The sequence below is a fragment of the Pseudomonas sp. NPDC089569 genome, assembly GCF_050280625.1.
GTDB lineage: Bacteria > Pseudomonadota > Gammaproteobacteria > Pseudomonadales > Pseudomonadaceae > Aquipseudomonas.
On the sequence record NZ_JBNNVQ010000040.1, the window covers coordinates 1 to 50,690 of the forward strand.

Annotated in this window: 55 protein-coding genes and 1 pseudogene; 32 read left to right on the forward strand and 24 right to left on the reverse strand. The window is 60.1% G+C overall.

The window, feature by feature from the left end:
* The 3 genes from ACQKP2_RS17040 to ACQKP2_RS17050 form a co-directional block, all read left to right on the forward strand.
* On the forward strand, positions 1-1,466 hold a 1,466-nt coding region (locus tag ACQKP2_RS17040; RefSeq protein WP_427578046.1), incomplete at its 5' end, for a TGS domain-containing protein.
* A 49-nt stretch (positions 1,467-1,515) separates the two neighbouring features.
* Entirely contained in the window at positions 1,516-1,896 is a 381-nt protein-coding gene (locus tag ACQKP2_RS17045) for a RidA family protein (protein WP_110965535.1), read from the forward strand.
* A 68-nt stretch (positions 1,897-1,964) separates the two neighbouring features.
* Positions 1,965-2,705, forward strand: coding sequence for a hypothetical protein (locus ACQKP2_RS17050; protein ID WP_427578048.1), 741 nt, complete (start codon positions 1,965-1,967; stop codon positions 2,703-2,705).
* Between the two features lie 126 nt (positions 2,706-2,831).
* On the opposite strand, the gene ACQKP2_RS17055 is transcribed toward ACQKP2_RS17050, so the two are convergent.
* Positions 2,832-3,689: an SDR family oxidoreductase gene (locus tag ACQKP2_RS17055; RefSeq protein ID WP_427578050.1), complete on the reverse strand. Its 858-nt coding sequence runs from the start codon at positions 3,687-3,689 to the stop codon at positions 2,832-2,834.
* A 188-nt stretch (positions 3,690-3,877) separates the two neighbouring features.
* Between ACQKP2_RS17055 and exbB the strand changes: the two genes are divergently transcribed.
* From exbB to ACQKP2_RS17085, 6 genes are all read left to right on the forward strand, one after another.
* Positions 3,878-4,843 (forward strand): tonB-system energizer ExbB, encoded by a 966-nt coding sequence (gene exbB / locus ACQKP2_RS17060; protein WP_427578052.1) that lies wholly within the window; start codon positions 3,878-3,880, stop codon positions 4,841-4,843.
* Between the two features lie 6 nt (positions 4,844-4,849).
* Entirely contained in the window at positions 4,850-5,278 is a 429-nt protein-coding gene (gene exbD, locus ACQKP2_RS17065) for a TonB system transport protein ExbD (RefSeq protein ID WP_427578053.1), read from the forward strand.
* The gene (locus tag ACQKP2_RS17070) at positions 5,275-6,021 is read left to right on the forward strand and encodes a TonB family protein (RefSeq protein ID WP_427578055.1); all 747 of its coding nucleotides are present in this window, start codon (positions 5,275-5,277) and stop codon (positions 6,019-6,021) included. The genes exbD and ACQKP2_RS17070 overlap by 4 nt, the downstream gene beginning before the upstream one ends.
* Before the next feature lie 191 nt (positions 6,022-6,212).
* Positions 6,213-7,142: a LysR substrate-binding domain-containing protein gene (locus ACQKP2_RS17075; RefSeq protein ID WP_427578057.1), complete on the forward strand. Its 930-nt coding sequence runs from the start codon at positions 6,213-6,215 to the stop codon at positions 7,140-7,142.
* Positions 7,143-7,151: 9 nt separating this feature from the next.
* Positions 7,152-9,227 (forward strand): ATP-dependent DNA helicase RecG, encoded by a 2,076-nt coding sequence (gene recG / locus ACQKP2_RS17080; RefSeq protein WP_427578059.1) that lies wholly within the window; start codon positions 7,152-7,154, stop codon positions 9,225-9,227.
* 78 nt (positions 9,228-9,305) lie between these two features.
* Positions 9,306-10,706, forward strand: coding sequence for an aminoacyl-tRNA deacylase and HDOD domain-containing protein (locus tag ACQKP2_RS17085; protein WP_427578060.1), 1,401 nt, complete (start codon positions 9,306-9,308; stop codon positions 10,704-10,706).
* Between the two features lie 99 nt (positions 10,707-10,805).
* Here the strand turns inward: ACQKP2_RS17085 and ACQKP2_RS17090 are convergent, their stop codons facing one another.
* The 4 genes from ACQKP2_RS17090 to trpB all read right to left on the reverse strand — a co-directional run bounded on the left by ACQKP2_RS17090 (position 10,806) and on the right by trpB (position 13,926).
* Complete coding sequence (locus ACQKP2_RS17090; RefSeq protein WP_427578061.1) at positions 10,806-11,189, reverse strand: helicase; 384 nt, start codon at positions 11,187-11,189, stop codon at positions 10,806-10,808.
* Positions 11,190-11,324: 135 nt separating this feature from the next.
* On the reverse strand, positions 11,325-11,771 hold the full coding sequence (locus ACQKP2_RS17095; RefSeq protein ID WP_427578063.1) for an anti-virulence regulator CigR family protein: 447 nt from the start codon (positions 11,769-11,771) through the stop codon (positions 11,325-11,327).
* Between the two features lie 122 nt (positions 11,772-11,893).
* Positions 11,894-12,706, reverse strand: coding sequence for a tryptophan synthase subunit alpha (trpA, locus tag ACQKP2_RS17100; protein ID WP_427578065.1), 813 nt, complete (start codon positions 12,704-12,706; stop codon positions 11,894-11,896).
* Entirely contained in the window at positions 12,706-13,926 is a 1,221-nt protein-coding gene (gene trpB / locus ACQKP2_RS17105; RefSeq protein WP_427578066.1) for a tryptophan synthase subunit beta, read from the reverse strand. Before trpB ends, trpA begins: the two co-directional genes overlap by 1 nt.
* A 112-nt stretch (positions 13,927-14,038) precedes the next feature.
* Between trpB and ACQKP2_RS17110 the strand changes: the two genes are divergently transcribed.
* Complete coding sequence (locus tag ACQKP2_RS17110; RefSeq protein ID WP_427578068.1) at positions 14,039-14,932, forward strand: LysR family transcriptional regulator; 894 nt, start codon at positions 14,039-14,041, stop codon at positions 14,930-14,932.
* Here ACQKP2_RS17110 and ACQKP2_RS17115 read toward each other — a convergent pair.
* Positions 14,929-15,255, reverse strand: a complete 327-nt coding sequence (locus ACQKP2_RS17115; RefSeq protein ID WP_427578070.1) for a DUF883 family protein — start codon at positions 15,253-15,255, stop codon at positions 14,929-14,931. The two genes, ACQKP2_RS17110 and ACQKP2_RS17115, sit on opposite strands and share 4 nt — an antisense overlap.
* A 156-nt stretch (positions 15,256-15,411) precedes the next feature.
* Here ACQKP2_RS17115 and ACQKP2_RS17120 point away from each other — a divergent pair, with 156 nt between their 5' ends.
* Complete coding sequence (locus ACQKP2_RS17120; RefSeq protein ID WP_008018480.1) at positions 15,412-15,627, forward strand: dodecin; 216 nt, start codon at positions 15,412-15,414, stop codon at positions 15,625-15,627.
* A gap of 123 nt (positions 15,628-15,750) precedes the next feature.
* Positions 15,751-15,972, forward strand: coding sequence for a DUF1161 domain-containing protein (locus tag ACQKP2_RS17125; RefSeq protein WP_427578071.1), 222 nt, complete (start codon positions 15,751-15,753; stop codon positions 15,970-15,972).
* Positions 15,973-16,095: 123 nt separating this feature from the next.
* Here the strand turns inward: ACQKP2_RS17125 and ACQKP2_RS17130 are convergent, their stop codons facing one another.
* Positions 16,096-17,097 carry an LLM class flavin-dependent oxidoreductase gene (locus ACQKP2_RS17130; protein WP_427578072.1) on the reverse strand — a complete coding sequence of 334 codons (1,002 nt, stop codon included), beginning with the start codon at positions 17,095-17,097 and terminating at the stop codon, positions 16,096-16,098.
* A gap of 349 nt (positions 17,098-17,446) precedes the next feature.
* Between ACQKP2_RS17130 and ACQKP2_RS17135 the strand changes: the two genes are divergently transcribed.
* Positions 17,447-17,680 carry a DUF1161 domain-containing protein gene (locus ACQKP2_RS17135; protein WP_427578073.1) on the forward strand — a complete coding sequence of 78 codons (234 nt, stop codon included), beginning with the start codon at positions 17,447-17,449 and terminating at the stop codon, positions 17,678-17,680.
* A 6-nt stretch (positions 17,681-17,686) separates the two neighbouring features.
* Here ACQKP2_RS17135 and ACQKP2_RS17140 read toward each other — a convergent pair whose 3' ends face one another.
* Both ACQKP2_RS17140 and ACQKP2_RS17145 read right to left on the reverse strand, forming a co-directional pair.
* Positions 17,687-18,106 carry a hypothetical protein gene (locus ACQKP2_RS17140; protein ID WP_427578075.1) on the reverse strand — a complete coding sequence of 140 codons (420 nt, stop codon included), beginning with the start codon at positions 18,104-18,106 and terminating at the stop codon, positions 17,687-17,689.
* A gap of 40 nt (positions 18,107-18,146) precedes the next feature.
* Positions 18,147-18,569, reverse strand: a complete 423-nt coding sequence (locus tag ACQKP2_RS17145) for a hypothetical protein (RefSeq protein ID WP_427578077.1) — start codon at positions 18,567-18,569, stop codon at positions 18,147-18,149.
* Between the two features lie 59 nt (positions 18,570-18,628).
* Here ACQKP2_RS17145 and ACQKP2_RS17150 point away from each other — a divergent pair, with 59 nt between their 5' ends.
* Positions 18,629-19,720 (forward strand): aminopeptidase, encoded by a 1,092-nt coding sequence (locus ACQKP2_RS17150; RefSeq protein WP_427578078.1) that lies wholly within the window; start codon positions 18,629-18,631, stop codon positions 19,718-19,720.
* Positions 19,721-19,800: 80 nt separating this feature from the next.
* Here the strand turns inward: ACQKP2_RS17150 and ACQKP2_RS17155 are convergent, their stop codons facing one another.
* Positions 19,801-20,454, reverse strand: coding sequence for an HAD family hydrolase (locus ACQKP2_RS17155; RefSeq protein WP_427578079.1), 654 nt, complete (start codon positions 20,452-20,454; stop codon positions 19,801-19,803).
* 24 nt (positions 20,455-20,478) lie between these two features.
* Positions 20,479-21,030, reverse strand: a complete 552-nt coding sequence (locus ACQKP2_RS17160; protein WP_427578080.1) for a gamma carbonic anhydrase family protein — start codon at positions 21,028-21,030, stop codon at positions 20,479-20,481.
* Between the two features lie 88 nt (positions 21,031-21,118).
* Here ACQKP2_RS17160 and prlC point away from each other — a divergent pair, with 88 nt between their 5' ends.
* Complete coding sequence (prlC, locus tag ACQKP2_RS17165; RefSeq protein ID WP_427578081.1) at positions 21,119-23,170, forward strand: oligopeptidase A; 2,052 nt, start codon at positions 21,119-21,121, stop codon at positions 23,168-23,170.
* Positions 23,167-23,454: a YheV family putative zinc ribbon protein gene (locus ACQKP2_RS17170; RefSeq protein ID WP_427578083.1), complete on the forward strand. Its 288-nt coding sequence runs from the start codon at positions 23,167-23,169 to the stop codon at positions 23,452-23,454. The genes prlC and ACQKP2_RS17170 overlap by 4 nt, the downstream gene beginning before the upstream one ends.
* A gap of 45 nt (positions 23,455-23,499) precedes the next feature.
* Here ACQKP2_RS17170 and ACQKP2_RS17175 read toward each other — a convergent pair whose 3' ends face one another.
* Both ACQKP2_RS17175 and ACQKP2_RS17180 read right to left on the reverse strand, forming a co-directional pair.
* Entirely contained in the window at positions 23,500-24,144 is a 645-nt protein-coding gene (locus ACQKP2_RS17175; protein WP_427578084.1) for a tyrosine-protein phosphatase, read from the reverse strand.
* A gap of 210 nt (positions 24,145-24,354) precedes the next feature.
* Positions 24,355-24,660 carry a hypothetical protein gene (locus ACQKP2_RS17180; protein WP_427578086.1) on the reverse strand — a complete coding sequence of 102 codons (306 nt, stop codon included), beginning with the start codon at positions 24,658-24,660 and terminating at the stop codon, positions 24,355-24,357.
* 209 nt (positions 24,661-24,869) lie between these two features.
* On the opposite strand from ACQKP2_RS17180, the gene ACQKP2_RS17185 reads away from it, so the two are divergent.
* Positions 24,870-25,928 (forward strand): PA0069 family radical SAM protein, encoded by a 1,059-nt coding sequence (locus tag ACQKP2_RS17185; protein ID WP_427578088.1) that lies wholly within the window; start codon positions 24,870-24,872, stop codon positions 25,926-25,928.
* 240 nt (positions 25,929-26,168) lie between these two features.
* Positions 26,169-26,900 carry a carbonic anhydrase gene (locus tag ACQKP2_RS17190; protein ID WP_427578090.1) on the forward strand — a complete coding sequence of 244 codons (732 nt, stop codon included), beginning with the start codon at positions 26,169-26,171 and terminating at the stop codon, positions 26,898-26,900.
* Positions 26,901-27,021: 121 nt separating this feature from the next.
* Here ACQKP2_RS17190 and ACQKP2_RS17195 read toward each other — a convergent pair whose 3' ends face one another.
* Positions 27,022-27,660, reverse strand: a complete 639-nt coding sequence (locus ACQKP2_RS17195; RefSeq protein WP_427578092.1) for a hypothetical protein — start codon at positions 27,658-27,660, stop codon at positions 27,022-27,024.
* A 372-nt stretch (positions 27,661-28,032) separates the two neighbouring features.
* On the opposite strand from ACQKP2_RS17195, the gene coxB reads away from it, so the two are divergent.
* The 4 genes from coxB (at position 28,033) to ACQKP2_RS17215 (ending at position 32,417) form a co-directional block, all read left to right on the forward strand.
* On the forward strand, positions 28,033-29,160 hold the full coding sequence (coxB, locus tag ACQKP2_RS17200) for a cytochrome c oxidase subunit II (RefSeq protein WP_427578093.1): 1,128 nt from the start codon (positions 28,033-28,035) through the stop codon (positions 29,158-29,160).
* Between the two features lie 82 nt (positions 29,161-29,242).
* Positions 29,243-30,829, forward strand: a complete 1,587-nt coding sequence (gene ctaD / locus ACQKP2_RS17205; RefSeq protein ID WP_427578095.1) for a cytochrome c oxidase subunit I — start codon at positions 29,243-29,245, stop codon at positions 30,827-30,829.
* Between the two features lie 123 nt (positions 30,830-30,952).
* Complete coding sequence (locus tag ACQKP2_RS17210; RefSeq protein ID WP_427578097.1) at positions 30,953-31,504, forward strand: cytochrome c oxidase assembly protein; 552 nt, start codon at positions 30,953-30,955, stop codon at positions 31,502-31,504.
* A 25-nt stretch (positions 31,505-31,529) separates the two neighbouring features.
* A complete protein-coding gene (locus ACQKP2_RS17215) occupies positions 31,530-32,417 on the forward strand; it encodes a cytochrome c oxidase subunit 3 (protein WP_427578098.1) in 888 nt (295 codons plus the stop codon).
* Between the two features lie 97 nt (positions 32,418-32,514).
* Here the strand turns inward: ACQKP2_RS17215 and ACQKP2_RS17220 are convergent, their stop codons facing one another.
* Positions 32,515-32,718, reverse strand: coding sequence for a twin transmembrane helix small protein (locus tag ACQKP2_RS17220; RefSeq protein WP_427578100.1), 204 nt, complete (start codon positions 32,716-32,718; stop codon positions 32,515-32,517).
* A gap of 71 nt (positions 32,719-32,789) precedes the next feature.
* On the opposite strand from ACQKP2_RS17220, the gene ACQKP2_RS17225 reads away from it, so the two are divergent.
* From ACQKP2_RS17225 to ACQKP2_RS17245, 5 genes are read left to right on the forward strand one after another with little or no spacing between them, the layout of a single operon-like run.
* The gene (locus ACQKP2_RS17225; RefSeq protein ID WP_427578101.1) at positions 32,790-33,530 is read left to right on the forward strand and encodes an SURF1 family protein; all 741 of its coding nucleotides are present in this window, start codon (positions 32,790-32,792) and stop codon (positions 33,528-33,530) included.
* Positions 33,496-34,104 (forward strand): hypothetical protein, encoded by a 609-nt coding sequence (locus ACQKP2_RS17230; RefSeq protein WP_427578102.1) that lies wholly within the window; start codon positions 33,496-33,498, stop codon positions 34,102-34,104. Before ACQKP2_RS17225 ends, ACQKP2_RS17230 begins: the two co-directional genes overlap by 35 nt.
* 10 nt (positions 34,105-34,114) lie before the next feature.
* Positions 34,115-35,188 carry a COX15/CtaA family protein gene (locus ACQKP2_RS17235; RefSeq protein ID WP_427578104.1) on the forward strand — a complete coding sequence of 358 codons (1,074 nt, stop codon included), beginning with the start codon at positions 34,115-34,117 and terminating at the stop codon, positions 35,186-35,188.
* Positions 35,176-36,075, forward strand: coding sequence for a heme o synthase (cyoE, locus tag ACQKP2_RS17240; protein ID WP_427578105.1), 900 nt, complete (start codon positions 35,176-35,178; stop codon positions 36,073-36,075). The genes ACQKP2_RS17235 and cyoE overlap by 13 nt, the downstream gene beginning before the upstream one ends.
* Positions 36,072-36,707: an SCO family protein gene (locus ACQKP2_RS17245; protein ID WP_427578107.1), complete on the forward strand. Its 636-nt coding sequence runs from the start codon at positions 36,072-36,074 to the stop codon at positions 36,705-36,707. The genes cyoE and ACQKP2_RS17245 overlap by 4 nt, the downstream gene beginning before the upstream one ends.
* A 251-nt stretch (positions 36,708-36,958) precedes the next feature.
* Here the strand turns inward: ACQKP2_RS17245 and ACQKP2_RS17250 are convergent, their stop codons facing one another.
* The 3 genes from ACQKP2_RS17250 to ACQKP2_RS17260 form a co-directional block, all read right to left on the reverse strand.
* The gene (locus ACQKP2_RS17250; protein WP_003213368.1) at positions 36,959-37,234 is read right to left on the reverse strand and encodes an HU family DNA-binding protein; all 276 of its coding nucleotides are present in this window, start codon (positions 37,232-37,234) and stop codon (positions 36,959-36,961) included.
* 194 nt (positions 37,235-37,428) lie between these two features.
* Positions 37,429-38,577: an NAD(P)/FAD-dependent oxidoreductase gene (locus ACQKP2_RS17255; protein ID WP_427578108.1), complete on the reverse strand. Its 1,149-nt coding sequence runs from the start codon at positions 38,575-38,577 to the stop codon at positions 37,429-37,431.
* 18 nt (positions 38,578-38,595) lie between these two features.
* Positions 38,596-38,766, reverse strand: a complete 171-nt coding sequence (locus ACQKP2_RS17260; RefSeq protein ID WP_427578110.1) for a rubredoxin — start codon at positions 38,764-38,766, stop codon at positions 38,596-38,598.
* A 200-nt stretch (positions 38,767-38,966) separates the two neighbouring features.
* Between ACQKP2_RS17260 and ACQKP2_RS17265 the strand changes: the two genes are divergently transcribed.
* Both ACQKP2_RS17265 and ubiA read left to right on the forward strand, forming a co-directional pair.
* On the forward strand, positions 38,967-39,530 hold the full coding sequence (locus ACQKP2_RS17265) for a chorismate--pyruvate lyase family protein (RefSeq protein ID WP_427578112.1): 564 nt from the start codon (positions 38,967-38,969) through the stop codon (positions 39,528-39,530).
* A complete protein-coding gene (gene ubiA, locus ACQKP2_RS17270) occupies positions 39,530-40,420 on the forward strand; it encodes a 4-hydroxybenzoate octaprenyltransferase (protein ID WP_427578114.1) in 891 nt (296 codons plus the stop codon). Before ACQKP2_RS17265 ends, ubiA begins: the two co-directional genes overlap by 1 nt.
* A gap of 117 nt (positions 40,421-40,537) precedes the next feature.
* On the opposite strand, the gene ACQKP2_RS17275 is transcribed toward ubiA, so the two are convergent.
* Entirely contained in the window at positions 40,538-40,924 is a 387-nt protein-coding gene (locus tag ACQKP2_RS17275; protein WP_427578115.1) for a COG4315 family predicted lipoprotein, read from the reverse strand.
* Positions 40,925-41,075: 151 nt separating this feature from the next.
* Between ACQKP2_RS17275 and phoB the strand changes: the two genes are divergently transcribed.
* From phoB to ACQKP2_RS17290, 3 genes are all read left to right on the forward strand, one after another.
* A complete protein-coding gene (phoB, locus tag ACQKP2_RS17280; RefSeq protein WP_034149326.1) occupies positions 41,076-41,765 on the forward strand; it encodes a phosphate regulon transcriptional regulator PhoB in 690 nt (229 codons plus the stop codon).
* Positions 41,766-41,913: 148 nt separating this feature from the next.
* Positions 41,914-43,200, forward strand: coding sequence for a phosphate regulon sensor histidine kinase PhoR (gene phoR, locus ACQKP2_RS17285; RefSeq protein ID WP_427578125.1), 1,287 nt, complete (start codon positions 41,914-41,916; stop codon positions 43,198-43,200).
* A gap of 172 nt (positions 43,201-43,372) precedes the next feature.
* Positions 43,373-44,713, forward strand: a complete 1,341-nt coding sequence (locus ACQKP2_RS17290; RefSeq protein WP_427578116.1) for a hemolysin family protein — start codon at positions 43,373-43,375, stop codon at positions 44,711-44,713.
* Positions 44,714-44,865: 152 nt separating this feature from the next.
* On the opposite strand, the gene ACQKP2_RS17295 is transcribed toward ACQKP2_RS17290, so the two are convergent.
* The 5 genes and pseudogenes from ACQKP2_RS17295 to pstA all read right to left on the reverse strand — a co-directional run bounded on the left by ACQKP2_RS17295 (position 44,866) and on the right by pstA (position 50,621).
* Positions 44,866-45,762: a peptidoglycan DD-metalloendopeptidase family protein gene (locus ACQKP2_RS17295; protein WP_427578118.1), complete on the reverse strand. Its 897-nt coding sequence runs from the start codon at positions 45,760-45,762 to the stop codon at positions 44,866-44,868.
* A 219-nt stretch (positions 45,763-45,981) separates the two neighbouring features.
* Positions 45,982-46,896, reverse strand: a complete 915-nt coding sequence (locus tag ACQKP2_RS17300) for a response regulator (protein WP_427578120.1) — start codon at positions 46,894-46,896, stop codon at positions 45,982-45,984.
* A 166-nt stretch (positions 46,897-47,062) separates the two neighbouring features.
* The gene (phoU, locus tag ACQKP2_RS17305; protein ID WP_427578121.1) at positions 47,063-47,824 is read right to left on the reverse strand and encodes a phosphate signaling complex protein PhoU; all 762 of its coding nucleotides are present in this window, start codon (positions 47,822-47,824) and stop codon (positions 47,063-47,065) included.
* Positions 47,825-47,933: 109 nt separating this feature from the next.
* A complete protein-coding gene (pstB, locus tag ACQKP2_RS17310) occupies positions 47,934-48,767 on the reverse strand; it encodes a phosphate ABC transporter ATP-binding protein PstB (protein WP_427578123.1) in 834 nt (277 codons plus the stop codon).
* 167 nt (positions 48,768-48,934) lie between these two features.
* Positions 48,935-50,621 (reverse strand): annotated as a pseudogene (pstA, locus tag ACQKP2_RS17315) (phosphate ABC transporter permease PstA).
* Positions 50,622-50,690: the final 69 nt, after the last annotated feature.

The window sequence follows — 50,690 nt, forward strand, 5'->3', positions numbered from 1 at the left end:
CTGGCGCAGTGAACCTGCTGCTCGACCCCGGCCTGGCATTCGGCACCGGCACTCACCCCACTACCGCACTGTGCCTGGAATGGCTCGACGGCCAGAAAATGCGCGGCAAGCGCCGGGCCTTCAACGAGATCATGGACGTCTATGCGTTCCGGATCATCGTCGACAAGGTCGACACCTGCTATCGCGTGCTGGGTGCCGTACACAACCTGTACAAACCGCTGCCGGGTCGCTTCAAGGACTACATCGCGATCCCCAAGGCCAACGGCTATCAGTCTTTGCATACCACGCTGTTCGGCATGCACGGTGTTCCGATCGAAATCCAGATTCGCACGCGCGAAATGGAAGAGATGGCCAACAACGGCATCGCTGCCCACTGGCTCTACAAATCCAGCGGCGACGAGCAGCCAAAAGGCACCCACGCCCGTGCCCGCCAATGGGTCAAGGGCGTGCTGGAGATGCAACAGCGTGCCGGCAACTCGCTGGAATTCATTGAAAGCGTGAAGATCGACCTGTTCCCGGACGAGGTCTACGTGTTCACGCCAAAAGGCCGGATCATGGAGCTGCCCAAGGGCTCCACGGCGGTCGATTTCGCCTACGCGGTGCATACCGACGTGGGCAACAGCTGTATTGCCTGCCGGATCAATCGTCGCCTTGCACCGTTGTCCGAACCGTTGCAAAGCGGCTCCACGGTTGAAATCGTCAGTGCTCCGGGCGCTCGCCCGAACCCGGCCTGGCTCAATTTCGTGGTCACCGGCAAGGCACGCACGCACATCCGTCACGCACTGAAACTGCAACGCCGCTCCGAGTCCATCAGCCTGGGCGAACGCCTGCTGAACAAAGTCCTGAACGGTTTCGACAGCGCCCTGGAAAAAATTCCGGCCGAACGCATCAAGGCGATGCTCACCGAATACCGCCTCGAACTGATCGAAGACCTGCTCGAAGACATCGGCCTGGGCAATCGCATGGCCTATGTGGTGGCCCGCCGACTGCTGGGCGAAGGCGAACAACTGCCGAGTCCGGAGGGTCCGCTGGCGATTCGCGGTACCGAAGGCCTGGTGCTCAGTTACGCAAAATGCTGCACGCCGATTCCGGGCGACCCGATTGTCGGCCACCTGTCTGCCGGCAAAGGCATGGTGGTGCACCTGGACAACTGCCGCAACATCAGCGAAATCCGCCACAACCCGGAAAAATGCATCCAACTCTCATGGGCCAAGGATGTCACGGGCGAATTCAATGTCGAATTGCGCGTCGAGCTGGAACACCAGCGCGGCCTGATTGCCCTGCTCGCCAGCAGCGTCAACGCAGCCGACGGCAACATCGAGAAGATCAGCATGGACGAACGCGATGGTCGCATCAGCGTGGTCCAACTGGTGGTCAGCGTACATGACCGTGTACACCTGGCCCGCGTGATCAAGAAACTGCGCGCACTGACCGGGGTGATCCGCATCACCCGCATGCGCGCGTAGCCCTCCCCCTATAGCTCGCCCATATAGCCCAGCCATCAAGGAGTCATTCATGACAAAGACTGTAATCACCAGCGACAAGGCCCCGGCCGCCATCGGTACTTACTCCCAGGCGATCAAGGCTGGCAACACCGTTTACATGTCGGGTCAAATTCCTCTGGACCCAAAAACCATGGAATTGGTCGAAGGCTTCGAAGCCCAGACCGTCCAGGTTTTCGAGAACCTCAAAGCCGTGGCCGAAGCTGCTGGTGGTTCGTTCAAGGACATCGTCAAACTGAACATCTTCCTCACCGACCTGAGCCACTTCGCCAAGGTCAACGAGATCATGGGCAAATACTTCGAGCAGCCTTACCCAGCCCGCGCCGCTATCGGTGTCGCAGCCCTGCCAAAGGGTTCGCAGGTTGAAATGGATGCCATTCTGGTCATCGAGTAATGCGTACGGCGCGGTCTCTGACCGCGCCGACTGCTCTGCTGCAAAGTAAAGCTTGAAAGGATTCCACCATGCGCAAAGCGCTTGCTCTCTCGCTGCTCGCCCTTTTCCTGGGCGGTTGTGCCAGCAACCCTGCCGACCGTGATATCAGCGGCACCTGGATCAATCAGGCGGCGATCGATGCCGCGTCCAGGGGCGGCCCCCTGCGTGAAGCCCTCCAGTCCTATGGCCCGAACCTGGAATGGGACGTCAACACCAAGGCCGGTCAGGCCCGTTTCACCAATGGATTCGAGAACGTCGAAGGCAAGTTGCTGGGCGAAGCGTCCGGCGCCTGGAAAATCGACTTTTATGGCGGCTCCGGCAGTGAGCTGAAGCGTAACGGCAAACAATTGAGCCAGGCCGCGACCGAAAACGAACCGGCACAGGTCTTCGACCGGGCACTGATTCCAGTGCCAGATGGCGCACCGATCGGCGCCAGCTTCGAGCGCGCGCTGTATGCAGCCTATATGGGCGGAAGCTGGAAGGTCATCAACGGCCCCGGCGAAGGCAATACCGTGCAGTTCCAGGCCGACGGCCAAGTGACCGGTCTGCCCGGCACCGACCGTTATGCGTTGTGCCTGGCCGGCGACTGCGCTTCGATGAGCAGCGGCAACGACAGCATGTGGCTGCAACAGAACGGCCAGGGAAATGCCTGGATCTTTGCTCGCAAGGGCAAAGAGCTGGAGATTTTCCAGAGCGTGAACACTGCACTGGCGGACGAACAGCCGCAGTATGTAGCAGGTGATCGCAAGTGGTTGCTGGAAAAACAGTAAGCAGCACCTGAACAATGTGGGAGCGAGCCTGCTCGCGATGGCGTCATAACATTCAACAACTTTGTTGACTGTCAGGCCGCTATCGCGAGCAGGCTCGCTCCCACAGTTGCATGCGGTGTTTGAAAATCAGCTGTGCCCTTCGAGAATCGCTGCGTAGCCTTCTCGATAGCTTGGATACTTTGGCGTCCAGCCCAGCGCTTTTGCCCGCGCATTGCTGCATCGCTTGCTGCCCGTGCGACGCACGCTGGCGTCTTCGGCCCACTCGGTCACACCCAGATACTCACGCAACCAGCCCACCACATCCGCCAAAGCCGCCGGCGCATCATCGACGCCAATGTAGATATCCTCCAACGCCACGCCACGCTGATCCGCCTCAAGCAGGCACGCCATCAGGCCTGCGGCGTCGTCGGCATGTATGCGGTTGGCATACAACGGCGGGTCGACGGCCACGCGATAACCACGACGCACCTGTGTCAGCAGCCATTCACGCCCCGGGCCGTAGATGCCGGTCAACCGCACAATGCTGGCCGGGATACCGCTATCAAGCGCAACCTGCTCGGCCTCGAGCATCACCTGCCCCGAATAGCCCGCCGCCACGGCTGGCGACGTCTCATCGATCCACTCGCCTGCCTGCTGGCCGTAGACACTGCTGCTGGACACGAACAACAGGCGATTGGGCACCTGCCCATAATCGCCCAACCACTCCAGCACATGCTTCAAGCCCTGGACATAGGCAGCGCGATAACCGGCCTCATCGTGCTCGGTGGCTGCCGCGCAATACACCAGGTAATCCACCGCGCCGATCGGCCAGGTTTCCGGACAGTCTTTATTGAAAAGGTCGCCGGCAACGCCAATGACCCCCTCGGGCAGGCGCGAGACATCACGTCGCAGACCATGAACCTCCCACCCCGAAGCCAGCAGTTGTTTAGCCAGACGACTGCCGACATCGCCACAACCGGCAATCAAAACAGAAGGCACGGACATCAGAAAATTCTCCCTGGAAACGGACAGACTAGCGCCGGCAATGGACGAGCGGCTAGTAATACAAGAAAAAAAGATACTCTATTACTTTTGCTAACAAGAATTACTTGCAATAATGCACGCCACTTTGTTCTCGGCCTTACGAGGCCTGAAAGAACACTCACGTCTCTTTCCTTCAGGTCCGGCCCAGCATGACACCTAACCAACCCTCCGCTACGCCAACCAAACGACCTCGCGCCTGGAGCGCGGTAGCTGCCCTGCTATTGAGCCTGATGCTGCCGCCAACCGCAGTGTTTGCCGACGCACAGGCACCTGCCACTGCGGCCGCCACCGCACCGGCCCCCGCCGATCACTCCGCTGCACCTGCCGCGACAGACGCAACCCAGGCGGCACCCGCTCAACAAGCACTCGGCGAAGACGTGCCTGAAGTCCTGGAGGCCGACAACACCCTGGGCATGGCCCACGACCTGTCGCCATGGGGCATGTTCCAGAACGCCGACATCATCGTTAAAGCCGTGATGATCGGCCTGGCCATCGCGTCGATCATCACCTGGACCATCTGGATCGCCAAAGGCCTCGAGCTGATGGGCGCCAAGCGTCGCTTGCGCAACGAGATCGCCAGCCTGAAGAAAGCCGCCACACTCAAGGAAGCCAGCGTTTCGGCAGCCAAACCCGGCACCCTTGCCAATCTTCTGGTGCACGACGCCCTGGAAGAAATGCACCTGTCGGCCAGCGCTCGCGAAAAAGAAGGTATCAAGGAGCGCGTCAGCTTCCGTCTGGAGCGTCTGGTTGCTGCTTGCGGCCGCTCCATGAGCAGCGGCACCGGCGTACTCGCCACCATCGGCTCCACCGCACCCTTCGTCGGTCTGTTCGGCACCGTCTGGGGCATCATGAACAGCTTCATCGGTATCGCCAAGACCCAAACCACCAACCTCGCCGTTGTGGCCCCCGGTATCGCCGAAGCCCTGCTGGCGACTGCGCTGGGTCTGGTCGCGGCGATTCCTGCGGTGGTGATCTACAACGTGTTCGCTCGCTCCATCGCCGGTTACAAGGCACAGGTTTCCGATGCTTCGGCGCAAGTCCTGCTGCTGGTCAGCCGCGACCTCGATCACCAGCCTGAGCGCAGCTCGCAACCGCACATGGTGAAAGTGGGGTAATCGGCCATGGGCCTGCATTTGAAGGAAGGGGCAGACGACGATCTGTCCGAAAACCACGAAATCAACGTAACGCCGTTCATCGATGTGATGTTGGTGCTGCTGATCATCTTCATGGTGGCGGCCCCGCTGGCCACCGTGGACATCAAGGTCGACCTGCCTGCCTCCACCGCCAAGCCGGCGCCGCGCCCGGAAAAACCGGTGTTCCTCAGCGTCAAGGCCGATCAACGCCTCTACCTTGGCGATGACGAAGTGAAGGCTGAAGCGCTCGGCGCCACGCTTGATGCACGGACTCAAGGCAAGAAGGACACGACGATCTTCTTCCAGGCCGACAAGGGCGTGGACTACGGCGACCTGATGAGCGTGATGGACAAACTGCGCTCGGCCGGTTACTTGAAGGTCGGCCTGGTCGGGCTTGAGACGGCAGCCAAGAAATGATCACGACGCGCCATAAACTGACGCGTTACAGCGGTAGCCTGGCCGTGGTGCTGGGTGTTCACGCGCTGGCGATTGCGCTGGCCATGAACTGGACCGCCCATCCGCCCATCGAATTGCCTCCCCAGGCAATGATGGTCGAGTTGGCCCCGGTTCCAGCCCCGCCACCGCCCGCACCGCCGAAAGTCGTCACTCCACAGCCGCCAGCTCCCGTTGAAGAGTTGCCGATTCCGAAGCTTGCCGAGGCACCGAAGGCCGAGATTGCGGTACCCAAACCGGTCAAGCCGAAACCGAAGCCTCAGCCACCCAAGCCCGTGGAGAAAAAGCCCGAACCGCCAAAGGAAAAACCGTCCGAGGCAAAACCGAGCGAAGCGCAACCCACTCAGGCACCGACGGAGAAGTCCGCCCAGCCTGCGCCGGGCCCTTCACCTGCGCAAGTGGCAGCCAAGGCCAGCTGGCAAGGCACCCTGCTCGCGCACCTGGCCAAGTACAAGAAGTACCCGGCCAGCGCCCAGGCGCGGGGCAAGCAAGGCATGAACCGCCTGAAGTTTGTCGTGGATGCCGAAGGCAACGTGTTGTCGTATGAACTGGTGGGTGCTTCCGGTACTGCTGATCTGGACCGCGCCACGCTCGACATGATCCGCCGGGCGCAACCGCTGCCCAAGCCACCGGCTGACATGCTGAGCAACGGCTCGATCGAGATTGTTGCACCGTTTGTTTACTCGCTGGAAAAGGGCCGGCGTTAAGCCACGCCTCATCCTCCTGTAGGAGCGAGCATGCTCGCGTAAAACGTCAACGATAACGGGGCACGCCTGACGCCCCGCGGTGTTCTGGCGTTCATCGCGAGCATGCTCGCTCCTACACATAAACCTTCTGATAACGTGCGTCTATCAATTGCAGCCGGTATGCTTGGCTCGCAACTTCATGGACGCTTGCTATGACTCTTACAGAATTACGCTACATCGTTACCCTCGCCCAAGAGCAACATTTCGGCCACGCGGCCGAGCGTTGCCACGTCAGCCAGCCAACCCTGTCGGTGGGCGTGAAAAAGCTTGAAGACGAACTCGGTGTACTGATTTTCGAGCGCAGCAAGAGTGCCGTGCGCCTGACGCCGGTGGGCGAAGGCATCGTGGCCCAGGCACAAAAGGTCCTTGAGCAGGCCCAAGGCATTCGCGAGTTGGCCCAGGCCGGCAAGAACCAGCTGACCGCGCCCCTGAAGGTTGGCGCCATCTACACCGTCGGCCCCTATCTGTTTCCCCACCTGATTCCACAACTGCACCGGGTCGCCCCGCAGATGCCGTTGTACATCGAAGAAAACTTCACTCACGTCCTGCGCGACAAACTGCGCAATGGTGAACTCGACGCGATCATCATCGCCCTGCCGTTCAACGAAGCCGACGTACTGACCCTGCAGCTCTACGACGAGCCGTTCTATGTCCTGATGCCGGCCCAGCACCCCTGGACGCAAAAGGAGTCCATCGATGCGAACCTGCTCAACGACAAGAGCCTGTTGCTGCTCGGCGAAGGTCACTGCTTCCGTGACCAGGTACTGGAAGCCTGCCCGACACTGACCAAGAACAGCGACGGCGCCAAGCACACCACGGTGGAGTCCAGTTCGCTTGAAACGATCCGTCACATGGTGGCCTCCGGCCTCGGCGTTTCGATCCTGCCGCTGTCGGCAGTCGACAGCCATCACTACGCCCCCGGCGTGATAGAGGTTCGGCCCTTGTCGGCACCTACGCCGTACCGCACCGTGGCCATCGCCTGGCGCGCGAGTTTTCCGCGGCCCAAGGCGATTGAAATCCTCGCCGACTCCATTCGCCTGTGCTCGGTGGCCAAGCCGTCCGCGCCGGTGGTGGCGGGCTAAGCACGCGTCATGAGTGAGTTGTCGCAAGTGTCGGTGACGGCACTCAAGGGTGTCGGCGAAGCCATGGCCGAGAAACTGGCCAAAGTCGGCCTGGAAAACCTCCAGGACGTGCTGTTTCACTTGCCGCTGCGCTACCAGGACCGCACTCGTGTGGTCCCGATCGGCGCACTGCGCCCAGGTCAGGATGCCGTGATCGAAGGCACCGTCAGCGGTGCCGACGTGGTCATGGGCCGCCGCCGCAGCCTGGTGGTGCGCCTGCAGGACGGCACCGGCGGCTTGAGCCTGCGCTTCTACCATTTCAGCAATGCCCAGAAAGAAGGCCTCAAGCGCGGCACGCGAATACGCTGCTACGGCGAAGCACGGCCCGGCGCGTCGGGACTGGAGATCTACCACCCGGAATATCGCGCCATTACCGGCGACGAACCACCGCCCGTGGATGAAACCCTGACTCCGGTGTACCCGCTCACCGAAGGCCTGACGCAACAACGCCTGCGCCAGTTGTGCATGCAGACCCTGGGCCTGCTCGACCCCAGCAGCCTGCCCGACTGGTTGCCGAACGAGCTGGCACGAGACTACCAACTGGCGCCACTGGCCGATGCGATCCGCTATCTGCACAACCCGCCTGCCGATGCCGATGTCGACGAACTCGCCCTCGGCCATCATTGGGCCCAGCACCGCCTGGCCTTCGAAGAGCTGTTGACCCATCAACTGTCCCAGCAACGCCTGCGTGAAAGCATGCGCTCACTGCGCGCGCCCGCCATGCCCAAAGCCACACGCCTGCCGGCCCGCTACCTGGCCAACCTCGGATTCAATCCCACGGGTGCCCAGCAACGGGTCGGCAACGAAATCGCCTACGACATGAGTCAGCACGAACCCATGCTGCGGCTGATTCAGGGCGATGTCGGTGCGGGCAAGACCGTGGTCGCCGCCCTCGCCGCGCTACAGGCACTGGAGGCCGGCTATCAGGTCGCGCTGATGGCGCCTACCGAAATTCTCGCCGAGCAACACTTCATCACCTTCAAGCGCTGGCTCGAACCGCTGGGCATCGAAGTCGCCTGGCTGGCCGGCAAGCTCAAGGGCAAAAGCCGAGCGGCCGCGCTGGAGCAGATCGCCAATGGCGCCCCCATGGTGGTTGGCACCCACGCGCTGTTTCAGGACGAAGTGCAGTTCAAGAACCTGGCACTGGTGATCATCGATGAACAACACCGCTTCGGCGTGCAGCAGCGACTGGCCTTGCGGCAAAAGGGCGTCGGCGGACGGATGTGTCCACACCAGTTGATCATGACCGCCACGCCGATCCCGCGCACGCTGGCGATGAGCGCTTATGCCGATCTCGACACCTCGATCCTTGATGAGTTACCGCCCGGTCGGACCCCGGTCAACACCGTGCTGATCACCGATACCCGGCGCGTCGAAGTCATTGAACGTGTGCGCAGCGCCTGTGCCGAAGGGCGCCAGGCTTACTGGGTGTGCACGCTGATCGAGGAATCGGAAGAGCTGACCTGCCAGGCCGCCGAAACGACCCATGAGGACCTGACCGCGGCCCTTGGCGAATTGAAGGTCGGACTGATTCATGGCCGCATGAAACCCGCGGAAAAAGCCGCGGTAATGGCCGAGTTCAAGGCCGGCAACCTGCAACTGCTGGTGGCCACGACCGTGATCGAAGTCGGTGTGGACGTGCCCAACGCCAGCCTGATGATCATCGAAAACCCCGAACGCCTGGGCCTGGCGCAACTGCACCAGTTGCGCGGTCGCGTTGGTCGGGGCAGTGCCGTCAGTCATTGCGTGCTGCTCTATCATCCGCCGCTGTCGCAGATCGGTCGTCAGCGCCTGGGCATCATGCGCGAAACCAACGATGGGTTCGTCATCGCCGAAAAAGACCTCGAGCTGCGCGGCCCGGGCGAAATGCTCGGCACACGGCAGACAGGTCTGCTTCAATTCAAGGTCGCCGACCTGATGCGCGATGCCGACCTGCTACCCGCCGTGCGCGACGCCGCCCAGGCATTACTCGAGCGCTGGCCGGATCATGTCAGCCCTTTGCTCGATCGCTGGCTGCGTCATGGGCAGCAATACGGCCAAGTGTGAGCACCGTCTCAGTTTCCGGACCCTGGGGCTGAGCAAGCTGGTTATACTCCTGCAATTGTTTTAGAACGGATACAGACCATGACCGAAGTTGCCCTCGCACCCGACACCCCGCACGCTCCGTCGGTTATACGGCTGCTGCTGGGCAAACTTGGCATTGCCTACGAGGAAGTCCTCGATCACCACGGCCTGAACCCGGCGCGCAAGGTTCAGGCAGTACTGCTTGATGACGCCGTCGGCGCCCTGATGGTGCTGTTTCCGCAGAGCCAGTTGCTCGACCTCAACCGCCTCACCGAACTCACGGGCCGTCGCCTGACCGCGGTACCCACCGAACGCCTTGAGAAAATGCTCGGCAAGCACAACCTGGGCCTGCTGCCGGGCCTGCCGGCCCTCACCAGTTCGCCGTGCCTGTATGACGAAAGCCTGCTGCGCGAGCCAAGCGTACTGGTCAACTCGGGTGAGCCTGGCGTACTGCTGGAAATTACCGCTGAAGCCTTCAAGGGCATGCTCAACAAGGCCAGCGCCGCCAACTTCGGCGAGCCCTTGAGCAGCATCCGGCCGAACCTCGACCGTCCCGATGACGACCGTGAGGAAATCACCCAGGCCGTTCGAGCCTTCACCGCGCGACGCATCCAGCAGCGCCTGGAAGCGACCATCGAAATTCCGCCGCTGGCCGAAACCGCGCAGAAAATCATCAAACTGCGGGTCGACCCCAACGCCACCATTGATGACATTACCGGCGTGGTCGAAACCGATCCGGCGCTGGCCGCCCAGGTAGTGAGCTGGGCGGGGTCGCCGTACTACGCTTCGCCGGGCAAGATTCGCTCGGTAGAAGACGCCATCGTGCGCGTGCTGGGCTTCGATCTGGTGATCAACCTGGCGCTGGGCCTGGCCCTGGGCAAAACCCTGAGCCTGCCCAAGGACCACCCGCAACACAGCACGCCGTACTGGCAGCAATCGATCTACACCGCCGCCGTCATCGAGGGCCTGACCCGCGCGATGCCGCGCACCCAGCGCCCCGAAGCCGGCCTGACCTACCTGGCCGGCCTGCTGCACAACTTTGGTTACCTGCTGCTGGCCCACGTGTTTCCGCCACACTTCTCGCTGATCTGCCGCCACCTGGAGGTCAACCCGCATCTGTGCCACAGCTACATCGAGCAGCACCTGCTGGGCATCAGCCGGGAACAGATTGGCGCGTGGCTGATGCGCTATTGGGACATGCCCGAGGAGCTGGCCACCGCGCTGCGCTTCCAGCACGACCCGTTCTACGACGGCGCTTTCGCCGAATACCCGAACCTGGTGTGCCTGTCGGTGCGCCTGTTGCGCAGCCGTGGCATTGGCTCCGGGCCGGACGAGGACATCCCCGATGCCTTGCTGGAACGCCTGGGCCTGTCCCGCGAAAAAGCCAACGACGTGGTCAGCAAAGTTCTCGAAGCCGAAGTGCTGCTGCGCGAACTGGCTTCACAATTCAGCCAAGGCTGAAAAGCTTCGCGGGCAAGCCTCGCTCCTACGGGTATCACCTCTATCCTGTAGGAGCGAGGCTTGCCCGCGAAGAATTCAACTCGGTCCGACTTGACCGCCTCAAGCCTTGGGCTTGGCTTTTTTCGGCTTCAGATACTTGGTCAAGCCCTGGAACCAGATCACCAGCGCCGGGTTGCCCTTGATCTGAATCGACTTGTCCTGAATCCCCGTCATGAACGCCAGTTGCTTGTTCTTCGCCTGCATCGTGGCAAAGCCATACGCGGCATCCTTGAAGGCAATGGCAAACGCAGGCTCGGCATAAAACCCGGCCTTGCTGGTGATGCGCTGCCCCTTCACACGGAAATGCCGCGCGACTTTCCCGTCCAGGGTTTGCAGTTGAAACACTAATTCCTTGTCACCCAACTGCTGCTGGAACGCCGGGTTGGTCCGACTGGCCTTGCCCATCAACAAACCCAGCATCCACAGCAGAAAACGAAATTTCATGCGCAAGCCTCAATAGAAGAGTGAACGGCCGACGCAGTGTAGCGACTTAAATCAAGAACGCCACTATCGAGTTGTGTTGGAAGACGTTGCCGACTTTTTCACGCATTATGACCGCCAAGTCACGCACTGCTATTTTCAATAAAGCACCCCTTCCAACACTTCATAAACGATCCCGCTCCCCGCCGCGATCAGCACGATATCGCTACCTGCCCGGCGCCACTCGTAACCGGGGTAATACGGCAATCGCTCCAGGGCACGACGATCCAGGCGTTCGCCGTAGTAGCCGTGGGGCAGCGGCCGGCCGCGCACTACATAGATACCTGGTGGCGGTGGCGCACCGCGCACGAAATAAACGTGGTTGTCGTGGATGGTCTGACGGACAGGGCCAAAGTCCCGTGGCGGTGGGCCGCCGCGATGATAGCTTTCTGGCCCACGGTGATCGTCACCATGGTTGTCGTAATAGCCGTGCTGCGGGCCGCCATGGTCATGATCGTCGCGCTCATCGGCGCTGGCGTGCAGCAGCGGGGTCGCACTGAGCATCAAGACACCCAGGCTGGCAATCAGACGTTTCGGCATTTTCATCAAGGTTCTTCCTCACAACACACGCAGCAAAAAGGGCTTCAGAACGCAGTCCTGAAGCCCTCGGTCTTGCTGGTTAGTCTGTATCGGGAGGCTCTAATTCCTCTGTATCAGGAACTTTACCTTCAGCTGACGCGAGCCTTACGCACGCCATCGGCCAGCGCCGAGCACAGGCTCAGTACGCCATCCACGGCTTGCTCCGGCGTTGCTGCATTGGCGATGTGGTCGATCAGTGCCGAGCCCACCACCACGCCATCGGCCAGGCGCGCGATGTTTGCCGCTTGTTCCGGCGTGCGGATACCGAAGCCGATGCTGATCGGCAGATCGGTGTGACGGCGCAGACGAGCGACCGCCTCTTCGACGTGCTCCAGGGTAGCCGCGCCAGCACCGGTCACACCGGCCACCGACACGTAGTACACAAATCCGGAGCTGCCGTTGAGCACCGTTGGCAGGCGCACATCGTCAGTGGTCGGGGTGGTCAGACGGATGAAATCGATGCCCGCGGCCTGGGCCGGGTCACACAGTTCACCGTTATGTTCGGGTGGTATGTCGACCACGATCAGGCCATCGACGCCCGCCGCTTTCGCGTCGGCAATGAATTGCGGTACGCCGTAACGGTGAATCGGGTTGAAGTAGCCCATCAGCACCAGCGGGGTTTCGTTGTTGTCCTTGCGGAACTCGCGAACCATTTGCAGGGTTTTCGCCAGGTTCTGCTTGGCCGCCAGGGCGCGGATGTTGGCGAGCTGAATGGCCGGACCGTCGGCCATTGGGTCAGTGAAGGGCATGCCCAGCTCGATGACATCGGCACCCGCCGCCGGCAGGCCCTTGAGGATCGCCAGGGAGGTGTCGTAGCCCGGGTCGCCGGCGGTGACAAAGGTCACCAACGCGGCACGGTTCTGTTGCTTGAGTTCGGCAAAGCGCGTTTGCAGGCGGCTCATCAGTGTTTCTCCTGCGTCGATTGTTCCATATGGTGCATCACGGTCTGCATGTCCTTGTCGCCACGACCGGACAGGTTGACCACCATCAAGTGATCCTTAGGCAGGTTCGGTGCGCGTTTGAACACCTCAGCCAGGGCATGGGCGCTTTCCAGCGCAGGAATGATCCCTTCCAGGCGGCAGCATTGGTGGAATGCCGCCAGCGCTTCGTCGTCCGTCACCGAGGTGTACTGGACGCGACCAATGTCGTGCAACCAGGCATGCTCCGGACCGATGCCCGGATAATCGAGGCCCGCGGAGATCGAGTGCGCATCGATGATCTGGCCATCGTCGTCCTGCAACAGGAAGGTACGGTTGCCGTGCAGTACACCCGGCACACCGCCGTTCAGGCTGGCGGCGTGCTTGCCGGTCTCGATGCCGTAGCCGGCGGCTTCGACGCCGATGATTTCGACGCTCTTGTCATCGAGGAACGGGTGGAACAGGCCCATGGCGTTGGAGCCACCGCCAATGCACGCCACCAGGCTGTCCGGCAGACGGCCTTCCTGGGCTTGCAACTGATCACGGGTTTCCTTGCCGATGACAGCCTGGAAATCACGGACCATCGCAGGGTAAGGGTGCGGACCGGCCACGGTGCCGATCAGGTAGAAGGTGCTGTCGACGTTGGTCACCCAGTCACGCAGGGCTTCGTTCATCGCATCCTTCAGGGTGCCGGTGCCGGCCACGACCGGGATGACTTCGGCGCCCAGCAATTTCATGCGGAATACGTTGGCCTGCTGACGCTCGATGTCGGTGGTGCCCATGTAGATCACGCAATCCAGGCCGAAACGCGCGGCCACGGTGGCGGTCGCCACGCCGTGCATGCCGGCGCCGGTCTCGGCAATGATGCGTTTCTTGCCCATGCGTCGCGCCAGCAGGATCTGGCCGATGCAGTTGTTGATCTTGTGCGCACCGGTGTGGTTCAGCTCTTCACGCTTGAGATAGATCTTGGCGCCGCCGCAGAACTCGGTCAGACGCTCAGCGAAATACAGCGGGCTGGGACGACCGACGTAGTCGCGCTGAAAGTAGGCCAGCTCTTCCTTGAATGCCGGATCTTCCTTGGCCGCTTCATATTCACGGGCCAGATCGAGAATCAGGGGCATCAGGGTTTCAGCGACGTAACGGCCGCCGAACGCGCCAAACAGGCCGTTGGCATCAGGGCCGTTGCGCAGATTAGTCTGGGTCATGGGGCGCTCCAGTTGAATACGTGAAGTGACGATGGGCTTCACTCTACCTCTGCCGTACCGACCTGAAAACCGATAAGATCGCCGCAACCTGTCAGAAAAACTCACAGATCCCATGAGCCACGACCTGCCTCCCCTGAACGCCCTGCGCGCATTTGAAGTGACGGCCCGCCTCAACAGCGTGAGTCAGGCTGCGGAGCAGCTGCACGTCACCCACGGCGCAGTCAGCCGGCAACTGAAAGTGCTTGAAGAACACTTGGGCGTGAGCCTGTTCGTCAAGGAAGGTCGCGGCCTCAAACTCACAGATGCCGGCATGCGTTTACGCGATGCCAGCTCCGAAGCCTTCGAACGTTTGCGCTCGGTTTGCGCCGAACTCACCCAGAGCACTGCCGATGCGCCTTTTGTGCTCGGCTGCTCGGGAAGTCTGCTCGCGCGCTGGTTTATTCCGCGCCTGGGACGACTGAATGCCGATTTGCCAGACCTGCGCCTGCATCTCTCGGCCGGCGAAGGCGACCTCGACCCCCGCCGCCCCGGCCTGGATGCCTTGCTGGTGTTCGCCGAACCGCCCTGGCCGGCAGACATGCAAGTATTCGAGCTTGCCAGCGAGCGGATCGGCCCGGTCATGAGCCCACGGTTCGCAGGCTATGAACGGCTCGGATCGGCGCCGGCCACGGCACTTCTGAATGAATCACTGCTGCATACCACCTCACGGCCACAGGCCTGGCCCAGTTGGGCACAGCAAAATGGCCTCGACGCCAAGGCGTTGAAGTACGGTCAGGGTTTCGAGCATTTGTATTACTTGCTGGAAGCCGCCGTCGCGGGGCTGGGCGTGGCGATTGCCCCGCAGCCGCTGGTGGTCGAGGACTTGAAGGCGGGCCGACTGGTGGCACCCTGGGGTTTTTGCGAAACACCGGCCCGACTGGCACTGTGGCTGCCCAAGCGCGCCGCGGACGGGCGCGCCCGGCAGCTGGCGCACTGGCTGCAGAACGAACTGCGTCAGACGCTCTAGTCGTCGCGCTTGCACAGCAGATAGGCCGCCAGCAGGCCCAATGCCCCCACGGCGACACCGGCCGCGGTCCAGGGGTGTTCCTGGGCGTAGTCTCGGGTGGCGATCCCGGTTTCCCGGGTTTTGACCTTGACCTCTTCATAAGCATCGGCAAGCAAATGACGCGAATGCCTCAGCGCGTTCTCTGCGTTGCCCTTGAGCACCCTGAGGGTCTTGCGCGACTCGTCCGAAGCGTCGTCCTTCAAGCTTTCCAGGGATTTGAGCAGACTCTCGATCTCCGCTTCCATGCTTTGCAATGAGGCTTTGCGTAATGAGCTGTTGGCCATGGTGGCTCTCCTGCATTGTGGATCAGTGGCATGTGTTGGTTGGGACTTCAGGGGTTGGAGAAAGTGCAGTAAATGTGATTTCCATGTCGGCTCGACCAACAGGCGTAAGTCGGAAAATCACTGCTAGGCTGTATTTCACACCCCGAGGAGAACGCCATGTCTGACCATCACACCTACAAGAAAGTCGAACTGGTTGGCTCGTCCACCAGCAGTATTGAAGACGCGATCAACAACGCACTGGCCGAGGCCAGTAAAAGTCTGAAGTACATGGAATGGTTCGAAGTGACCGAAACCCGCGGTCATATCAGGGATGGCAAGGCTGCGCATTTTCAGGTGACCCTCAAGGTCGGGTTCCGGATTGCCAGCAGCTGACGTTGGTCTACCCTTTTCTACTTGTACGCTGGCTGAATGCCATGGGACATGGCAAAGCGCTACATGAGTGTGTCCGGCCGACGGCGGGGTACCCCTTTTTGTTTCGACCAGAGAATGCGATCAATGAAGAAGTTAATTTGCACGCTAGCCTTGTTGACCCTGGGGGGTACAGCCTTTGCCGAGGGCAAATCCTGCGAAGCGCTGAAAGCCGAGATCGCAGCAAAACTCGATGCCAAGGGCGTTTCCGGCTATTCGCTGGAAATTGTCGATAAGGGCGCTGCGGCGGGTGCAAAAGTCGTCGGTACTTGCGAAAAAGGCACGAAGGAAATCGTCTACAAGCGCTAGATCACATTCATCTGTAGGAGCGAGCATGCTCGCGATGGACGAAAGAGCGCCGCTGGGTGTCAGGTATCCAGCGTCATCGTTAACGACCATCGCGAGCTTGCTCGCTCCTACAGGGATTAAGCGTCAGCCTTTCATGACCTGCGCCAGTAGCTCGTAGGAATGCAGCCGATCAGAATGTTCGTACATGTCGCAGGTAAAAATCAGCTCATCAGCCTGCGTCTGCTCGATCAGTACTTCCAGCCTGGCGCGGATTTTCTGCGGGCTGCCAATCATCGCCAGCCCCAGGAAATCACTCACGGCTTCTCTTTCGTGGGGCAACCACAAACCATCCATGGATTTCACCGGCGGCCGCTGCACCAGGCTCTGACCGCGCATCAGCGCGAGAATGCGCTGGAACACCGAAGTCGCCAGATAGTCAGCCTGCTCATCGGTATCGGCGGCCACCAGAGGCACCCCGAGCATCACGTAGGGCTTATCCAGCACTGCTGACGGTTTGAAGTGATTGCGGTAGACGCGGATCGCCTCGTGCATGTAACGCGGTGCGAAGTGCGAGGCAAAGGCGTAGGGCAAGCCGCGCTCACCTGCCAGTTGCGCGCTGAACAGGCTGGATCCCAGCAACCACACCGGAACATTCGTACCCGTACCCGGCATTGCGATGATCCGTTGCTCCGGCGTGCGCGGGCCGAGGTAGCGCATCAATTCCGCCACATCCTCCGGGAAGTCGTCGGCACTGCCGGAGCGTTCGCGACGCAACGCACGGGCCGTCAATTGATCGGAACCCGGTGCACGACCCAGTCCAAGATCGATACGACCCGGATAGAGACTTTCAAGCGTGCCGAACTGTTCTGCAATCACCAGCGGTGCGTGATTGGGCAACATCACCCCACCCGAACCGACGCGGATGGTCGAAGTGCCACCAGCCAAGTAACCCAGCAGAACCGAGGTCGCGGAGCTGGCAATGCCATCCATGTTGTGGTGTTCAGCGACCCAGAACCGGTTGTAGCCGAATTTCTCGACATGTTGCGCCAGGTCCAGCGAGTTTCGCAGCGACTGGGCCGCGCTGCCGTTTTCCCGCACGGGCACCAGATCGAGGGTCGAGAACTTGATATCGGACAGTCGTTTCATGAACCTGCTTCTCCAATTGAGGGCGCAGGTTTGTTCTTGCGAACGAAAACCTGCCGAATCCAAAAGCGTGTTTCATGCAATGTGGGCATATACCCGAGTTTCAATAGCAGGACGAAAATTCCTGCCGAAAAGGTGAAATGATCGGATGAAATGAATGTTGCAGACGGGTCAATCCACACAATGCTGGCGAGCGAAACCGCGCAAACGCTACATTGTGCTCAAGTCAGGGAATCGCCGCAGACCGCGATCTTTTTTACGTGACAACAGATTCGCCCGGTAAATCTGTGGTCGAATAAATGACAGCAGCGAAAACGCAGTGTCCTGCGCGCTGCCTCAAGGGAGCCTCACCATGAAACGTTTTGCCTTAATGGTTATCGGTTGCGCGCTGGCCACATCGGCCCTGGCGGCACCTAAACCTTGCGAAGAACTCAAGGCCGAAATCGAAGCCAAGATCCAGGCCCGCGGGGTGTCGTCCTACACCCTGGAAATCGTCACCAACGAAGAAGTACACGACAAGAACATGGTCGTTGGCTCGTGCGAAGGCGGCACCAAAAAGATCATCTACCAGAAAAACGATCGCTGATCGGCGTCACGGTACACAGTTGATCTGGCTGTCCTCGGCAACGATTTCGCGTTTTGCGTTGTATAGGCGCGCTTCAGGGGTGAACGCCATGGAGCGGGCCTGCAACACATAGCGTTGGCCGGCTTCGAAGTGATCGTACTTGATGATCATGTAGCACAGCCGCTCCGTGCCACCATCCAACATGTCCGAACTTCCGCCGGGCACTTCAAAATCGAAGCGAACCGTCAAAACATGGCTACCGGGTGTCACCTGAAAAAAACGCCCTTCACGCAATCGCTGATTGTCCAGACGCTCGGCCATCAGCAATTTATCGTTGGGAAAGGGCGTGGAAAAGTCGACCCATGCCATGTGGGGGTCAGCCGCCGGCATCGGCGTCGAACAGCCGGCAACCGCGCTTGCGGCCAGTAACAGCATCAACCTGCGCATCATGAATGTCCTATGGGCTGTACATTCAGAATAGCGCTGATCAGCTGCGTTGACAGCCAGCCGGCTTGCCCTGGCCAATCACCTTTCGTTGTTGATCATAAAGCTTGACCCACGGCCGAAACCCTATGTTCCCCGCTTGCAATTCATAGCGCTCCCCAGCGCTGAAATCATTGAATTTCACATTCATCTGACAATCGCGCCACAGCGGTTCGGCGTCGGGGCCGATATTGGTTGGCTGAACCGCAAACTGGTAGCGAACCGTCAGCTCATGACTGCCCGGTGGCACCTGGAAATAGCGCTTGTCGGACGCAGCCTGGTTGTCCACCTCCAATGCTTGCAAGGCCGTGTCCTCCTGATGCGACTCCAGATCTATCCAGGCTTGCGTTGGATCGTGGTGGGGTAATCCGAAACCGGCACAACCGGCCAGCATCAGCAGGCCTCCCGTCAGCATCAACTTGCGCATAGCGGAGCTCCAGTCAGGCGGGATAGTCTTGCGAGCAGACTTTCCAGGAATTTTTTATTTTGATCAGGCCGTGTCCAAGCCTTGGGTTACTTGATCGCGTTTTGCGCATTTTGTTTCCGGGTGTACTGCTTTTGTTGCTCAACGGTTGCTCCAGCGTCAGCTACTACAGCCAATTGGCCAGTGGCCAGTGGCAACTGCTGCGGGCACGGGAGCCGGTTTCCAGCGTGATTGCCGACCCCCAACGCGATCAGCAACTGCGCATGCACCTGGCTCAATCGCAAAAGGCCCGGACTTTTGCCAGCCAACAACTGCACCTGCCGGACAACCAGAGTTACCGGCTGTACGCCGACATTGGCCGGCCTTATGTCGTCTGGAACGTATTCGTCACGCCTGAGTTTTCCCTCAAGCCACAAAATCATTGCTTCCCTGTCGCCGGGTGCGTGGCCTATCGCGGTTACTACAGCCAGGGGGCGGCTCGCGGCGAAGCCGCGCTGCAACGCCAGAAGGGCATGGATGTTTGGATCGGCGGTGTCGAGGCCTATTCGACACTGGGATGGTTCAGCGACCCGATCATGAATTCGATGATGGGCTGGGGCGATGAACGCCTGGCCACGTTGATTTTCCACGAGCTGGCGCATCAGCGCTTTTATGTGAAGGACGACACGGAGTTCAACGAGTCGTTTGCCACCTTCGTGGAGCAGGAAGGTACCCGTCAGTGGCGTGCCTGGCGCGCTTTGCCGCCGGACAACGGCGACCAGACGCGGCGCCGGGACCAATTCACTCAGCTGATTCTGGACACCCGCTCTCGACTCGAGCATCTGTACACCCAGCCATTGCCGCCGGAACAAATGCGTCAGCGCAAAACGGCGGAATTCGAGCGGTTACGGGGCGAGTATCGGCAATTACGCGACAGCCAATGGGCGGGAGACACGCGTTACGACGCCTGGATCAATGCACCGATGAACAATGCCCGATTGCTGCCATTTGGCTTGTACGACCAATGGGTGCCGGCGTTTGCGGCGTTGTTCAAGCAAACGGATGGGGATTGGGTGAGGTTTTATGGGGCGGTGGAAAAGCTGGGGGGAATGCCGGTTGACGAGCGCAAGGCGGCATTGAAAACGCTGGCATCGGCAAAAATATCCGCTGGCTGACAGGGCCTCTTCGCGGGCAAGCCTCGCTCCTACGGGGTATGTGGTATCCGTAGGAGCGAGGCTTGCCCGCGAAGGCAATTTCACTGGCGCTGCAAAAACGCCTGATGCATCTCTTCCAGCGTTTCAAAGTGATAGGTCGGCGCTTCGGCACTCAGTTCTTCCCGGCTACCAAATCCGTACCCCACCGCCACCGAATCCAACCCATTGCTTCGCGCACCGATCAGATCGTGTTTGCGGTCGCCGATCATCAGCGTGCTGGCCGGGTCCAGGCTTTCTTCGGCCATCAAGTGGGCAATTAGCTCGACCTTGTTGGTGCGGGTACCGTCCAGCTCGCTGCCATAGATCACCTTGAAGTGTTTGGCGAAGTCGAAATGACGGGCGATTTCCCTGGCGAAGACCCATGGCTTGGACGTCGCGATGTACAGCTGCCGACCTTGTCCGCCGAGGGTTTCCAGCAGCGGCATGACACCATCGAATACACGGTTTTCGTACAGGCCGGTGACCTTGAAGCGCTCGCGATAAAAATTGACCGCCTCCCAGGCCTTCGCTTCGTCAAAGCCGTAGAACTGCATGAATGCTTGCAACAACGGCGGACCGATGAAGTGTTCGAGCTTGCTCAGGTCGGGTTCATCGATGCCGAGCTTGCCCAGGGCAAACTGGATCGAACGGGTGATGCCTTCGCGCGGGTCGGTCAGGGTGCCGTCGAGGTCGAATAGAACGGTTTGGTAGTGCATGAAAATTCCTGGGCAGTCGCGTTATCAGGGATGAGTCCGGTCGTAGCCTTCGGCCAGGTGCAGATCCTTGAGCTTCACGTAATTGGTCGCGCTATAGGTGAAAAAGGCCCGCTCCTTGTCGGTCAGTGGCCGGATCTGCTTCACCGGGCTACCGACATACAGGAAACCGCTTTCCAAATGTTTACCCGGCGGCACCAGGCTGCCGGCGCCGATGATGACATCGTCGGCAACCACCGCGCCGTCCATCACGATGCTGCCCATGCCAATCAATACCCGGTTGCCGACAGTACAGCCATGGAGCATGACTTTGTGCGCGATGGTCACATCATCGCCGATCAGCAAGGGAAAGCCGTCGGGATTGAAGGGTCCGGCATGAGTGATGTGCAAGACACAGCCATCCTGCACGCTGGTGCGCACACCGATGCGGATGCGGTGCATGTCACCGCGGATGACCGTCAGCGGCCATACCGAACTGTCTTCGCCGATTTCCACGTCGCCAATCACCACCGCCGAGCGGTCGACAAAGGCACCCTTGCCGAGCTTGGGCGTGTGATTCTGGTATTTGCGAAGGTTCACGATAGGGTTTCTCTCTGTCGGTGATAGCTGCGGTGAGCGTCGATTGTAATTAAGATGGCTGCATGTTTCTCCAGCCAAGGTGCCATCCGTGAGCGTGAACAACCCTCTTTTGCAGCCCTACGACCTGCCGCCGTTCTCCGCGATCCGTGCCGAACATGTGCAACCGGCCATTGAAAAGATCCTGGCCGACAACCGCGCCGCCATTGTCGAAATTCTCAAGACCCAGGGCAAACAACCGACCTGGGCCGGCCTGGTGCTGGCGATGGACGAACTCAACGACCGTCTGGGTGCGGCCTGGAGCCCGGTCAGCCACCTGAATGCCGTCTGCAACAGCGCCGAGCTGCGTGAAGCCTACGAGTCCTGCCTGCCGGCTCTGAGCGCCTACTCCACCGAGATGGGCCAGAACCGTGAACTGTTCCAGGCCTATGAAGCCCTGGCCAACAGCCCGGAAGCCGCCAGCTTCGATGTGGGGCAGAAAACTATCCTGGAACACGCCCTGCGCGATTTCCGTTTGTCGGGTATCGACCTGCCGGAAGCCGAACAGAAGCGTTACGCCGAAGTGCAGAGCAAGCTGTCCGAGCTGGGTAGCCGTTTTTCCAACCAGTTGCTCGATGCAACCCAGGCCTGGACCAAACACATCACCGATGAAGCCGCCCTCGCCGGCCTGACCGATTCGGCCAAGGCGCAAATGGCTGCCGCTGCCCAGGCCAAAAGCCTCGAAGGCTGGCTCATCACCCTGGAGTTCCCCAGCTACTACGCGGTGATGACCTACGCCCACGACCGCGCCCTGCGTGAGGAGGTCTACGCCGCCTACTGCACCCGCGCCTCGGACCAGGGCCCGAATGCCGGCCAGAACGATAATGGTCCGGTCATGGAAGAAATCCTCGACCTGCGTCAGGAACTGGCAAAACTCCTGGGTTTCGCCAGCTTCTCGGAGTTGAGCCTGGCGACCAAAATGGCCGAATCCAGCGATCAGGTGCTCAGTTTCCTGCGCGACCTGGCCAAGCGCAGCAAACCGTTCGCCGCCCAGGATCTGCAACAGCTCAAGGCCTACGCTGCCGAGCAAGGTTGCCCGGACCTGCAAAGCTGGGACAGCGGGTTCTATGGCGAAAAACTCCGCGAGCAACGCTACAGCGTTGCCCAGGAAGCCCTGCGCGCCTACTTCCCGATCGATAAAGTGCTGAGCGGTCTGTTTGCTATCGTGCAACGCCTGTACGGCATCGAGATCGCCGAGCAGAAAGGTTTCGATACCTGGCACCCGGATGTACGCCTGTTCGAAATCAAGGAAAACGGCCAGCACGTCGGTCGCTTCTTCTTCGACCTTTACGCCCGCGCCAACAAACGTGGCGGCGCCTGGATGGACGGCGCCCGCGACCGTCGCCGCACCGCCGGTGGCGTACTGCAAAGCCCGGTGGCCAACCTGGTGTGCAACTTCACGCCGGCCGACAGCGGCAAGCCTGCACTGCTGACCCACGATGAAGTCACCACCCTGTTCCACGAATTCGGTCATGGCCTGCACCACCTGTTGACCCGCGTCGAACACGCCGGCGTATCCGGCATCAACGGCGTGGCCTGGGACGCGGTCGAACTGCCGAGCCAGTTCATGGAGAACTGGTGCTGGGAACCTGAGGGCCTGGCGCTGATTTCCGGTCACTATGAAACCGGCGAGCCATTGCCTCAGGACCTGCTGCAGAAAATGCTCGCGGCGAAGAACTTCCAGTCCGGCCTGATGATGGTGCGCCAACTGGAGTTTTCGTTGTTCGACTTCGAACTGCACGCCACCCATGGTGACGGTCGCAGTGTGCTGCAGGTTCTGGAAGGGGTACGCGATGAGGTTTCGGTGATGCGTCCGCCGGCCTACAACCGCTTCCCCAACAGCTTCGCCCACATCTTCGCCGGCGGTTATGCGGCCGGTTACTACAGCTACAAGTGGGCTGAAGTGCTGTCGGCCGATGCCTTCTCGAAATTCGAAGAAGAAGGCGTGCTCAATGCCCAGACCGGTCGTGCCTTCCGCGAAGCCATTCTGGCGCGCGGCGGCTCGCAGGAGCCGATGGTACTGTTCGTCGACTTCCGCGGCCGCGAACCGTCGATCGATGCACTCCTGCGTCACAGCGGCCTGAGCGAGGGCGCGGCAGCATGAGCGAGGGTCCTGTGATTACCAAGCGACGCTTTATCGCTGGCGCGGTTTGCCCGGCTTGCAGCGAGCCGGACAAGTTGATGATGTGGAGCGAAGACAACGTGCCACATCGCGAGTGCGTGGCCTGTGGTTACTCCGATACGCTGAATGAACAAGGCCTGTCGGTGCCCAAGGAATTGGGCACGCGGGTCAACAAACCTGTGGTGAAAGCACCGGATACGAAGGTTCAGGCCGTGCAGTTTTTTCCGAACCCGAAGCTGAAGAAAAAACCTGACGAGCAGCACTGATCAGTCTGGCCAACCTTCCACTGTGCAATGCAGTGGAAGGTTCACTTACGGGAGATTGGCCGACTGGAACCAGCTCTTCATCGAACACGCCGCGAACGGGCTGGTGCTGCAATCACCATTGGTCAACGCTGTACGCAGCTTGTCGACATCCGCGCGCATCATGTAACGCACGCCGTCCTTGAAACGGGTGCTGTCACCAAAGCCGCCCTGGGTCATTTCATTCAAGGCGTCTTCCTTGCTCCAACCCTGCACCACCACACGGTACATGGCCGCCATCAGGCCGGTACGGTCAGAACCATGCTTGCAGTGCATCAGTACCGGACCTCTGGCTTCGGCGGATTGAATGGCGCGCAGTGCCTTGAGGACATCGGCGTCATCCACATGACTTGTGCGAAAAGGCAATTGAATCTGGGCGATATCCGGTTTGCTCAGCCAGCGAGAGTCCGGTTCCGGCAGAAAACTGATCACGGTGGCGACCTTGAGCTTTTCCAGTGTCGGTACTGTCCCACGGTCGAGTAGCGCACTGCGGTAAAGCGTCGGCGACATCTGGAAAAGTTTGTATTGCGCCTCGACCGGCTGAGCCCACTCCATGGGGCGAGTCGAGCCGGAGTCGTCAGCGAAGACCGGAATCGGGTTGAGACATGCGACCAGCGACAAGCACATCGCAGGGATCAAACGCAGTAGAGACATACTCAGGTGACCGTGCAGGGTAAATCCGGATGTTGTCGTCCAGATTGAACCCTGAGCGGTCAAAGGCCTGTGAGTCGTCTGTCAAAGAAATGTGAATAACGCTTTTTTGAACCGGTAAGACAGAAGAAGATTCCGACAAGGCCGATATAAAAGACTGAGTAATTCAACCTTGCCTGATTGACTCAGCTGAATGTTCATGCCTTTGCCAGATTAAGGCGTTTCAATATTGGCGTAAGCTTTGGCCAACGCTATAAGTTCGGCCTTGTCACCGGCATTGATATTGCCATCACCATTAACATCGTTATTTACATTGCCAATACGGAAGGTCCGGCCACCATCACTGGAAACTGCCGTAACTGTGCTGGAATCAAGCAGTGTCTGCGTAGGCAACGAATTTTCGACATCCCACCCCTCCTCTTTCAGGGCAAATTGCATCGACACTCGAACTTCATGTGGATTGACCGAAGTTGGCCCAAGTTTTTGCAGAAAGATGCCGCGCTGATTAAATATCGACATAACTAAATCCTTTTAATCAATATAGATGGTTATTGTTAAAGCAAAAAAATAATAACCACGGCCTCGCCCTATCAACCAGCCTGTAAATGTGTCTGATGGTTGCCTGTTATTGATCCTTTCATAGCAGGAATGCAGAAGGTGCCGAACGGCACTGGCCAAGAATCGATCACCCGGATACTGTATGCGCATACAGTAAAAGAATCCTCCTCATGCACACGCCATTGCCCCCACGCGGCCGCGGCACCGCGACCAACCCGCACAACCGTTTCGCGCCCAGCCATTCGGTGGCCGAGGACGATGGCTGGTATCAGGAAGCGCCGATGACCCAGGGCACCGAGGTGCGCATCGAGACGGCAAAAACCATCATTACCCGCAACAATTCACCGGACCTGCCCTTCGATCGCTCGATCAACCCTTACCGTGGCTGCGAGCACGGCTGCATCTACTGCTATGCACGGCCCAGCCACGCCTATTGGGACCTGTCGCCCGGATTGGATTTCGAGACAAAGCTGATCGCCAAGACCAACGCCGTGGATGTGCTGGAAGAACAACTGTCCAAACGCGGTTATCAATGCGCGCCCATCAACCTTGGCTCCAATACCGACCCCTACCAACCGATCGAGCGCGAATACCGAATCACCCGTCAAACCCTTGAAGTACTGCTGCGCTACCGGCATCCGGTGACCATCGTCACCAAGGGTTCGCTGATACTCCGCGATCTGGACCTGCTGGCCGAACTTGCCCAGCATCGGCTGGTGGCGGTCATGATCAGCCTGACCACGCTGGACGACGAACTCAAACGCATCCTCGAGCCGCGCGCCGCAGCGCCCAAGGCCAGGTTGCGGGCGATCAGGGTCATGCGCGATGCAGGGATCCCGGTCGGCGTGCTTTGTTCACCGATGATTCCGATGATCAATGACAGCGAGCTGGAAAGCCTGCTGATCGAGGCCCATTCGGCTGGGGCGCAAAGTGCGACCTACATGATGCTGCGCCTGCCGCTGGAAGTGGCCCCGCTGTTCGAACAGTGGCTGGCCGACCACTATCCGCAACGGGCAGCCCATGTGCTGAGCCTGATTCGTCAGAGTCGGGGCGGCGAGCTCTACGACAGCCGCTTCGGCGCGCGGATGCGAGGCGAAGGGCCCTTTGCCGAACTCCTGGCGCAACGCTTTGCCAAAACCATCAAGCGTCTGGGACTCAATCGTCGGGAAGGCTTCAATCTGGACTGCGAAGCCTTTTGTCCGCCGGGTCGCCAAATGTCGTTGATTTAAGGACAATTGGCCTAACGTTGAGTGTTGGGAACCCCGTGCACGCTTTAGGCTGGTCACGTTTTTGTGACCTGTAACAAAAAGTCTAGAGCGCTTGATTTAGTGTGAGTCAAGATTCGGCAGCTACCTTGCTCATCGAGTGACTGACGGGTCTACTTTTTGACCTGAATGTTTTTTAACCAGCCACTGGCTTCAACCGGACAACACGGGATACCCCCCTGAGCCCGCCCAAGAGGATGAATCATGAGTGACAAGGATAAACAGCCGTTGGCTGCACCGGCATCCGCCCAACCCCAGGCGGAAACTGCCGAAGCAGCGCTGAAGCATATCGTTGACGGCTTTTTGCATTTTCATCATGAGGTCTTTCCCCAACAGGAAGAGCTCTTCAAGAAACTCGCCACGGCCCAACAGCCACGGGCGATGTTCATTACCTGCGCCGACTCGCGCATCGTACCGGAGCTGATTACCCACAGTTCGCCGGGCGATCTGTTCGTGACCCGCAACGTCGGCAACGTTGTCCCACCGTACGGTCAGATGAACGGCGGCGTTTCCACCGCCATCGAGTATGCGGTGCTGGCACTGGGCGTGAAGCACATCATCATCTGCGGCCACTCCGACTGCGGTGCGATGCGTGCGGTGCTCAACCCCCACACCCTGGAAAAGATGCCCACGGTCAAAGCCTGGCTGCAACATGCGGAAGTGGCTAAGACCATGGTGCACGACAACTGCAACTGCACCAACGAAAGCGAAACCATGCACGTCCTCACCGAGGAAAATGTCATCGCTCAACTGCAGCACTTGCGCACCCATCCCTCGGTAGCCTCGCGCATGGCGAACGGTCACCTGTTCATCCATGGCTGGGTCTACGACATCGAAACCAGCAAGATCAAAGCCTACGACGCAGATCAGGGTCGTTTCCTGCCGCTCGACGGCAGCCAGCCGATTCCCGTGGCGACGCCCAAAGCGCGCTTCTGAATCTTCCTTGTGGGAGCGAGCCTGCTCGCGATGGATTCAAGAGCGCTGCGTTTATCCAGTAAACACGCGTTATCGTTGGCGACCATCGCGAGCATGCTCGCTCCTACAGGGGACGCAGGGATCAGGCCAGTGCCAGTCCCACGCCCAAACGGCGGGACATGCACGGCCAGCGCTTCCAGGCGGCACCGGTGTCCGGGCTGCTGAGTTTCTCGCGGTAGGTTTCTACCGACTCCAGCGCGAAAGTTTCTTCGTTGAGCATCTCGTCAAAGGCGTGATGCACCACTTCATCGAGTTGGTTGGCAAATTCCTCACCGATCAACTGGTGAGCAATCAGATTGGCGACCGTCATGTCCAGGGGGATCAGTGGCTGGCCGAAATGCTTGATGTACAGGTCGTTGACCTCTTCGACAAAACGGTGCGCGAGATAGGCCTCGTCCAGCAGGCTATCAAGCCCGACGTGCCCGGCCATGATCGCCGGCGGCTGGAGGAAATACTGCTCGGCGATTTTCAGCACCGGTTTGATCTGTGACTCGATACCCGCTTCCCTTGCGACTTCATTGGCTGCATCCAGCAGATCAGGAACTTCATCGATATAAGCGGCAACGAAACGCGCCAGGACACCTTTGGCATCAGCCTCCGGTAACTGGATCGCACGGTGCAGATGAGGCAGTTTGGTTTCCAGCTGACGGGTCAGCAGGTTGGTCTCGGCTTCATGTTGCTGGGCTTTTTGGATCTGCTCGCGCAATGCGGCGGTGTTCATGAATACTCCAGGAAACAAAGGCAATGAAATAGGGAAGACATAACTTAGCTGGCTTACGAAAAATGCTAAGACGCATTTGTCATAATTGTTTCATCCTTGAGACGCCCCCGTTATATCGGTTTGCCACCACTCGTCTGCATCCTTCTCCATTCGTGACCTGCAATGCAAGTTAATGCTGTTTCAGATGATTTACGCCTTCACATTGCGAGGTGGAAGTCGCTGTCTATACTCGCTCATGAATGGAGTTAGCTGATGATGCCCGACTGCTTTTGCAGCAAGGCCCGGCAATTCAAGTTCGTAGTCTGATGCAGCCGCTCCCTTGCCGCAGGCGTTGCGCCTACGGGATAACAAGAACGATAAGGGGAACCCGCAATGATGCGACATCCACACGTCTGGATGGGCCTCCTGTTGTGGTCGATTTTCAGCCAGGCGCAAGCGGCCTGGACTGTGAATATGGCGCCTGGAGCGACTGAAATCAGTCACGCTGTATTTGACCTGCACATGACCATTTTCTGGATCTGTGTAGTGATCGGCCTCATCGTCTTTGGCGCCATGTTCTGGTCGATGATTCTGCACCGCCGCTCGACCGGGCAAGTGGCGGCAAGATTCCACGAAAGCACCACGGTCGAGATCCTCTGGACCATCGTGCCCTTCGTGATTCTGGTGGTCATGGCCATTCCCGCAACCGCCACCCTGATCAAGATGTACGACGCCAGCGAGCCGGACATCGATATCCAGATCACCGGATATCAGTGGAAGTGGCACTACAAATACCTGGGCCAGGACGTCGAGTTCTTCAGCAACCTGACCACTCCCACCGAACAGATCCATAACAAGGAAGCCAAGGGCGAGCACTACTTGCTTGAGGTCGACAAGCCTTTGGTGCTGCCAATCGGCGCCAAGGTACGCTTCCTCGTGACGTCCGCCGACGTCATCCACTCCTGGTGGGTGCCGGCCTTCGCGGTCAAGCGCGATGCGATTCCGGGGTTCGTCAACGAAGCCTGGACCCGTATTGAAAAACCCGGCATCTACCGCGGCCAGTGCGCCGAGTTGTGCGGCAAGGACCACGGGTTCATGCCGATCGTGGTCGAGGTCAAGGAAAAGGCCGATTACGAAAAATGGCTCGGCGAACGCAAGGCTGAAGTCGCGCAACTCAAGGAACTGACGACCAAGGAATGGACACTCGAGGAGCTCAAGGAGCGCGGCGACAAGATCTACCACACCACTTGCGTCGCCTGTCACCAGGCCGAAGGCCAGGGGCTGCCGCCCATGTTCCCGGCGCTCAAAGGCTCGCCGATTGCGACCGGGCCGAAGGCCGATCACTTGCACCGCGTGTTCTTCGGCAAGCCAGGTACCGCCATGGCGGCATTCGGCAAGCAGCTTTCGGAAGTCGATATCGCGGCGGTCGTGACCTACGAACGTAACGCCTGGGGCAACAACAAAGGCGACATGGTCACGCCAAAAGAAGTGCTGGAGCTGAAACAGGCGGAAAGCAAATGACCCGGTCTATTGCGCAATCAAGGAACCGGTCGGGGCAATGCGCCCCGACCCGCCCAGCCCATCCGTTGACAGGAGACAGGCCATGAGCGCCGTCATCGATGACCACAGTCATGCCGACCACGCCCACGGCCCTGCCAAAGGCCTGATGCGCTGGGTGCTGACGACCAACCACAAGGATATCGGCACGCTGTACCTGTGGTTCGCGTTTTCCATGTTCCTGCTCGGCGGCTCGTTCGCGATGGTGATTCGCGCCGAACTGTTCCAGCCGGGACTGCAGATCGTCGAACCAGCGTTCTTCAACCAGATGACCACCATGCACGGTCTGGTGATGGTCTTCGGTGCGGTCATGCCGGCTTTCGTCGGCCTCGCCAACTGGATGGTTCCCTTGATGATCGGCGCGCCGGACATGGCGTTGCCGCGTATGAACAACTTCAGCTTCTGGCTGCTGCCGGCGGCGTTCCTGCTGCTGGTGTCGACCCTGTTCACCCCGGGCGGCGGGCCGAATTTCGGCTGGACATTCTATGCGCCGCTGTCGACCACCTACGCACCGGCAAGCGTGACGTTCTTCATCTTCGCCATCCACATGATGGGGATCAGTTCGATCATGGGGGCGATCAACGTGATCGCCACCATCCTCAACCTGCGCGCCCCCGGCATGACGCTGATGAAAATGCCACTGTTCGTCTGGACCTGGCTGATCACCGCATTCCTGCTGATCGCAGTGATGCCTGTACTGGCCGGTTGCGTGACGATGATGCTGATGGACATTCACTTCGGCACCAGTTTCTTCAGTGCCGCCGGTGGGGGTGACCCGGTGCTGTTCCAGCATGTGTTCTGGTTCTTCGGCCACCCCGAGGTGTACATCATGATCCTGCCGGCCTTCGGCGCCGTCAGCTCGATCATCCCGGCGTTCTCGCGCAAGCCGCTGTTCGGCTACACCTCGATGGTCTACGCCACGGCGAGCATCGCGTTCCTGTCGTTCATTGTCTGGGCTCACCACATGTTCGTGGTGGGTATTCCGCTGGTGGGCGAACTGTTCTTCATGTACGCCACCATGCTGATCGCGGTGCCGACCGGGGTGAAGGTGTTCAACTGGGCGAGCACCATGTGGCAGGGTTCGCTGACCTTCGAAACGCCGATGCTGTTCGCGGTGGCGTTCGTGATCCTGTTTTCCATCGGCGGCTTCTCCGGGCTGATGCTCGCCATTGCCCCCGCGGACTTCCAGTACCAGGACACCTACTTCGTGGTCGCCCACTTCCACTACGTACTGGTGCCGGGCGCCATCTTCGGGATTTTCGCCTCGGCCTACTACTGGTTGCCGAAATGGACCGGCCACATGTACGACGAAACCCTCGGCAAGCTGCACTTCTGGCTGTCGTTCATCGGCATGAACATGGCCTTTTTCCCGATGCACTTCGTGGGGCTGGCAGGCATGCCACGGCGAATTCCCGACTACAACCTGCAATTCGCCGACTTCAACATGGTGTCGTCGATCGGTGCGTTCCTGTTCGGCTCCACGCAGCTGTTCTTCCTGTTCATCGTGATCAAGACCATTCGTGGCGGCCCCCCTGCACCGGCCAAACCGTGGGATGGGGCCGAAGGCCTGGAATGGAGCATCCCATCACCGGCGCCTTACCACACCTTCACCACGCCGCCGGAAGTGAAATGAACACCACCTCTGTAGGAGCGAGCATGCTCGCGATGGTCGTCAACGATAACGTTGGCTGTCTGACGCCCCGCGGTGTTCTGTCGTCCATCGCGAGCGTGCTCGCTCCTACAGGGAATCGAAGCCATGGCTGACTCGATTTCGATGAAGAAACTGGTCAGCCGTCTACTGCTGGTGGTGGTCGCAATGTTTGTTTTCGGGTTCGCTCTGGTGCCGATCTACGACGTGATGTGCAAGGCATTTGGTATCAACGGCAAGACCGCCGGACAGTACGAGGGCGAACAAGTCGTCGATAGCTCGCGGCAGGTTCGCGTGCAGTTTTTAACGACCAATTCGGTGGACATGCCTTGGGAGTTTTACCCCAAGCACGATGAACTGACGGCCAACCCAGGGGCGGTGAACGAGATGATTTTCATCGCGCGCAACCCGACCGACCGCCCCATGAGTGCCCAGGCCGTGCCAAGCATCGCCCCCAGTACGGCAGCGGCGTTTTTCCACAAGACCGAGTGCTTCTGCTTTACCCAGCAAGTGCTGCAGCCCGGTCAGCAGATCGAGATGCCGGTCCGCTTCATCGTTGACCGTGACATGCCCAAGGATGTGAAGCACCTGACGCTGTCCTACACGCTGTTCGATATCACCGCCCGACATCCACCGGTCGCAGTAAACACTGGCGGTTGAGCGTGCCCGATAAGGAGAACAATAAATGGCAACTCATGAGCATTATTACGTTCCGGCCCAGAGCAAATGGCCGATCATTGCCACGGTCGGCATGTTCACCACCATGTTCGGCCTGGGCACCTGGTTCAACGATCTGAAGGCCGCGCACCCGAACTCCCATGGTCCGCTGATCTTTTTCGTTGGCGGACTGTTGCTGGCCTACATCCTGTTCGGCTGGTTCGGTACGGTCATCAAGGAAAGCCGCGCCGGCCTGTACAGTGCGCAGATGGATCGCTCCTTCCGTTGGGGCATGAGCTGGTTCATTTTTTCGGAGGTGATGTTCTTCATCGCCTTTTTCGGCGCGCTGTTTTATGTGCGCCACATTGCCGGCCCGGCGCTGGGTGGCGAAGGCGCCAAAGGCATTGCCCACATGCTGTGGCCAAACTTCCAGTTCACCTGGCCGCTGTTGAACAACCCCGACTCCAAACTGTTCCCGCCACCCAAGGAAGTCATCAGCCCCTGGGGGTTGCCGCTGCTCAACACCGTACTGCTCGTCAGCTCCAGCGTCACCGTGACCATCGCCCACCATGCCTTGAAAAAGGGTCATCGCGGTGCGCTGAAGCTCTGGCTGCTGATCACCGTGTTGCTGGGCTGCGCCTTTCTCACCTTCCAGGCCAAGGAGTACATCCACGCTTACCACGAACTGGGCCTGACCCTCGGTTCGGGCATCTACGGCGCCACGTTCTTCATGCTCACCGGCTTCCACGGCGCGCACGTGACCATCGGCACGCTCATCCTGTTCGTGATGCTGATGCGGATCATGCGCGGGCACTTCGACGCCGATCACCAATTCGGTTTCGAGGCGGCGAGCTGGTATTGGCACTTCGTGGATGTGGTGTGGATCGGGTTGTTCGTTTTCGTCTACGTGCTGTAGGAGCGAGCCATGCTCGCGATGGTAATCCATACAACGCGGGCATCCAGACAGCCAGCGTTATCGTTGGCGCCCATCGCGAGCGTGCTCGCTCCTACAGTTACCAAGGCACATGCGACACCAACTGGCCGCTGAAAAAGCCCCAGGCAATCAAGCCGACGGTAATGGCGGCCAGGGTCACACGGACACTCAAGGCAATGACGAGGCGGTTTGAGCTGCTCTCGTCCTTGACCAGAAAAAACAGGCCGCTGAACAGGCTGACAACCGTGGCAATCAGCATCAGGACGATAGCTGCCTTGAGCATGGTGAAACTCCGGGGGGACAAGCGATGCACTTGAGTATAGCTATCGCACTGAACGACTTTTCGGCCGCGCCATGAAGCGCTTCCGGCCAGGCATCGTACCGAGCCTGGCGGTGGCACTGCTGTTGCCGCTGCTGGTGTCGCTCGGGTTCTGGCAATTGAGCCGGGGCGCAGAGAAAAGCGCGCTGCTGCAAAGCTACGCCGAGCGCCGGGCCGCCGAGCCGATGGCCAGCGTCGAATTGCAACACAGCACCGACCCGGCGTTCCGCAGGGTTCTGCTGCACGGCCGCTTCGATGCGGTCCACAGTCTGTTGCTGGACAACCGTCAGCGTGGCGGCAAGGTAGGGGTCGAGCTGCTGCAACCGTTCCAGGATCAGGCGACAGGGCTTTGGCTGCTGGTCAACCGTGGTTGGCTGCCATGGCCGGACAGGCGCACACCGCCACAATTCACCACGCCGACCGACGCCCTGAGCCTCGACGCCTGGGTCTATGTCGCACCCGGCGCAACCTTCCAGCTGCATGCCGACCCCAGCACCAGTACCTGGCCGAAACTGCTGACAGCCGTCGACCCCGGCACGCTCTGGACCGCTCTGGAGCGCAAAGGCTTTGCCTACGAATTACGCGCAGAACCCGGCCCCGCCACGTACCAGGCCGATTGGCCGGTCGTTGCCATGGGCCCGGAAAAACACATCGCTTATGCCGTGCAGTGGTTCGCCATGGCGATCGCCCTGTTCGGTCTTTACCTCTACCTCGGCTGGCATAACGCAAAGGAGAAACACCATGGGAGCGGCCATGAATCCACCCAGCATGTCTGAGGCAAAACCGCCGGTGAGCCGGCGCAAGGGACGTTTGCAGCTGCTGCTGATCCTGTTCGGGGTAGTCGGGCCGATGATCCTCGCCACCGGCATGTACAAATTGCAGTTCTGGGTACCGGAGGGCCGCAGTTATCACGGTGAACTGATCGGCAACGGCCAGACCCGTGCCGACCTTGGCGTGCAGACCGATGAACAGCGCTGGCAGTTGCTGGTCACCGCCCCCAGGGAATGTGCCGTGGACTGTCAGCAACTGGTGTACCTGGCGCGGCAGATCCAGATTGGCCTGGGCCGCGATGCCGGTCGGGCCAGCCATGCAATCGCCGCGGCACAACCGTTCAGTGCGGACTACGACGCCAAGCTGACCCGCGAATACCCGCAGTTGCAACGCTATCCGCTGGACCTGACCACCTTCAACGCCTTCCAGAAACACGCCGGGGATGCAGACAAGGCTTTACCGCAGCTCTGGATTATCGATCCCCACGGCAATCTGGTGCTGCGCTATGCGCCATCGGTCAACGGCAAGGATCTGCTCAACGACCTGCGTCATCTGTTGAAACTGTCGAACATCGGATAAGGGCATCGTCATGGCCAAACCTGGATTTCGCCTCGCGCTGTTTGCCACCCTGCTGGCACTGATTGTGGTGTTGCTCGGCGCCTATACCCGGCTGACCCACGCCGGTCTCGGCTGCCCGGACTGGCCCGGCTGCTACGGTTTTATCAGCGTGCCCAAGAGCGAAGCCCAGCTGGCCCATGCCGAGCTGCATTTCCCGGACGCCCCGGTGGAAGCCCACAAGGGCTGGAACGAAATGATCCACCGCTACTTCGCCGGCACCCTTGGCCTGTTGATTTGCCTGCTCGCCGGTCGCGCCTGGGTCCATCGTCGGCACCCTGGGCAACCGGTAAAGCTGCCGTTGTTCCTGCTCGGTGTCGTGTTCGCTCAAGCGGCGTTCGGCATGTGGACGGTGACACTCAAGCTCTGGCCGCAGGTGGTGACCGGGCATTTGCTCGGCGGCTTTGCCACCTTGAGCCTGTTGTTCCTGCTGACCCTGCGCCTGTCCGGCGTACTGCCGGCGCTGACGGTGCCACGTCGCTTGCAGTACTGGGCGACCGCCGGGCTGCTGTTGGTGATCGGGCAAATCGCCCTTGGCGGCTGGGTCAGCTCCAACTATGCCGCCGTGGCGTGCATCGACTTTCCCACCTGCCATGGCCAATGGCTGCCCGCTGCCGACTTCGCCAACGGCTTTCACCTGACGCAGCACATCGGCCCGAACTACCTCGGCGGGCAACTGGACAGCGATGCCCGCACCGCGATTCACCTGACTCACCGCATCGGCGCCTTGCTGGTGACCCTGGTGCTGCTCGGCCTGGCCTGGCAATTGAAGGTAGTCGGCATGACACGTCTGGCCGGGCTCGTGTTGGTTGCCCTTGCAGCGCAGATTTCCCTGGGCATCAGCAACGTATTGTTTCATCTGCCGCTGCCAGTGGCCGTCGCACACAACGCCGGAGGCGCGGCCCTGCTGCTGACGATGGTGCTGGTCAACTATCACGCACGAACCAGCCTGGTTCGGGTAAAGCAGCCCGCGCGCTGGCGTTTCAGCCCGCGTAAACATTCCGCCGCGCCTATCACCCTGAAAGGAGAGCTGCCATGGCGATTCTGATTGGCGAGCGTCACGACCAGGCCATCTGGCGTGACTATCTGGAACTGACCAAGCCGAAAGTGGTGGTGCTGATGCTCATCACCTCACTGGCAGGAATGTTCCTCGCCACTCGCGCCGGGGTGCCGTGGACCGTGCTGGTGTTCGGCAACCTGGGCATTGCCTTGTGTGCGGGTGGCGCGGCAGCGGTGAACCATGTGGTGGATCGACGGATCGATGCGGTCATGGCCCGCACCCACAAACGGCCATTGGCCGAAGGGCGCGTATCCCCCGCTGCCGCACTGACCTTCGCGCTGGTGCTGGCGCTGCTCGGCCAGGCGTTGTTGCTGGCCTTCACCAATACGCTGACGGCATGGCTGACCCTCGCCTCACTGCTCGGCTATGCGGTGGTCTACACCGGCTTTCTCAAGCGCGCCACACCACAGAACATCGTGATCGGCGGTCTGGCCGGCGCGGCCCCGCCCCTGCTTGGCTGGACGGCCGCCACCGGTCATCTGGGCGCCGAACCGCTGTTGCTGGTGCTGATCATCTTCGCCTGGACCCCGCCGCACTTCTGGGCACTGGCCATTCACCGCAAAGAGGAATACGCCAAGGCCGATATTCCGATGCTGCCGGTGACCCATGGCGAGCATTACACCAAGGTACACATCCTGCTTTATACCGGCGTGCTGCTGGCCGTCAGCCTGATGCCCTATGCGATCCACATGAGTGGCCTGCTCTATCTGGCCTGCGCCGTTGGCCTGGGCGCGAAGTTCCTGCAATGGGCCGTGGTGCTGTACCGTGGCACTCGGCCGCACGCGGCGATCAACACCTTCAAGTACTCTATTTATTACTTGTTCCTGCTGTTCATCGCCCTGCTCGTTGACCACTACCTGATGTTGAATCTATGACTCGAACCCAGAAAACCGTCTTCATCCTTGTCGCCCTGATCGCGCTTGTCCTGGGCCTGACCATCAACAAAGTGCTGTCCGGCAAGGGCCAGGGCGACCCGACTGCGCTGATCGATGCCGGCATCATCCTGTTGCCGCAAAGCCGTACCTTGCCGAGCGTGACAATGACCAATCAGGACGGTCAGCCGGTAGCGATCAACGCGCTCAAGGATAAATGGAGCCTGCTGTTCTTCGGCTATACCTTCTGCCCGGACGTTTGCCCGACCACCCTCGCCCAACTGCGGCAGATAAAGAGCGAACTGCCACCGGAGGCTGTGGACAAGTTGCAGATCATCCTGGTCAGCGTCGACCCGAACCGCGATACGCCCAAGCAGCTCAAGCAGTACCTGGGTTACTTCGACCCGCAGTTCATCGGCTTGGCCCCGGCTTCAATCGACGAACTGCAAAAAGTCGCCAATGCCGTGAGTATTCCGTTCATTCCGGCGGACACCAGCAAGGCGAACTACACCGTCGACCACAGCGGCAATCTCGCCGTGATCGGGCCGGACGGAACACAGCGCGGATTTATCCGGGCGCCGTTGAACAACGCGAAGCTGGTGGCGCAGTTACCGGTGATGCTGAACCGCAAATAACCCCGCACTCCGCACCCCGCATCTGTAGGAGCCAGGCTTGCCGGCGAAGGTGTCCGTGAAAACGCTTTCGCCGGCAAGCCTGGCTCCTACAGGGCATTCGTGAAACCGCCTTCGCCGGCAAGCCTGGCTCCTACGGTGCGGGGTGTGGGGTGTGGGGGTGTGGGGTTTCAGGCATAAAAAATGGGCATCCGATTTGATCGGTATGCCCATTTTTTTACGGCCCTCCTTGCCCGGGAAGGAGATCGCCGCAATTACGGATTGACGCTGTCTTTCAACGATTTGCCTGGTTTGAAGGCAACGGTGTTGCTGGCCTTGATTTTGACGGGTTCACCGGTTTGCGGGTTTTTGCCGGTGCGGGCACCGCGATGGCGTTGCAGGAAGGTGCCGAAGCCCACCAGTGTCACGCTGTCCTTACGGTGCAGGGCACCGGTGATTTCTTCGAGAACGGCGTTGAGGACGCGGTTGGCCTGCTCTTTGGTGAGGTCTGCCTTTTCCGCAATGGCTGCGGCGAGTTCTGGTTTACGCATATTAGTGAAGCCCCTTTGACGGTTTGTTGTTGTTATTTCCGTGCTGCTCTCTGCGTAGCAGCGCCCAAAGCGCCGCAGGTGCTCTACTCTGCGGCTGACGGGAGTGAGAATGGCACGCACCGAAGAGCCGCGCCAGTCTCGGCGCGACCTTTGTACGGGCAAAATGGGGGTGATTCCGACAGAACGACCGCTATTTACGCCAGCAGCGCGGGAAGCTCTTTGTTCAGGGCCAGTTTGTCCATCACGGCTGCGCCTGTCAGGGCATAACCCAGCAGTTTGCCGCTGGCATCGCGGCACAGCACCTTGATGTCGGCGCCCTGCCCTTCGACCGTCCAGGCACCTTCCGAACCCCGAGGCGGCGGGGATACCACCAACGGACATACCGGCGTTTTCACGGTAATGGGCATCGGGCCGTAGCTGACTGCCGTCGGGTTGCCGGCGAGGGTTTGAGCCAGCGCTCTGGCGCAGCTCATCAGGGGCATCACATACAACAGGTTGAGCCCGTCGACCTCGGCGCAGTCACCCAGGGCATAGATGTTGGCGTGGGAAGTTTTCAGGTGGCGGTCCACCATCACGCCACGATTGACCTGCAAACCGGCAGCGGCGGCCATGTCGATGCGTGGGCGCAGGCCAATGGCCGAAACCACCACGTCGCACAGGATTATCTGCCCATCAGACAGATGCGCCTCCAGGCCATCGGCGACGCGCTGCAGGCGAGTGAGCACCGGGCCCAGATGGAAGCGCGCGCCCAGGCTTTCCAGCCCGGCCTGAACCGCAGCGGCAGCCGCCGGGTGCAGCAGGGTCGGCATGACCTGTTCGCACGGCGCCACCAGTTGCACTTCGTAGCCGCCAAGGCTCAGGTCATTGGCGAATTCGCAGCCAATCAGCCCGGCCCCCAGCAGCAACACGCGACGCTTGCCGGCCGCCGCCGCACGGAAGCGTGCGTAGTCTTCCAGATCATTGATGGGGAACACGCAATCGGCCGCGTCACCTTCAATGGGCACTCGCACGGTTTCTGCACCCCAGGCCAGGATCAGATCGCGGTATTGGACCGCTTCTTCACCAATCCACAAACGCTTGTGGCCAGGGTCGATGCCGCTGATGCGGGTGTGGGTGCGCACTTCGGCCTTCAACTGCTCGGCCATCGCGCCCGGTTCAGCCATGCTCAGGCCATCGGCATCCTTGTTTTTGCCGAAGCCGGTGGAGAGCATCGGCTTGGAGTAGGAACGCCCGTCATCGGCGGTAATCAGCAGCAGCGGGGTTTCACCATCGAGCTTGCGAAACTCGCGGGCCAGGTTGTAACCCGCCAGCCCGGTACCGACGATAACGACAGGTGCACTCATTCCTTACTCCTCAGTTGATCAAGCAGCGATTTCGATCATTTCGAAATCCATTTTGCCGACGCCACAATCCGGGCACAGCCAGTCTTGCGGCACGTCTTCCCAGCGTGTGCCCGCCGCGATGCCATCATCCGGCCAGCCTTCGGCCTCGTCATAGATCAGGCCACAGACTACACATTGCCACTTTTTCATTCCGGTGCTTCCTCAGGGGTTCAGGCTTTACTGGCTCGAACGGTCAATGGGTGTAACGCCGCCGTTCGGCTCAAGGCGTTTTGTATAGAGCGGACCGGGCAGATGCAAGCCTGTTCGGAGCAACGGCCGGCCGTATCACTCGAATTTATAGGCCGACATGGTAAGCTCGCCGCCTCCTTTGCTGCCAATAATGACTCATTGTGCAACACACAGAATCCCCCCGTCCGGCCCCACTCTGGCTTGCTCAAAGCCTGCTGGCGCCTCTTCCCGACCCGTTTACCCTCGACTGGCTATTCGATGAAGGCTCCCTGACCCGACGCCTGACCCGGTTGTCGAACGACGGATTCAGCGTCACGCCTTTATTTGAAGGCTGGCAGACGTTGCGCGCCGATGAATGCGCCGCGCTGGACCTTGTCGAAGGCAGCGAAGGCTGGGTGCGCGAGGTGTATTTGCGCGGGCATGGCCAGGCGTGGGTGTTTGCCCGCAGCGTCGCCTCTCGCAGCGCATTGCAGGGCGATGGTTTGCACATGGACGAACTGGGCAGCCGTTCCCTGGGCGAACTGTTGTTCTGTGACCAGGCCTTCCAGCGCCGGGCCATCGAGGTTTGCCACTATCCTCAAGCGTGGTTGCCACCTGAAGTGCAGGCCCCTGAGCTGTGGGGCCGGCGTTCGCGCTTCGACCGTGGCACCTTGAGCGTGCTGGTTGCCGAAATTTTCCTGCCGACCCTGTGGAATGCCGCTCGCGCCCATCCGGAGAATTGCTGATGTACCAGAGCCTGCTCAAGTCCCTCAACCGCTTGAATCCACGGGCCTGGGACTTCATTCAACTGACGCGCATGGACAAGCCGATCGGCATTTATCTGCTGTTGTGGCCAACGTTGTGGGCACTGTGGATTGCCGGCAAAGGCTCGCCATCGCTGGCCAACATCGTGATTTTTGTCCTCGGCGTGGTCCTGACTCGCGCGGGCGGCTGTGTGATCAACGATTGGGCGGACCGCAAGGTCGACGGGCACGTCAAACGCACCGCGCAACGTCCGTTGGCCAGCGGCAAGATCAGTTCGAAAGAGGCACTGGTGTTTTTTGCGCTGCTGATGGGCGTGAGCTTCCTGCTGGTGCTGTGCACCAATGCCCCGACGATCTGGTTGTCACTGGGCGGGCTGGCACTGGCCTTCACCTACCCGTTCATGAAGCGCTACACCTATTACCCGCAAGTGGTGCTGGGCGCGGCGTTCTCCTGGGGCATGCCGATGGCGTTCACCGCCGAGACCGGGGAGCTGCCGGCGGCGGCGTGGCTGCTCTGGATCGCCAACCTGATGTGGACGGTGGGCTACGACACCTATTACGCCATGACCGACCGTGACGACGACTTGAAGATCGGCGTGAAGTCCACAGCGATTCTGTTCGGCGAGGCAGACCGGGTGATCATTTTGACGCTGCAGGGGTTGGCCCTGGGTTGCCTGCTGCTGGCGGGGTCGAAATTCGAGCTTGGAGGCTGGTTCCATGCAGGCCTGGCGGTGGCGGCAGGTTGCTTTGCCTGGGAGTTCTGGTACACCCGCGACAAGGAGCGCATGCGCTGCTTCAAGGCGTTCTTGCACAACCACTGGGCCGGCTTGGCTATTTTTATCGGGATCGTGCTGGATTACGCATTGCGTTGAACAAGGACTGCCCGCCATTACCTTCCGAGGGAGCGAGGCTTGCCCGCGAACGCGTTCTTATGGACGCCTTCGCGGGCAAGCCTCGCTCCTACGAGGAGCATATATCGGTTTGAAGGATTACTTCTGCGACTCGTGGACCACGTGCCAGACGTCCTTCATTTTGTCGCCCGTCATGTCGCCTGGCTTGGTGTCCTTCACGAAGGTGTACAGCGGCTTGCCGTCGTAGGCGTATTGCATCATGCCGTCATCGCGCTTGATGACTGACCATTTGCCCTCCGCCTTGGCACCCGCCGGAGCCATCAAGGGAGGCCAGTTCTTGGCGCACTCGCCGTTGCACATCGACTTGCCACCCGAGTCCTTGTCAAACGTGTACAGCGTCATGCCTTTGTGATCGACCATCATCCCGCCTTTCATCATCGCCGGTTCGTCGGCAAGAGCCAGTGTCGGCAGCGTTAATGCGGCAGTGACCAGCAGAGCCTTCCAGGATTGAGCAATGTGATTCATGGAAACCTTCCGTTTGTGGTTGTCAGGGTTCGGACTTAGAGCTTAGTTCAGGATCGTGACAACCGCTGGCGACTGAAATACTGTCACACGACTGCAATAATTCCGTTATCTAATGCGGCGCAAGACAGTTAAATGACAAGAGGGTTAAGGCATGGTTGGCAGGAGTATTCTGATCGTCGACGACGAAGCGCCTATTCGCGAAATGATCGCCGTTGCGTTGGAAATGGCCGGCTATGACTGCCTGGAAGCAGAAAACTCCCAGCAGGCCCACGCCATTATCGTCGACCGCAAACCCGACCTGATCCTGCTCGACTGGATGCTGCCTGGCACATCCGGCATTGAGCTGGCCCGTCGTCTCAAGCGCGATGAGCTGACCGGGGACATCCCGATCATCATGCTCACCGCCAAGGGCGAAGAGGACAACAAGATCCAGGGTCTGGAAGTCGGCGCCGACGACTACATCACCAAGCCGTTTTCCCCCCGTGAGCTGGTCGCGCGCCTCAAGGCTGTGCTGCGCCGCGCCGGCCCTACCGATGGCGAGGCGCCGATCGAGGTGGGTGGCCTGCTGCTCGACCCGATCGGCCACCGCGTGACCATCGATGGCAAACCGGCGGAAATGGGCCCGACCGAATACCGCTTGCTGCAATTTTTCATGACCCACCAGGAACGCGCCTACACTCGAGGCCAGTTGCTCGATCAGGTCTGGGGCGGCAACGTCTATGTCGAGGAACGCACCGTCGACGTGCATATCCGTCGCCTGCGCAAAGCCCTCGGCGATGCCTATGAAAATCTGGTACAAACCGTGCGCGGTACCGGCTACCGTTTTTCAACGAAAGCTTGAGGCAGCTACGAGCTGCAAGTTTCAAGCGGCAAGCTAAAGGCAAAGCCGCCCCGAACTTGAAGCTCGAGGCTTGGCGCTAGAAGCTGTTTTTCTTTCAAGGACGCGCGTTCAAGTGAACCAAAACTGGCATGGCACCCTGATTCGCCACATGCTGCTGCTGGTCACCGGCTGCCTGGTCATCGGCTTGATCACGGGTTACTACGGCTGGAGCCTCGCTGCGGGACTGGGCATCTACCTGGCCTGGACCCTCAAGCAACTACTGCGTCTGCACGAATGGCTTCGCCTGCACAAACCCGATGAAGCGCCGCCCGATGGCTACGGTCTGTGGGGCGAAGTCTTCGACAGCATCTACCACCTGCAACGTCGCGACCAGAGGGTGCGCGGGCGTTTGCAGGCGGTGATCGACCGGGTTCAGGACTCCACCGCCGCATTGAAGGACGCGGTGGTGATGCTCGACAGCGACGGCAACCTGGAATGGTGGAACCGCGCCGCCGAAACCCTGCTGGGGCTCAAGACTCCCCAGGACAGTGGCCAACCGGTGACCAACCTGGTACGTCACCCGCGCTTCAAGGAATACTTCGAGCAGGACAGCTATCCCGAACCCCTGGAAATTCCTTCGCCGACCAACGACCGGATGCGCATTCAGCTGTACATCACCCGTTACGGCAACAATGAGCACCTGATGCTGGTACGCGACGTCACCCGTATCCATCAGTTGGAGCAAATGCGCAAGGACTTCGTCGCCAACGTTTCCCACGAACTGCGCACGCCGCTGACGGTGATCTGCGGCTACCTGGAAACCCTGCTCGATAACGTCGAAGAAGTGAATCCACGCTGGAGCCGCGCCCTGCAGCAGATGCAGCAACAAGGCGGGCGCATGCAGACCCTGCTCAACGATTTGCTGTTGCTGGCCAAACTGGAAGCCACCGATTACCCGTCGGACAACCAACCGGTGGCCATCGATGCCTTGCTGCAATCGATCAAGAGTGACGCACAGCAGCTGTCGGGACAGAAAAACCAGCGCATTTCCCTGGAAGCCGACCCGACGATCCTGCTCAAGGGCAGCGAAGCCGAGTTGCGCAGCGCGTTTTCCAATCTGGTGTTCAATGCCGTCAAATACACCCAGGCCGAAGGCAATATCCGCATTCGCTGGTGGGGCGATGAGCACGGCGCACACCTGAGCGTGCAGGATTCCGGCATCGGCATCGACGCCAAACACCTGCCGCGCCTGACCGAACGCTTCTATCGCGTCGACTCCAGCCGCAACTCCAATACCGGCGGCACCGGGCTTGGCCTGGCAATCGTCAAACACGTGCTGTTGCGTCATCGCGCACGTATGGAGATCAGCAGCGTACCGGGCCACGGCAGCACCTTTACCTGCCATTTCGCCCCTGCCCAGGTCAGCAAGTCGCGGGTCATCAGCACCGCCGACTGATACCGGTACCTGGGGGCGTTTTCAATCGGCCTCCCCGCCGCGGCCGGGGAGCTAATTGAGAACGCCCCCTAGTCAATCGCCCGGTCAGCCGCTACATTGGCTGACTCGCGCCTGCCTTTCAGACGCACTTTTTTCTTTTCATTCGAATAGACGGAATCCGCAAAACTCCATCATGGACCCTTCCCCTGGTTTGACCCTCGCTTCAATTTTCGCCGACTTCGGCATGATTCTTTTTGCTCTGATCCTGGTTCTGCTCAACGGCTTTTTCGTTGCGGCGGAATTTGCCATGGTCAAGCTGCGCTCGACCCGGGTCGAAGCCATCGCTGAAAAGCATGGCTGGCGCGGGCACATCCTGCGCACCGTACACAGTCAACTCGATGCTTATCTGTCGGCCTGCCAGCTGGGGATCACCCTCGCCTCCCTGGGTCTTGGCTGGGTGGGCGAACCGGCATTCGCACACCTGCTGGCACCGGTGCTGAGTGCCGTAGGCGTGGATTCCGCCGAACTGGTCAAGGCGATTTCGTTCTTCGCCGCGTTCTTCGTCATTTCGTACCTGCACATCGTGGTCGGCGAATTGGCTCCGAAATCCTGGGCCATCCGCAAGCCCGAACTGCTGTCGCTGTGGACAGCCGTGCCGCTGTACCTGTTCTACTGGACCATGTACCCGGCCATTTACCTGCTCAATGCCAGCGCCAACCAGATCCTGCGTATCGCCGGCCAGGGTGAACCCGGTCCGCATCACGAGCACCATTACAGCCGCGAAGAACTGAAGCTGATCCTGCACTCCAGCCGTGGCCAGGACCCGAGCGACCAGGGCATGCGTGTACTGGCCTCGGCGGTGGAAATGGGTGAACTGGAAGTGGTGGACTGGGCCAACTCCCGTGAAGACCTGGTGACCCTGGAATTCAACGCACCGCTCAAGCAAATCCTGGCGATGTTCCGTCGTCACAAGTTCAGCCGTTACCCGGTGTACGACAGCGAGCGCCAGGAGTTCGTCGGCCTGCTGCACATCAAGGACCTGCTGCTGGAACTGGCAGCCCTGGATCACATTCCCGAATCGTTCAACCTGGCTGAACTGACTCGCCCGCTGGAGCGCGTCTCCCGGCACATGCCGTTGTCGCAGTTGCTGGAACAGTTCCGCAAAGGCGGCTCGCACTTCGCCGTGGTCGAAGAGGCCGATGGCAACATCATCGGCTACCTGACCATGGAAGACGTGCTGGAAGTGCTGGTGGGCGATATCCAGGACGAACACCGCAAGGCCGAGCGCGGCATCCTCGCCTACCAGCCGGGCAAACTGCTGGTGCGTGGCGATACGCCGCTGTTCAAGGTCGAACGACTGCTGGGCATCGACCTGGACCATGTCGAGGCCGAAACGCTTGCCGGGCTGGTCTACGAAAGCCTCAAACGCGTGCCGGAAGAGGAAGAAGTGCTGGAAGTCGAAGGTTTGCGGATCATCATCAAGAAGATGAAAGGCCCGAAGATTGTGCTGGCCAAGGTGTTGATGCTGGATTGATCTGAACTGCATCAATGGGTTCGCTGTAGGAGCCAGGCTTGCCGGCGAAGGCGCTTTTGAAAGCAACGCACCACGTTAGGCCGCTTTCGCGGGCAAGTCGGATCGCCGCACCGCTCGCTCCTACACCGCGAAGACGCCAAACAGGCACCCGATTACTGCTTGCCCAACGCAAAGTTGGGCAACGACCCCACCGGTTGATTGAACCGGTACGGAATCGACACCAGCCCCATCCCGGTATTGCGCTGCACCACAAAGTGCAGATGCGGCCCAGTGCTGTTGCCGGTGTTGCCTGACAGCGCCAGCGCACTGCCCACCGATACCCGCTGCCCCTCACGAACACGAACCGAGCCCTTTTTCAGGTGCAGGTACACGCCCATGGTCCCGTCATCGTGCAGCACCCGCACGAAATTGCCCGCCGGGTTGGAACCGCGTCCGGTCTGGCTGTTCTCGGTTTTCACTACCACCCCGCCACGGGCGGCAATGATCGGTGTGCCCTCCGGCATGGCGATGTCCATGGCGTAACGGTCCTTGGGCCCGAAGTGGCTGTATTGGCCATTGGGGCCCTGGCTCAAGCGAAACGGTCCGCCACGCCATGGCAGCGGATAGCGATAAGCCGCCGTGGTCCCTGACGGATCGCCCAGCGAAAATTTGAGTTTGGGGATATACGCAAGCGGCCGGGAGCCTTGAGTCGCCGTGAGCTGCGCCAGGCGAATGCTGCTGCGCACTGGTAGCACTCGCCGGATCGTCCCGACAGGCGCGCCGCTAACGTTCTTCATGCCGGCGAAACTCAACTCGATTTCTACCGGGGCGTAAAGGTTGTTGCGCACATAGACGCTCTCCACACCATTCTTTTTCGTGATGATGACGTACACCTGGCGCTCAAGGTGTTCGTCCATCCGATCACGGAATTCGAACACTTTTGAGCCTTTTGTAGGGCGATCGCTGTAGGAGACCACGCCATTGGCGTCAGTAGAGGTGTAGATCGTCATGGCCATAACCGAAGCGGAGGCCATCAACAGACCGCAGATAAAAAGCAGACGCGCGAACATGGGCAGGATTCTGTCGAGTAAGGCCTGGATTTGAGACTAGCAGCCGGAATTGACCTGCGGGGTCGACAGATGTTTCAAAAAGGATGGGTCAGGGGGACTTTTGACTGTAGGAGCGAGCAAGCTCGCGATGGTCGCAAGGATGACGCTGGCTGTCTGATGCCCCGCGTCATCGTTGACGACCATCGCGAGCTTGCTCGCTCCTACACTTTATCCAGCAACTCAGGCGCCGGGAATGAAGTGCTTCTGCGCCGTGCCGCGAGCAATCAGGCGGGAGAGGTAATCGAGCTTCTGCGCGTCCTGATCGACGAAGCGAAAGGTCAGCTGCAGCCATTCGCTGTCGGGTTTCGGCTCGTGGGCGACGATGGCATGCAGGTAGCCATTGAGGCGCGCGGTTTCGGCGTTATCACCCTGCTCCAGGTCGAGTACGGCGCTATCGAGGACTTGCGGCAGGCTTTCGGCACGCTTGACCACCAACAGCGCTTCCTTGAGGCTCAGCGCCTTGATGACGCATTGCTGGATACCGCTTGGCAAGCGCAGTTGCCCCTGGCCGCGCCCTCCCCCTGCCGCAGCGGCCGGCGTCTTGACGGGCGGGTTATTGAGCAGACCGCCACGGGACGGGGCAGCTGCTGCCGCAGGGGCAGGTGCAGGCGGCGCGACGACGGCAGCCTTGCCGCCCGTCAATGCATTCAGGGAGTCGTTAGCGAAGGCTGAGCTGGTCTTGGTCGCGGCGGTACTCATCAAGCTATCGAGCTTGCCGACCTTATGCAGGGCCTGCTTGACCTTGGTGATCAGTTGCTCGTTGGTGAACGGCTTGCTGACATACCCGGAAACGCCGGCCTGGATGGCCTGGACGACGTTTTCCTTGTCGCCGCGGCTGGTCACCATGACGAACGGCATGCCTTTGAGGCTTTCCTGCTCACGGCACCAGGTCAACAACTCCAGACCGGACATTTCCGGCATTTCCCAGTCACACAGGACCAGGTCGAACGCTTCCCGCGCCAGCAGTGCCTGGGCCTTTCTGCCGTTGACCGCGTCTTCGATCCGCATGCCCGGGAAATAGTTACGCAGGCATTTCTTCACCAGGTCACGAATGAACGAGGCATCGTCCACGACCAAAACACTGACCTTACTCATCCACAACCCCTTTAAAAAATCCCGGCAAGCATACCGCTTTGCTGATGGCACTTTGCCAAAAACCTTCAGTCACGCCGGACTTTTCGTTCGCGGGTGCTGCTTTCGAATTCGTCATCCACAAACAAAAACGCCCAGCCAAATGGCCGGGCGCTTCACTTGGGCAATCTTATTTATCGTCAGCATCGCCCGGAACATTAGCGGTTTCACCGCTTGTTCCTTCAACTTCTTCCTTCATGCGCTTGAGCCCCATGTGACGCACGTCCGTGCCGCGCACCAGGTAAATCACCAGCTCCGAAATGTTACGCGCGTGGTCGCCAATGCGTTCCAGCGAACGCAACACCCAGATGATGCTCAAGACACGCGAAATAGAGCGCGGGTCTTCCATCATGTAGGTCGCCAGCTCACGCAGAGCGGTCTTGTATTCACGGTCGATGATCTTGTCGTACTGCGCCACCGACAAGGCCAGGTCGGCGTCGAAACGGGCAAAGGCGTCCAGGGCGTCACGCACCATGTTGCGCACCTGGTCGCCGATGTGGCGAACCTCGACGTAGCCGCGCGGCGCTTCGCCTTCTTCGCACAACTGGATGGCGCGACGGGCAATCTTGGTCGCTTCGTCGCCGATACGCTCCAGGTCGATGACCGATTTGGAGATGCTGATGATCAGGCGCAGGTCGGACGCTGCCGGCTGACGACGGGCCAGAATGCGCAGGCATTCTTCGTCGATGTTGCGTTCCATCTGATTGATCTGATCGTCGATCTCGCGCACCTGCTGGGCCAGACCGGAGTCGGCCTCGATCAGTGCGGTCACCGCATCGTTGACCTGCTTCTCGACCAGCCCGCCCATGGCCAGGAGGTGACTGCGCACCTCCTCCAGCTCGGCGTTGAATTGCTGGGAGATGTGGTGAGTGAGGCCTTCCTTCGAAATCATGATTTGCTCCACAAACGCTGTGAGCTGCAAGCTACAAGCTGCAAGCTGTTTTTTGTCGTACCCGAACCGCGCTTACTTGCCGCTTGAAACTTGCGGCTTGGGGCTGCTGCTAGCCGTAGCGACCGGTGATGTAGTCTTCGGTCTGCTTCTTCGCCGGATTGGTGAACAGGGTATCGGTGTCGCCGAACTCCACCAGTTTGCCCATGTACATGAACGCCGTGTAGTCGGAGACTCGCGCGGCCTGTTGCATGTTGTGGGTCACGATGACGATGGTGAACTTGGATTTCAGCTCGTAGATCAGCTCTTCGACTTTGAGCGTGGAGATCGGGTCGAGTGCCGAGCACGGTTCGTCGAGCAACAACACTTCCGGTTCCACGGCGATGGTACGGGCAATCACCAGACGCTGCTGCTGACCACCGGACAGGCCCAGGGCCGAGTCGTGCAGGCGGTCCTTGACCTCATCCCACAGTGCGGCGCCTTTCAATGCCCACTCGACGGCCTCGTCGAGGATGCGCTTCTTGTTGATGCCCTGGATACGCAGGCCGTAGACCACGTTCTCGTAGATGGTTTTGGGGAACGGGTTCGGCTTCTGGAACACCATGCCGACGCGACGACGCAGCTCGGCCACGTCTTCGCCCTTGCGGTAGATGTTGTTGCCGTACAGGTTGATGGCGCCTTCAACGCGGCAGCCGTCGACCAGATCGTTCATGCGGTTGAAGGTACGCAGCAGCGTCGACTTGCCGCAGCCGGACGGGCCGATGAAGGCTGTCACGCGCTGTTTGGGGATGTTCATGCTGACGTCGTACAGCGCTTGTTTTTCGCCGTAGAACAGGCTCAGGCCCGGTACTTCAATCGCTACGGTTTCCTGCTCGAGGCTCAGGCTCTGTTTATCGCGCCCCAGGGCCGACATATTGATGCCGTGAGTATGTGCTTCGTGCTGCATGGGAGGCTCCCTGTGCTAACAAATTCGGTTCAGTTGCCGCAGGCCGGGCCTGCGGTTACGCAATTCTGTGCTGTAGGAGCCAGGCTTGCCGGCGAAGGCGTCCGCAAGGTCGATGCACGGCTCGCAGGTCTGTTCGCCGGCAAGCCTGGCTCCTACAGCGATGGCTATCAGCTATCCAGCGCTTTGTATTTTTCGCGCAGGTGGTTACGGATCCACACGGCCGACAGGTTGAGGACCGCGATCACCAGCACCAGCAGCAACGCCGTGGCGTACACCAGTGGTCGCGCTGCCTCGACGTTCGGGCTCTGGAAGCCGACGTCATAAATGTGGAAGCCCAGGTGCATGATCTTCTGGTCCAGGTGCAGGTACGGGTAGTTGCCATCCAACGGCAGCGACGGCGCCAGTTTCACTACACCTACCAGCATCAGCGGTGCAACTTCACCGGCGGCACGGGCCACGGCGAGGATCATGCCGGTCATCATGGCCGGGCTGGCCATCGGCAATACGATTTTCCACAGGGTTTCAGCCTTGGTCGCACCCAGGGCCAACGAGCCCTCACGCACGGTACGAGGAATACGCGCCAGACCTTCTTCGGTCGCCACGATCACCACCGGCACCGCCAGCAGGGCCAGGGTCACCGAAGCCCAGAGCAGGCCAGGCGTACCGAAGGTCGGCGCCGGCAAGGCTTCGGGGAAGAACAGACGGTCGAGCGAGCCACCCAGTACATAGACGAAGAACCCCAGGCCGAACACGCCGTAAACAATGGCCGGAACACCCGCCAGGTTGTTCACCGCGATGCGGATCACCCGGGTCAGCGCGTTCTGCTTGGCATATTCGCGCAGGTACACCGCCGCCAGTACACCGAACGGGGTCACGATCATTGCCATGATCAGGGTCATCATGACGGTGCCGAAGATCGCCGGGAAAATACCGCCTTCCGTGTTTGCTTCACGCGGATCGTCGCTCAGGAACTCCCAGACCTTGCTGAAATAGAAACCCAGCTTGGTAAAGGTGCCCATGGCGTTCGGCTGATAAGCATGAACCACCTTGCCCAGGCTGATTTCGACTTCCTTGCCGTTGGCATCGCGGGCGGTCAGGCTGTCGCGATTGAACTGCGCATGCAGATCGCCCAGGCGCGCTTCGACATCCTGGTAGCGGGCATTGAGTTCAGCACGCTCGGCGTCCATGTCCGCTTGCGCGGCAGGATCGAGCTTGCCTTCCAGCTCCAGTTTGCGACCGTGCAGGCGGATGCGCTCAAGGCCCGAGTTGATCGCACCGATGTCAGTCTTTTCCAGGGTCTTGAGCTGTACAGCGAGTTTATTCACGCGATCGATGCGCGCTTGCAACTCCGGCCACGCGGCTTCGCCCTCGGCAATCACCTTGCCGTCCTGCTTGACGTTGACCAGGTAGCCGTAGAAGTTGCCCCACTCACGACGCTCCAGCGCCATCAACTCGACCGGCGTTTGCTGATTGGTCAGCCATTCGCCCACGGTCCAGGTGAAGTCGTTGCCGTTCAAGTCGCGGTTACCGACCTTGATCAGCTCGCGCGTCATGAACTCCGGACCTACGTCCGGCACCGGCAAGCCGGCGCTCTTCAAGCGTGCGCGCGGCACTTCTTCCTTTTGAACCACTTCGCCAATGACCAGGTGCTTGCCCTGGCCCGGTACGTCGTAGCTGGCGTGGATCAGGTCCGCCGGCCAGAAATGACCCAGGCCGCGCACGGCGATCACCGCCAGCAAGCCAATGGATGATGACCGCGATGGACACCGCGCCACCGCTGATCCAGACGCCTGGGGCGCCGCTCTTGAACCATCCTTTCAAGGAGTTCTGACCGAAGTGCGCGACGCGATCTATCTGCTGACCTCTCGTGCCAGCACTGAGCAAGTCGCGCAGGAGCTGGTACGGGAGATGGACTGGTACGAC

Excerpts from the sequence above, each read along its gene's own strand:
- ACQKP2_RS17045 (WP_110965535.1), top strand. The coding sequence starts at position 1,516 with ATGACAAAGACTGTAATCACCAGCGACAAGGCCCCGGCCGCCATCGGT.
- ACQKP2_RS17050 (WP_427578048.1), top strand. The coding sequence starts at position 1,965 with ATGCGCAAAGCGCTTGCTCTCTCGCTGCTCGCCCTTTTCCTGGGCGGT.
- ACQKP2_RS17055 (WP_427578050.1), bottom strand. The coding sequence starts at position 3,689 with ATGTCCGTGCCTTCTGTTTTGATTGCCGGTTGTGGCGATGTCGGCAGT.
- exbB (WP_427578052.1), top strand. The coding sequence starts at position 3,878 with ATGACACCTAACCAACCCTCCGCTACGCCAACCAAACGACCTCGCGCC.
- exbD (WP_427578053.1), top strand. The coding sequence starts at position 4,850 with ATGGGCCTGCATTTGAAGGAAGGGGCAGACGACGATCTGTCCGAAAAC.
- ACQKP2_RS17070 (WP_427578055.1), top strand. The coding sequence starts at position 5,275 with ATGATCACGACGCGCCATAAACTGACGCGTTACAGCGGTAGCCTGGCC.
- ACQKP2_RS17075 (WP_427578057.1), top strand. The coding sequence starts at position 6,213 with ATGACTCTTACAGAATTACGCTACATCGTTACCCTCGCCCAAGAGCAA.
- recG (WP_427578059.1), top strand. The coding sequence starts at position 7,152 with ATGAGTGAGTTGTCGCAAGTGTCGGTGACGGCACTCAAGGGTGTCGGC.
- ACQKP2_RS17085 (WP_427578060.1), top strand. The coding sequence starts at position 9,306 with ATGACCGAAGTTGCCCTCGCACCCGACACCCCGCACGCTCCGTCGGTT.
- ACQKP2_RS17090 (WP_427578061.1), bottom strand. The coding sequence starts at position 11,189 with ATGAAATTTCGTTTTCTGCTGTGGATGCTGGGTTTGTTGATGGGCAAG.
- ACQKP2_RS17095 (WP_427578063.1), bottom strand. The coding sequence starts at position 11,771 with ATGAAAATGCCGAAACGTCTGATTGCCAGCCTGGGTGTCTTGATGCTC.
- trpA (WP_427578065.1), bottom strand. The coding sequence starts at position 12,706 with ATGAGCCGCCTGCAAACGCGCTTTGCCGAACTCAAGCAACAGAACCGT.
- trpB (WP_427578066.1), bottom strand. The coding sequence starts at position 13,926 with ATGACCCAGACTAATCTGCGCAACGGCCCTGATGCCAACGGCCTGTTT.
- ACQKP2_RS17110 (WP_427578068.1), top strand. The coding sequence starts at position 14,039 with ATGAGCCACGACCTGCCTCCCCTGAACGCCCTGCGCGCATTTGAAGTG.
- ACQKP2_RS17115 (WP_427578070.1), bottom strand. The coding sequence starts at position 15,255 with ATGGCCAACAGCTCATTACGCAAAGCCTCATTGCAAAGCATGGAAGCG.
- ACQKP2_RS17120 (WP_008018480.1), top strand. The coding sequence starts at position 15,412 with ATGTCTGACCATCACACCTACAAGAAAGTCGAACTGGTTGGCTCGTCC.
- ACQKP2_RS17125 (WP_427578071.1), top strand. The coding sequence starts at position 15,751 with ATGAAGAAGTTAATTTGCACGCTAGCCTTGTTGACCCTGGGGGGTACA.
- ACQKP2_RS17130 (WP_427578072.1), bottom strand. The coding sequence starts at position 17,097 with ATGAAACGACTGTCCGATATCAAGTTCTCGACCCTCGATCTGGTGCCC.
- ACQKP2_RS17135 (WP_427578073.1), top strand. The coding sequence starts at position 17,447 with ATGAAACGTTTTGCCTTAATGGTTATCGGTTGCGCGCTGGCCACATCG.
- ACQKP2_RS17140 (WP_427578075.1), bottom strand. The coding sequence starts at position 18,106 with ATGCGCAGGTTGATGCTGTTACTGGCCGCAAGCGCGGTTGCCGGCTGT.
- ACQKP2_RS17145 (WP_427578077.1), bottom strand. The coding sequence starts at position 18,569 with ATGCGCAAGTTGATGCTGACGGGAGGCCTGCTGATGCTGGCCGGTTGT.
- ACQKP2_RS17155 (WP_427578079.1), bottom strand. The coding sequence starts at position 20,454 with ATGCACTACCAAACCGTTCTATTCGACCTCGACGGCACCCTGACCGAC.
- ACQKP2_RS17170 (WP_427578083.1), top strand. The coding sequence starts at position 23,167 with ATGAGCGAGGGTCCTGTGATTACCAAGCGACGCTTTATCGCTGGCGCG.
- ACQKP2_RS17175 (WP_427578084.1), bottom strand. The coding sequence starts at position 24,144 with ATGTCTCTACTGCGTTTGATCCCTGCGATGTGCTTGTCGCTGGTCGCA.
- ACQKP2_RS17180 (WP_427578086.1), bottom strand. The coding sequence starts at position 24,660 with ATGTCGATATTTAATCAGCGCGGCATCTTTCTGCAAAAACTTGGGCCA.
- ACQKP2_RS17185 (WP_427578088.1), top strand. The coding sequence starts at position 24,870 with ATGCACACGCCATTGCCCCCACGCGGCCGCGGCACCGCGACCAACCCG.
- ACQKP2_RS17190 (WP_427578090.1), top strand. The coding sequence starts at position 26,169 with ATGAGTGACAAGGATAAACAGCCGTTGGCTGCACCGGCATCCGCCCAA.
- ACQKP2_RS17195 (WP_427578092.1), bottom strand. The coding sequence starts at position 27,660 with ATGAACACCGCCGCATTGCGCGAGCAGATCCAAAAAGCCCAGCAACAT.
- coxB (WP_427578093.1), top strand. The coding sequence starts at position 28,033 with ATGATGCGACATCCACACGTCTGGATGGGCCTCCTGTTGTGGTCGATT.
- ctaD (WP_427578095.1), top strand. The coding sequence starts at position 29,243 with ATGAGCGCCGTCATCGATGACCACAGTCATGCCGACCACGCCCACGGC.
- ACQKP2_RS17210 (WP_427578097.1), top strand. The coding sequence starts at position 30,953 with ATGGCTGACTCGATTTCGATGAAGAAACTGGTCAGCCGTCTACTGCTG.
- ACQKP2_RS17215 (WP_427578098.1), top strand. The coding sequence starts at position 31,530 with ATGGCAACTCATGAGCATTATTACGTTCCGGCCCAGAGCAAATGGCCG.
- ACQKP2_RS17220 (WP_427578100.1), bottom strand. The coding sequence starts at position 32,718 with ATGCTCAAGGCAGCTATCGTCCTGATGCTGATTGCCACGGTTGTCAGC.
- ACQKP2_RS17225 (WP_427578101.1), top strand. The coding sequence starts at position 32,790 with ATGAAGCGCTTCCGGCCAGGCATCGTACCGAGCCTGGCGGTGGCACTG.
- ACQKP2_RS17230 (WP_427578102.1), top strand. The coding sequence starts at position 33,496 with ATGGGAGCGGCCATGAATCCACCCAGCATGTCTGAGGCAAAACCGCCG.
- ACQKP2_RS17235 (WP_427578104.1), top strand. The coding sequence starts at position 34,115 with ATGGCCAAACCTGGATTTCGCCTCGCGCTGTTTGCCACCCTGCTGGCA.
- cyoE (WP_427578105.1), top strand. The coding sequence starts at position 35,176 with ATGGCGATTCTGATTGGCGAGCGTCACGACCAGGCCATCTGGCGTGAC.
- ACQKP2_RS17245 (WP_427578107.1), top strand. The coding sequence starts at position 36,072 with ATGACTCGAACCCAGAAAACCGTCTTCATCCTTGTCGCCCTGATCGCG.
- ACQKP2_RS17250 (WP_003213368.1), bottom strand. The coding sequence starts at position 37,234 with ATGCGTAAACCAGAACTCGCCGCAGCCATTGCGGAAAAGGCAGACCTC.
- ACQKP2_RS17255 (WP_427578108.1), bottom strand. The coding sequence starts at position 38,577 with ATGAGTGCACCTGTCGTTATCGTCGGTACCGGGCTGGCGGGTTACAAC.
- ACQKP2_RS17260 (WP_427578110.1), bottom strand. The coding sequence starts at position 38,766 with ATGAAAAAGTGGCAATGTGTAGTCTGTGGCCTGATCTATGACGAGGCC.
- ubiA (WP_427578114.1), top strand. The coding sequence starts at position 39,530 with ATGTACCAGAGCCTGCTCAAGTCCCTCAACCGCTTGAATCCACGGGCC.
- ACQKP2_RS17275 (WP_427578115.1), bottom strand. The coding sequence starts at position 40,924 with ATGAATCACATTGCTCAATCCTGGAAGGCTCTGCTGGTCACTGCCGCA.
- phoB (WP_034149326.1), top strand. The coding sequence starts at position 41,076 with ATGGTTGGCAGGAGTATTCTGATCGTCGACGACGAAGCGCCTATTCGC.
- phoR (WP_427578125.1), top strand. The coding sequence starts at position 41,914 with ATGCTGCTGCTGGTCACCGGCTGCCTGGTCATCGGCTTGATCACGGGT.
- ACQKP2_RS17290 (WP_427578116.1), top strand. The coding sequence starts at position 43,373 with ATGGACCCTTCCCCTGGTTTGACCCTCGCTTCAATTTTCGCCGACTTC.
- ACQKP2_RS17295 (WP_427578118.1), bottom strand. The coding sequence starts at position 45,762 with ATGTTCGCGCGTCTGCTTTTTATCTGCGGTCTGTTGATGGCCTCCGCT.
- ACQKP2_RS17300 (WP_427578120.1), bottom strand. The coding sequence starts at position 46,896 with ATGAGTAAGGTCAGTGTTTTGGTCGTGGACGATGCCTCGTTCATTCGT.
- phoU (WP_427578121.1), bottom strand. The coding sequence starts at position 47,824 with ATGATTTCGAAGGAAGGCCTCACTCACCACATCTCCCAGCAATTCAAC.
- pstB (WP_427578123.1), bottom strand. The coding sequence starts at position 48,767 with ATGCAGCACGAAGCACATACTCACGGCATCAATATGTCGGCCCTGGGG.